The sequence below is a fragment of the Dactylosporangium sp. NPDC006015 genome, from assembly GCF_040614215.1.
GTDB classification, from domain to species: domain Bacteria; phylum Actinomycetota; class Actinomycetes; order Mycobacteriales; family Micromonosporaceae; genus Dactylosporangium; species Dactylosporangium maewongense.
The window spans coordinates 169,933-226,170 of sequence record NZ_JBEXUD010000006.1 but is presented as its reverse complement, the minus strand read 5'-3'; the positions used below and the strand labels follow the sequence as shown (position 1 = coordinate 226,170).

At 73.2% G+C, this 56,238-nt stretch carries 50 protein-coding genes and 1 pseudogene (2 of these 51 cut by a window edge); 23 read left to right on the top strand and 28 right to left on the bottom strand.

All coding sequences use genetic code 11. The features are described from left to right. Positions 1-390 carry the 3' portion of a glycosyl hydrolase family 18 protein gene (locus ABZ321_RS13440; RefSeq protein ID WP_354891072.1) on the top strand. Its footprint begins 2,211 nt before the window's first position, so only the last 390 of its 2,601 coding nucleotides appear in the window; its start codon lies off the left edge, out of view; it ends in the stop codon at positions 388-390. Positions 391-435: 45 nt separating this feature from the next. Here ABZ321_RS13440 and ABZ321_RS13435 read toward each other — a convergent pair whose 3' ends face one another. The 3 genes from ABZ321_RS13435 to ABZ321_RS13425 all read right to left on the bottom strand — a co-directional run bounded on the left by ABZ321_RS13435 (position 436) and on the right by ABZ321_RS13425 (position 3,243). Then, positions 436-1,287, bottom strand: coding sequence for an alpha/beta hydrolase (locus ABZ321_RS13435; RefSeq protein WP_344501965.1), 852 nt, complete (start codon positions 1,285-1,287; stop codon positions 436-438). A 27-nt stretch (positions 1,288-1,314) separates the two neighbouring features. Next, positions 1,315-2,634: a condensation domain-containing protein gene (locus ABZ321_RS13430; RefSeq protein WP_354891071.1), complete on the bottom strand. Its 1,320-nt coding sequence runs from the start codon at positions 2,632-2,634 to the stop codon at positions 1,315-1,317. Positions 2,635-2,703: 69 nt separating this feature from the next. Further along, complete coding sequence (locus ABZ321_RS13425; protein ID WP_354891070.1) at positions 2,704-3,243, bottom strand: hypothetical protein; 540 nt, start codon at positions 3,241-3,243, stop codon at positions 2,704-2,706. A gap of 111 nt (positions 3,244-3,354) precedes the next feature. Here ABZ321_RS13425 and ABZ321_RS13420 point away from each other — a divergent pair, with 111 nt between their 5' ends. Beyond that, a complete protein-coding gene (locus ABZ321_RS13420; protein ID WP_344501962.1) occupies positions 3,355-4,620 on the top strand; it encodes an MFS transporter in 1,266 nt (421 codons plus the stop codon). 31 nt (positions 4,621-4,651) lie between these two features. On the opposite strand, the gene ABZ321_RS13415 is transcribed toward ABZ321_RS13420, so the two are convergent. Both ABZ321_RS13415 and ABZ321_RS13410 read right to left on the bottom strand, forming a co-directional pair. Beyond that, complete coding sequence (locus ABZ321_RS13415; RefSeq protein WP_354891069.1) at positions 4,652-5,764, bottom strand: hypothetical protein; 1,113 nt, start codon at positions 5,762-5,764, stop codon at positions 4,652-4,654. Positions 5,765-5,832: 68 nt separating this feature from the next. Next, a complete protein-coding gene (locus ABZ321_RS13410) occupies positions 5,833-7,413 on the bottom strand; it encodes a DUF4139 domain-containing protein (protein ID WP_354891068.1) in 1,581 nt (526 codons plus the stop codon). Positions 7,414-7,602: 189 nt separating this feature from the next. Between ABZ321_RS13410 and ABZ321_RS13405 the strand changes: the two genes are divergently transcribed. Further along, on the top strand, positions 7,603-9,372 hold the full coding sequence (locus ABZ321_RS13405) for a TerD family protein (protein WP_354891161.1): 1,770 nt from the start codon (positions 7,603-7,605) through the stop codon (positions 9,370-9,372). 89 nt (positions 9,373-9,461) lie between these two features. On the opposite strand, the gene ABZ321_RS13400 is transcribed toward ABZ321_RS13405, so the two are convergent. From ABZ321_RS13400 to ABZ321_RS13385, 4 genes are all read right to left on the bottom strand, one after another. Next, positions 9,462-11,618: an MMPL family transporter gene (locus tag ABZ321_RS13400; protein WP_354891067.1), complete on the bottom strand. Its 2,157-nt coding sequence runs from the start codon at positions 11,616-11,618 to the stop codon at positions 9,462-9,464. A 25-nt stretch (positions 11,619-11,643) separates the two neighbouring features. Further along, complete coding sequence (locus tag ABZ321_RS13395; RefSeq protein ID WP_354891066.1) at positions 11,644-12,489, bottom strand: DUF4097 family beta strand repeat-containing protein; 846 nt, start codon at positions 12,487-12,489, stop codon at positions 11,644-11,646. 82 nt (positions 12,490-12,571) lie between these two features. Further along, a complete protein-coding gene (locus ABZ321_RS13390; RefSeq protein ID WP_354891065.1) occupies positions 12,572-13,099 on the bottom strand; it encodes a toxin-antitoxin system HicB family antitoxin in 528 nt (175 codons plus the stop codon). Positions 13,100-13,159: 60 nt separating this feature from the next. Further along, complete coding sequence (locus ABZ321_RS13385) at positions 13,160-13,753, bottom strand: TetR family transcriptional regulator (protein WP_344501956.1); 594 nt, start codon at positions 13,751-13,753, stop codon at positions 13,160-13,162. A 110-nt stretch (positions 13,754-13,863) separates the two neighbouring features. Here ABZ321_RS13385 and ABZ321_RS13380 point away from each other — a divergent pair, with 110 nt between their 5' ends. From ABZ321_RS13380 to ABZ321_RS13360, 5 genes and pseudogenes are all read left to right on the top strand, one after another. Beyond that, complete coding sequence (locus tag ABZ321_RS13380; protein ID WP_344501955.1) at positions 13,864-15,348, top strand: MFS transporter; 1,485 nt, start codon at positions 13,864-13,866, stop codon at positions 15,346-15,348. A 98-nt stretch (positions 15,349-15,446) separates the two neighbouring features. Further along, positions 15,447-15,863, top strand: a complete 417-nt coding sequence (gene yidD / locus ABZ321_RS13375; protein WP_344501954.1) for a membrane protein insertion efficiency factor YidD — start codon at positions 15,447-15,449, stop codon at positions 15,861-15,863. A 122-nt stretch (positions 15,864-15,985) separates the two neighbouring features. Beyond that, positions 15,986-17,455 (top strand): family 43 glycosylhydrolase, encoded by a 1,470-nt coding sequence (locus tag ABZ321_RS13370; RefSeq protein WP_354891064.1) that lies wholly within the window; start codon positions 15,986-15,988, stop codon positions 17,453-17,455. 170 nt (positions 17,456-17,625) lie between these two features. Then, a complete protein-coding gene (locus ABZ321_RS13365) occupies positions 17,626-18,729 on the top strand; it encodes an RNA ligase RtcB family protein (RefSeq protein WP_354891063.1) in 1,104 nt (367 codons plus the stop codon). A 6-nt stretch (positions 18,730-18,735) separates the two neighbouring features. Next, positions 18,736-18,864: pseudogene (locus ABZ321_RS13360) on the top strand (transposase); the annotation flags it as partial. A gap of 54 nt (positions 18,865-18,918) precedes the next feature. Here the strand turns inward: ABZ321_RS13360 and ABZ321_RS13355 are convergent. Further along, positions 18,919-20,571 carry a methyl-accepting chemotaxis protein gene (locus ABZ321_RS13355; RefSeq protein WP_344501951.1) on the bottom strand — a complete coding sequence of 551 codons (1,653 nt, stop codon included), beginning with the start codon at positions 20,569-20,571 and terminating at the stop codon, positions 18,919-18,921. Between the two features lie 73 nt (positions 20,572-20,644). Next, entirely contained in the window at positions 20,645-22,003 is a 1,359-nt protein-coding gene (locus tag ABZ321_RS13350; protein WP_354891062.1) for a condensation domain-containing protein, read from the bottom strand. 349 nt (positions 22,004-22,352) lie between these two features. On the opposite strand from ABZ321_RS13350, the gene ABZ321_RS13345 reads away from it, so the two are divergent. Further along, entirely contained in the window at positions 22,353-23,375 is a 1,023-nt protein-coding gene (locus ABZ321_RS13345) for a LacI family DNA-binding transcriptional regulator (protein WP_344501949.1), read from the top strand. 164 nt (positions 23,376-23,539) lie between these two features. Here ABZ321_RS13345 and yicI read toward each other — a convergent pair whose 3' ends face one another. Further along, positions 23,540-25,906 (bottom strand): alpha-xylosidase, encoded by a 2,367-nt coding sequence (gene yicI / locus ABZ321_RS13340; RefSeq protein WP_354891061.1) that lies wholly within the window; start codon positions 25,904-25,906, stop codon positions 23,540-23,542. Between the two features lie 119 nt (positions 25,907-26,025). On the opposite strand from yicI, the gene ABZ321_RS13335 reads away from it, so the two are divergent. The 3 genes from ABZ321_RS13335 to ABZ321_RS13325 all read left to right on the top strand — a co-directional run bounded on the left by ABZ321_RS13335 (position 26,026) and on the right by ABZ321_RS13325 (position 29,049). Beyond that, entirely contained in the window at positions 26,026-26,370 is a 345-nt protein-coding gene (locus ABZ321_RS13335) for an MmcQ/YjbR family DNA-binding protein (protein WP_344501947.1), read from the top strand. A gap of 10 nt (positions 26,371-26,380) precedes the next feature. After that, positions 26,381-26,635 (top strand): acyl-CoA-binding protein, encoded by a 255-nt coding sequence (locus tag ABZ321_RS13330; protein ID WP_354891060.1) that lies wholly within the window; start codon positions 26,381-26,383, stop codon positions 26,633-26,635. A 1,196-nt stretch (positions 26,636-27,831) separates the two neighbouring features. After that, on the top strand, positions 27,832-29,049 hold the full coding sequence (locus ABZ321_RS13325; protein WP_344502335.1) for a family 16 glycosylhydrolase: 1,218 nt from the start codon (positions 27,832-27,834) through the stop codon (positions 29,047-29,049). Positions 29,050-29,058: 9 nt separating this feature from the next. Here the strand turns inward: ABZ321_RS13325 and ABZ321_RS13320 are convergent, their stop codons facing one another. Next, positions 29,059-30,270: a PucR family transcriptional regulator gene (locus ABZ321_RS13320; protein ID WP_354891059.1), complete on the bottom strand. Its 1,212-nt coding sequence runs from the start codon at positions 30,268-30,270 to the stop codon at positions 29,059-29,061. Between the two features lie 59 nt (positions 30,271-30,329). Between ABZ321_RS13320 and ABZ321_RS13315 the strand changes: the two genes are divergently transcribed. Genes ABZ321_RS13315 through ABZ321_RS13295 form a run of 5 tightly spaced genes read left to right on the top strand, consistent with a single transcriptional unit; the run spans position 30,330 to position 34,801 of the window. Further along, positions 30,330-31,808, top strand: coding sequence for an NAD(P)/FAD-dependent oxidoreductase (locus tag ABZ321_RS13315; protein ID WP_354891058.1), 1,479 nt, complete (start codon positions 30,330-30,332; stop codon positions 31,806-31,808). After that, complete coding sequence (locus ABZ321_RS13310; protein WP_344501943.1) at positions 31,805-32,710, top strand: alpha/beta hydrolase; 906 nt, start codon at positions 31,805-31,807, stop codon at positions 32,708-32,710. Before ABZ321_RS13315 ends, ABZ321_RS13310 begins: the two co-directional genes overlap by 4 nt. Continuing rightward, positions 32,707-33,558, top strand: coding sequence for an SDR family NAD(P)-dependent oxidoreductase (locus tag ABZ321_RS13305; protein ID WP_354891057.1), 852 nt, complete (start codon positions 32,707-32,709; stop codon positions 33,556-33,558). Before ABZ321_RS13310 ends, ABZ321_RS13305 begins: the two co-directional genes overlap by 4 nt. A 32-nt stretch (positions 33,559-33,590) precedes the next feature. Further along, positions 33,591-34,394 (top strand): sterol desaturase family protein, encoded by an 804-nt coding sequence (locus ABZ321_RS13300; protein WP_354891056.1) that lies wholly within the window; start codon positions 33,591-33,593, stop codon positions 34,392-34,394. A 47-nt stretch (positions 34,395-34,441) separates the two neighbouring features. Then, positions 34,442-34,801 (top strand): hypothetical protein, encoded by a 360-nt coding sequence (locus ABZ321_RS13295; RefSeq protein ID WP_344501940.1) that lies wholly within the window; start codon positions 34,442-34,444, stop codon positions 34,799-34,801. A 101-nt stretch (positions 34,802-34,902) separates the two neighbouring features. On the opposite strand, the gene ABZ321_RS13290 is transcribed toward ABZ321_RS13295, so the two are convergent. Both ABZ321_RS13290 and ABZ321_RS13285 read right to left on the bottom strand, forming a co-directional pair. Next, entirely contained in the window at positions 34,903-35,115 is a 213-nt protein-coding gene (locus ABZ321_RS13290) for a hypothetical protein (RefSeq protein WP_344501939.1), read from the bottom strand. Between the two features lie 134 nt (positions 35,116-35,249). Then, the gene (locus ABZ321_RS13285; protein ID WP_354891055.1) at positions 35,250-35,960 is read right to left on the bottom strand and encodes a serine hydrolase; all 711 of its coding nucleotides are present in this window, start codon (positions 35,958-35,960) and stop codon (positions 35,250-35,252) included. 77 nt (positions 35,961-36,037) lie between these two features. Between ABZ321_RS13285 and ABZ321_RS13280 the strand changes: the two genes are divergently transcribed. Both ABZ321_RS13280 and ABZ321_RS13275 read left to right on the top strand, forming a co-directional pair. Next, positions 36,038-36,433 carry a hypothetical protein gene (locus ABZ321_RS13280; RefSeq protein WP_354891054.1) on the top strand — a complete coding sequence of 132 codons (396 nt, stop codon included), beginning with the start codon at positions 36,038-36,040 and terminating at the stop codon, positions 36,431-36,433. Between the two features lie 148 nt (positions 36,434-36,581). Then, the gene (locus tag ABZ321_RS13275; protein WP_354891053.1) at positions 36,582-37,364 is read left to right on the top strand and encodes an LPXTG cell wall anchor domain-containing protein; all 783 of its coding nucleotides are present in this window, start codon (positions 36,582-36,584) and stop codon (positions 37,362-37,364) included. A 6-nt stretch (positions 37,365-37,370) separates the two neighbouring features. Here ABZ321_RS13275 and ABZ321_RS13270 read toward each other — a convergent pair whose 3' ends face one another. Beyond that, positions 37,371-38,543, bottom strand: a complete 1,173-nt coding sequence (locus tag ABZ321_RS13270) for a hypothetical protein (protein WP_354891052.1) — start codon at positions 38,541-38,543, stop codon at positions 37,371-37,373. A 127-nt stretch (positions 38,544-38,670) separates the two neighbouring features. On the opposite strand from ABZ321_RS13270, the gene ABZ321_RS13265 reads away from it, so the two are divergent. Next, positions 38,671-39,510, top strand: coding sequence for an alpha/beta hydrolase (locus ABZ321_RS13265; RefSeq protein ID WP_344501933.1), 840 nt, complete (start codon positions 38,671-38,673; stop codon positions 39,508-39,510). A 76-nt stretch (positions 39,511-39,586) separates the two neighbouring features. Here the strand turns inward: ABZ321_RS13265 and ABZ321_RS13260 are convergent, their stop codons facing one another. The 7 genes from ABZ321_RS13260 to ABZ321_RS13230 all read right to left on the bottom strand — a co-directional run bounded on the left by ABZ321_RS13260 (position 39,587) and on the right by ABZ321_RS13230 (position 48,588). Continuing rightward, entirely contained in the window at positions 39,587-39,883 is a 297-nt protein-coding gene (locus tag ABZ321_RS13260; protein WP_354891051.1) for a MoaD/ThiS family protein, read from the bottom strand. Further along, on the bottom strand, positions 39,880-40,995 hold the full coding sequence (locus ABZ321_RS13255; protein WP_344501931.1) for an exo-alpha-sialidase: 1,116 nt from the start codon (positions 40,993-40,995) through the stop codon (positions 39,880-39,882). The genes ABZ321_RS13260 and ABZ321_RS13255 overlap by 4 nt, the downstream gene beginning before the upstream one ends. 73 nt (positions 40,996-41,068) lie before the next feature. Next, positions 41,069-41,905, bottom strand: coding sequence for a hypothetical protein (locus ABZ321_RS13250; RefSeq protein WP_354891050.1), 837 nt, complete (start codon positions 41,903-41,905; stop codon positions 41,069-41,071). Then, the gene (locus ABZ321_RS13245; RefSeq protein ID WP_354891049.1) at positions 41,898-42,398 is read right to left on the bottom strand and encodes a SigE family RNA polymerase sigma factor; all 501 of its coding nucleotides are present in this window, start codon (positions 42,396-42,398) and stop codon (positions 41,898-41,900) included. The genes ABZ321_RS13250 and ABZ321_RS13245 overlap by 8 nt, the downstream gene beginning before the upstream one ends. A gap of 181 nt (positions 42,399-42,579) precedes the next feature. Beyond that, the gene (locus ABZ321_RS13240; protein WP_354891048.1) at positions 42,580-45,831 is read right to left on the bottom strand and encodes a LuxR C-terminal-related transcriptional regulator; all 3,252 of its coding nucleotides are present in this window, start codon (positions 45,829-45,831) and stop codon (positions 42,580-42,582) included. A gap of 11 nt (positions 45,832-45,842) precedes the next feature. Then, positions 45,843-47,342: a long-chain fatty acid--CoA ligase gene (locus ABZ321_RS13235; protein WP_354891047.1), complete on the bottom strand. Its 1,500-nt coding sequence runs from the start codon at positions 47,340-47,342 to the stop codon at positions 45,843-45,845. 73 nt (positions 47,343-47,415) lie between these two features. Then, complete coding sequence (locus tag ABZ321_RS13230) at positions 47,416-48,588, bottom strand: acyl-CoA dehydrogenase family protein (RefSeq protein ID WP_354891046.1); 1,173 nt, start codon at positions 48,586-48,588, stop codon at positions 47,416-47,418. A 47-nt stretch (positions 48,589-48,635) separates the two neighbouring features. On the opposite strand from ABZ321_RS13230, the gene ABZ321_RS13225 reads away from it, so the two are divergent. Beyond that, complete coding sequence (locus tag ABZ321_RS13225) at positions 48,636-49,403, top strand: alpha/beta fold hydrolase (RefSeq protein ID WP_344501925.1); 768 nt, start codon at positions 48,636-48,638, stop codon at positions 49,401-49,403. Here the strand turns inward: ABZ321_RS13225 and ABZ321_RS13220 are convergent. From ABZ321_RS13220 to ABZ321_RS13210, 3 genes are read right to left on the bottom strand one after another with little or no spacing between them, the layout of a single operon-like run. Further along, complete coding sequence (locus tag ABZ321_RS13220; protein ID WP_354891045.1) at positions 49,393-50,571, bottom strand: acyl-CoA dehydrogenase family protein; 1,179 nt, start codon at positions 50,569-50,571, stop codon at positions 49,393-49,395. The two genes, ABZ321_RS13225 and ABZ321_RS13220, sit on opposite strands and share 11 nt — an antisense overlap. Next, entirely contained in the window at positions 50,571-51,356 is a 786-nt protein-coding gene (locus ABZ321_RS13215; protein ID WP_354891044.1) for an SDR family oxidoreductase, read from the bottom strand. The genes ABZ321_RS13220 and ABZ321_RS13215 overlap by 1 nt, the downstream gene beginning before the upstream one ends. Next, positions 51,353-52,117 (bottom strand): SDR family oxidoreductase, encoded by a 765-nt coding sequence (locus tag ABZ321_RS13210; protein WP_354891043.1) that lies wholly within the window; start codon positions 52,115-52,117, stop codon positions 51,353-51,355. The genes ABZ321_RS13215 and ABZ321_RS13210 overlap by 4 nt, the downstream gene beginning before the upstream one ends. A gap of 234 nt (positions 52,118-52,351) precedes the next feature. On the opposite strand from ABZ321_RS13210, the gene ABZ321_RS13205 reads away from it, so the two are divergent. Together ABZ321_RS13205 and ABZ321_RS13200 are read left to right on the top strand one after the other, a co-directional pair. Then, positions 52,352-53,293, top strand: a complete 942-nt coding sequence (locus ABZ321_RS13205; RefSeq protein WP_354891042.1) for a S41 family peptidase — start codon at positions 52,352-52,354, stop codon at positions 53,291-53,293. 80 nt (positions 53,294-53,373) lie between these two features. Then, on the top strand, positions 53,374-54,009 hold the full coding sequence (locus ABZ321_RS13200) for a hypothetical protein (RefSeq protein ID WP_354891041.1): 636 nt from the start codon (positions 53,374-53,376) through the stop codon (positions 54,007-54,009). 118 nt (positions 54,010-54,127) lie between these two features. On the opposite strand, the gene ABZ321_RS13195 is transcribed toward ABZ321_RS13200, so the two are convergent. Together ABZ321_RS13195 and ABZ321_RS13190 are read right to left on the bottom strand one after the other, a co-directional pair. Then, the gene (locus ABZ321_RS13195; RefSeq protein WP_354891040.1) at positions 54,128-55,537 is read right to left on the bottom strand and encodes a S28 family serine protease; all 1,410 of its coding nucleotides are present in this window, start codon (positions 55,535-55,537) and stop codon (positions 54,128-54,130) included. Between the two features lie 102 nt (positions 55,538-55,639). After that, on the bottom strand, positions 55,640-56,238 hold the 3' portion of the coding sequence (locus ABZ321_RS13190) for a hypothetical protein (RefSeq protein ID WP_354891039.1). Its footprint extends 556 nt past the window's final position; 599 of the gene's 1,155 nt are visible here — the last part of the coding sequence; the start codon falls outside the window, past its right edge; it ends in the stop codon at positions 55,640-55,642.

Below are 56,238 nucleotides of genomic sequence, written 5' to 3'. Positions count from 1 at the left end.
AACCTGGTGTCGCACAACGGCCACACGTGGAAGGCGCAGTGGTGGACGCAGGGTGACACCCCGGGCACCAACGCGGTCTGGGTCGACCAGGGCGTCTGCTCCGGCACGTCCCCGACCGCCTCGCCGAGCGCGAGCAAGAGCCCGAGCACGTCCCCGAGCACCTCGCCCAGCGCGAGCACGTCGCCGAGCAGGAGCCCGAGCACGTCGCCGAGCACGTCCACGGGCGCCGGGTGCGCGGGCCTGCCGGTGTGGAACGCGGGCACGGCGTACAGCGGCAACACCGTCGTGCAGTACAGCGGCCGCAAGTACCGCGCGAAGTGGTGGACGCAGGGCGAGAACCCGACGACCACCGGCCAGTGGGGCGTCTGGGAGGACCAGGGCGCCTGCTGATGACCGGGTCGTGCCGGGCCCTTCGGTAAGGCCCGGCACGACCCTTCAGGCGTGCGTCATGGCGGTGGCGCCGATGAACTCCATCGTCGCCGCCACCACCTCCTTCGGGTGGGTCCACGGAATGCCGTGCGGGGCACCCCGCAGCGTGATGAGGCGGGCGTCGGGCAGCATCGGCTGCAGGCGCCCGCCCGTCGCCGCGTAGGGCAGGACGCGGTCCTGGTCGCCCTGCACGATGAGCACCGGCACGTCGATGCGCGGCAGGTCGGGGCGGAAGTCGGTCAGCCAGGCGGCGACGCAGTCGTGGGTGCCCTTCGCGGAGCCCCGCGCGCCGATCTCCCAGTGCGCCCGGAACGCCTCCTCGCTCACCAGCGTGCCCCGGTTCTCGTCCCAGTTGAAGAACGCCTCGCAGAACTTCGTGAGGTACGCGAAGCGGTCCTCCAGGATCGCGGCCTGGATGCCGTCGAACACGCTGCGGTCCACACCCTCGGGGTTGTCGGCGGTCTTGAGCAGGAACGGCGCGAGCGGCGCGAGCAGCACCGCCCGCGCCACCCGCCGGGAGTCACGGGTGCCGAGGTAGCGGGTCACCTCCCCGGTGCCCATCGAGTGACCGATGAGCACGGCGTCGCGCAGGTCGAGCTTCGTCATCAGCGCGTCGAGGTCGGCGGCGAGCGTGTCGTAGTCGTAGCCGGTCGACGGCTGCGACGAGTTGCCGAAGCCGCGGCGGTCGTACGTGATCACCCGGTGCCCGCTCGCCAGCAGCGGGATCGACAGCTTCTCCCAGGTGGCGCCGTTGAACGGGAAGCCGTGGATCAGCACGACCGGGCGGCCGGCGCCGTGGTCCTCGTAGTACAGGTCGATGGGGCCGGCGTTCTCCGTCCCGACGGTGATGTAAGGCATGCGGGTCAGTGCCCGTTCCCGCGCGGATTACGCCACCGGCTGGCCGGCGGCGTCCACGACGAACGCCTCCATCTCGTGCAGCAGCGCCCGCAGGTCCGGCAGGGACAGGAACCGGGTCTTGACGTCGACGGTCAGCTGGACCACGTCCGGCACGTCCTCGACGACGATCATGAGCTTCGGCCCCAGGGACCGCAGCGGCTCCTCCGACAACACCCGCGTCTCGGCGGGCACCGGCGCCGCCGGGCCGGCCGGCCGGGGCGTGCGCCGGTCGTTGTAGATGCAGGTGAGGTCGAGCTCCTCGCCGCGCTCCCGGCTGACCCGCTCGGTGAGCGCCGCGCGGGCCGCCGGGTCGTAGTAGGCGTACTTCGACGCGCTCATCGACGCCGTCCGGGCCCGGGCGATCGCCTCGTCGGGGCTCACCCCGGCGACGTCGAGGACGCACAGCCCGTCCTGGGTGATCGGGCTGACCACGTCGCGCAGCGCCGGCCGGAAGCGGTTGCTGATGATGTTGATCGCGACGAACGGGCCGGTGCCGGGCCGCAGCCGTTCGAGGCCGGCGGCGAAGGCGGCGAGCAGCACCCACGCCGGGTCGGCGCCGAGCCGGGCCGACACCGCCTCGGCGGCCAGGTGCATGGCGCGGGACCGCCACCGCAGCCGGCAGAACACCGGCGCCCCGCGGTCGGCGGGGGCGTCGAACATCGACGCCGGGATGGCGCGCAGGTGCGACTCCCAGTAGCGCATCGCCGCGGCGGTCTGCCGGGTCATCGCCGGCTCCTGCTGGAGGCGGACCAGGTCGAGCGGCTGGGGCGCCTCGTAGGGGCCGGCCGGCTCGCCGGTGACCTGGTCCCGCCCGGCCAGCTCCCGCATCATCACGGCGACCCCGCCGAGGTCGGCGGCGATGTGGCACATCAGCGCCACCACGTGCGTGACGGCGCCGTGCTGCCGGACCACGCCCATGCGCAGCGGCCACTCGCGCTCGTAGTCGAACTTGCGCTCCCGCCACCGGGTGGCGAGGTCCTCGGCGACCGCCGCCGGGTCGTCGTCATCGGCCGCGTCGAGCACCACCAGGGCGGTCTCGCCGGAGCCGGACACCTCCTGCGTCACCGTCCCGTCGTCCGCGAAGCGCAGCAGCGTCCGCATCGCCGCGTAGCGGCACATGAAGAAGCGCAGCTCAGCCGCGTAGTCCTCGGCGGTCCGCCCGCCGGTGACGGGCATCGCACCGCCCATGCTCATCGACGAGTCGATCTCGACCATCGCCGCCCACACCTGCCGCTGCCCCCAGGCGAGGGGGCCGGCACCGGCGCCGGGCCCCTCGAACCGCACGACGATCCGCGTCTCAGCATCCACGGAAGTTGATGTTGGCACAGGCGGCCGGGATTGAGATCCGCCGTTCGGTGACTGATGGCCGACCGGCCGTTACAGCGTCTCCGCCTCGGCCTGCGCGATCAGCTCCAGGGAGTCCTCCCGGCCGAGGCGCTGCTCGCACAGGTACCCGAACACCGACCATGTGGTGTCGATCACCACCTGCTCCGGAAACGCGCGGATCTCGTCCTCGTGGCCGAGCTGGGCGCGGATGAGCGCCACCGCCGCGTCCTGGTCGACCTCGACGTCGCGGGCCATGACCGCGACGTAGTCGGCGATCGCGTCGGGCGGGGTGTCCTCGTCGAACAGGCTGCACACGGCGAGCCGGATCGCGGCGGCCAGGACCTCGGGGTCCTTGTCGGCGTGCCGGTCGTGCTCCTGCGACTCGTCGGCGACCTGCTCGGCCGCGTCGTGGTCCCCGTTGAGCAGCGCCGCCACCACGGCACCGACCCGCGACCGCGGCTGCCAGCCGTCGCCGTCCCCGGCGCCGTCACCGGCCCCGTCCGCCGCCGTGCTCTCCGCCGTGCCCTCGGCCGCGCCGACCGGGTCCACCGGCGTGCCCGCGGCCGTGTCACTCCCCCACTCACTCCCCATGACCATGACTGTAGCCAAGGGACGCTCGGGACCCGACCGCGCTCCGTGGCCGAGGCGCTCCCTCATCGACAAACCTCCACATAGACGGGTCTCAGGCCGTAAGCTGCCGCCATGGCCGTGACGAGCCGCCACGTGCGCCGCCTCTACCTCACACTGGTGCTGCTCAACACCCTCGCCGTCACGTTCATCTGGGGCATCAACTCGCTGCTGCTGTTCGAGGCGGGGCTGAGCAACACCGAGGCCCTCGCCGCCAACGCGTGCTTCACGCTCGGCTACGCCGTGTTCGAGATCCCCACCGGGTCGATCGCCGACACGTGGGGGCGTCGGGCGTCGTACCTGCTGGGCGGCGGCACCCTGGCGGTCACGACGCTGCTGTACTGGCTGGCCTGGCGCCTGCACGCCGGGGTGTGGGTATGGGCGGGGGTGTCGGTCGTCCTCGCGGTCGGCTTCACGTTCTTCTCCGGCGCCACCGAGGCGTGGCTGGTCGACGCGCTGCACCACCTGCGGTACGACGGCCGGCTGGAGCAGGTGTTCGCGCGGGGGCAGGTGGCGGCCGGGATCGGCACCCTCGCCGGTTCGCTCGGCGGCGCGTACGTGGCGCAGGCGACCGACGTCGGCGTCCCGTTCCTCGTCCGGGCCGCGCTGCTGCTGACGCTCACCGTGGTCGCGTGGCGGGTCATGCACGACATCGGGTTCACACCCCGGCGGGGCAGCGGGCCGGTGAAGGACGTCCGGCGGGTGCTGACGGAGTCGGTGCGGCACGGCTGGGGGCGGCCGGCGGTGCGCTGGGTCATGCTCGGCTCGATGGTCGCCGCCGGGGTCGGCTACTACGTCGCGTTCACCATGAAGCCCTACCTGCTGCAGCTCGCCGGTGACAGGCGCGCCTACGGCCTGCTCGGCATCGCGGCGGCCGCCAACGCCGCGGCGCAGACCGTCGGCGGCCTGCTCGCGATGGCGTTCCAGTCGCTGTTCCGGTGGCGGATGTCGGTGGTCATCGCCGGGGTGGCGCTCAACGGCGCGCTGCTCGCCGGGTTCGGGCTGGCGGGTGGTGTACCGCTCGCGATCGCCCTCCTCGCGCTGCACAGCATGGTGTCCGCGGCGATCCTGCCGTCGCGGCAGGCGTACCTCAACGGCCTGCTGCCGTCGGACCGGCGGGCCACTGTGCTGTCGTTCGACTCGCTCGTCGCCAGCAGCGGCGGCGTGGTGACCCAGCCGGGGCTGGGCCGGGCCGCCGACCTGTGGGGCTACCCGACCTCGTTCGTGCTGGGCGGCCTGCTGCAGGTGATGGCGCTGCCGATGCTGTTCCTGGCCCGCCGGCACGAGGTCACGGCGGCGACCCGGACCGAGCCGGCGGAGGCGGTGCCGCAGCGCTCGTGAATGGGCGCACGCTCGGCACCCTCCGCCGCCGTCAGGTCGTGGCCGACACGACGGAGCGGACGTAGTCCTCGAACTCCACGACCGAGTCGCCGGTCCACACCATGCCGTGCTCGCGGATGATGAACCAGTTCGTCGACTTCTGCCGCAGCTCCCGGAAGAACTGCCGGCCCGCGGCGAAGCGCCCGCCCTCGATCCGCGTGTCGGAGACGAGGTCGCGGTGGCGCCGCCCGCGGGTCAGCTCCCGGTGGTGGAAGTGCACGAGGAGCCGCGGCCGCCGGCCCTGCATGGCCATCAGGCCGCTCAGCATCAGGAACTCGGGCGCGTCGGAGCTCGGCAGGCGCTCCCCCGTGTAGGTGAGGCTCTGCGTCCCCTCGTCGAACGAGGTGATCAGGTCGTAGTCGGCGGCGGTCATCCGCGACTTGTCGGTGACCGTCTGGGACACCAGCCAGTGCCCGTCGTGCGTGAACATGATCGAGCCGTCGGTGTAGGGCTTGCGCTGCCACAGGTGGTGGTCGCGGTGGATGCGGGCCAGCTCCGCGACCTCCCCGGCGTGCCGCACACGCAGCCGGTCGAGCACCGCCCGGTCGCCCGGGTCGACGCTCTGCGTCGGGTGGTACTTGACCCGGACCGTCTCACCGATCGCGTTGGCGTGCACGTCCTGCCACGTGTTGGTGCGCAGCCCCCGGGCCAGGTCGAGGTGGTCGGGGTAGATCGCGTTGATGTCGAGCGCGTCGCACAGCTGCGGCACGACGGTGCGGGCCAGGGCGTAGTCGGGCCCGTCCTCGTTCGTCTCGGTCAGCGGGTACGCCGAGATGATGTTGGTCCTGGCGCCGGTCGCGGCGAGCGCCGCGAGGTAGTGCTGCTCCTCCGGCGACATCAGCAGCGGGTTCGTCGGCCCGTAGATGACATACGTGACGCCGCCCGGCCGCTCCTGCGGCAGCTTGCCGAAGGCGAGGGGCTCGGCGGTCACGCCGTACTCGCGGTGCAGCGCGCGGAACGCCGGCTGGATGATCTCCCGCAGCGCCCAGTCGCTGTGCGGTGAGGCCGGGTTCAGGACATAGCGATAGTGCAGCTCAGCGATATTGCGCTTGTACCGGAAGTCGTAAGCACGCAGCGGCGGGGCGGAAGTCATCGAAGTGACCACCCAGTGCACTGTACATCGACGGGCCCCTGCCGCGCTCTCCCCCGCTACTTGCGCCGCCCCGGCGGTCGCTACTCGCGCCAGCCCGACAGCTCGGCGCCCTTGGCGGTCTCGACGCGGTAGCCGAGCCGCACCGTCTGGCTCTGCCCCTCGGGCACGACCAGGCGCCAGGTGAGGACGCCGAGGTCGGTGCGCTCCGCCGGCGGCGGCTCCAGGACGGTCTCCCTGACGGTGATCGTGTCGTGGCGGGCGACCGGCACCTGGTCGAGCACGGTGATCCGCACCGGGCGGCCCGTGTAGTTGCCGACGGTGGTGCGGTATTCGACCTCGCGGCGCCGGCTGGAGCCCAGCGTCGCCTTGGTCGCGGTGCGGCGGGTCAGCTCCCGCTCGACCCGGACCCGGTCGTCGAGGCCGAGCGCCAGCTCCAGCTCCTCCCCGGGCGCCCACGTCGACAGGGCGGTCTTGCTGACGAAGTCGGCCTCGTGGAAGACGGCCGCCTGCCCGGGCGGCAGCGTGTGCTGCGACGTGTTGGTCACCTTCGCCCGCAGGTGCACGTCGATGGAGTGCGACGGCGCGACGACGTGGTCGAGCTGGCTGCCGAGGTCGAGCACCAGCACCGTCGCGCGGGACGTGGTGCCGTCGGCGGGCACCGGGACCGCGCGGGCCGGGCGGTAGGTGGCCGCGACCGGCCCCTCCTCGACCCTGGCCTGCGCGATCTCGACCTCCGCGAACCCGTCGAACTGCTCCTTCGCCATCGCGCGGGGCGCCGGGGCCATCGCGGGCGCGGGAGCGCCACCGGGCGCGGCGCCGTAGGCCGCGAACGACTGCATCGGCGGCCTCGGCGGTGGCGGCATCAGCAGGTCGAGGTACCAGGGCTGCAGCTCGGGGATCCCGACGACGCCGGACGGGCGGGCCGTCGACAGCGCCAGCTCGCACTCCGGCCAGTCCTCGCCGGTGTGCTGCTCGACCAGGCCGAACCAGGTCAGGCGCAGCGTCTCGCCGGTGAGCCGCACGTCGTAGGTGGAGCGCCAGCCGGCGTCGGGCACCTGGTACGACAGGTCCAGCTGGACCGGCCCGGCCGCCGACACGGCGAGCGCGACGACCGCGTAGTGCGCGTCCGGCTCCCGTTTGCCCGACAGGTCCAGCAGCTGCCGGTCTAGGGCGGCGATCCGGTCGGCGGCCCGGGTGCGCCGGCGCTGCAGGTCGCGGACGCCGGCCAGGACCGACGACAGCTCGCCGCCCATCGTGGCGGTGAACGCGGTGACCGTCTCCGCGGCGGCGTCGCCGGTGGCGAGGGCCCGCGCGTAGGCGCCGCTGGCCCGCTCGCCGAGGGTCGTCAGGAACGCCTGCCGCTGCCGCAGGACCGTCTCGGTGTCCGCGATCTCGGCCAGCTCGTCCTCGAGCGCGCGCCGCTCCTCCTGGACGGCCGTCACGGTGCCGTCGGACGGCTCGGCGTGGCGCTTGAGCACCACGTCGACGCCGAGGACGGTCGCCGGGCCGCGCCCGCTGACCCGGACCGAGTCGGTGTCCATGCCCATCGGCAGCGGGCCGATCTCGACGAGCTGCTCGCCGGCCTCGAGGGTGGCCTGGCCGCGCCGGGTGACGCGGGCCTGCCGGGGATAGACGGTGACCGCGACGATCTCGTTCTGCACCTCCCGCACGGTAACGCATGCCGTCACCACCGCCACCGCCGTTCGGGGCATGGCGGGTGACCGTTCCGCCCGCCGGCGCGCCACCGTTCGGCGCGGGTCGGCGACACGCCGCGCGGTGCGGCCGGGTTCCGCGGCGCGGTGGGTTCACAATCGCCTCCCGCCCACCGGAAGGACCCTGTTGTGACGGTCATGCTGACCCTGCCGGCCAGCGCGGCGACGCGGTACCCGCTGCGGTACGCCGTCGTCGACGTGGAGACGACCGGCCTGCACGCGCCCGGCGACCGGGTGCTGCAGATCGCCGTCACGCAGATGGAGTCCGACGGGACCCTCGGGCAGGTCTGGTCGACCCTGGTCGACCCCGGGCGCGACCCCGGCCCGGTGCACGTCCACGGGATCACGCGCGAGCGCCTCGCCGGCGCGCCCCGCTTCGACGCGGTCGTCGGGCACCTCGCGCGGCTGCTCGACGGGCGGGTGCTGGTCGCGCACAACGCCGCGTTCGACTGGAAGTTCCTGGCCGCGGAGGCGCACCGGGCCGTGCACCGCCTCCCGGTCAGCCAGCGGCTGTGCACGCTCGCGCTGAGCCGCCGCCTCGACCTGCCGACGGCGAGCCTGTCCCTGGCGGCGCTCGCCGCGCACTGGGGCGTGACGCAGGCCCGGCCGCACGACGCCGAGGACGACACCCGGGTCCTCACCGAGATCCTCCGGCACAGCCTCGCCGCCGCCGACACCCTCGCGGTCGAGCTGCCGCTGAGCGCCTGCGACCCGGCCGCCGCCGACCCGGTCTACCCGGCCCGGCTGCCGCGACCCGTCTGCCCGTGGGCGTGGCCGGGCCGCTGGACGCAGGGCCGCCGCCTGATCCAGGGCGCGAAGGTCGCCATCACCGGGAGCACCGCGACGGCCCGGGACGCCCTCGCGGCCCGCGCGACCGAGGCGGGGCTCGACGTGATGAACACCGTCAGCGGCAGGACCGGCCTGCTCGTCACCAACGACGCGACCGCCGCCACCTCGAAGCTGCGCGCCGCCGCCATGTACGCCGTGCCGGTCGTCTCCGAGGCCACGTTCGCGTCGCTGCTGGCGGACGTGGAGCCCGGGACGCCGAAGCCGGCGGACCGCCCCCGGGCCGGCGTGCCGTCGCAGCGGGCCGCCGCACCGGCGGGGCCGCTCGCCGGGCGGTGCCTGCTCGTGCTCGGCGGCACCCACGCCGAGGCGGCGGAGGTCCGCAACCGGATCGCCGACCTGGGCGGGATCGCCGCGGTCAACCTGACGGCCCGGGTCAACGGCGTCGTGGCCCTCCCCGGCGCGGACAACGACCGCCGCTGGGCCACCGTCACCGCCCTCGCCCTGCCCGTCCGCACCCCGGACGCCCTCGAACCGCCGGCCGCCGCAACAGACGCCGCACCCGACGCCGCGGTGGTCGAGCCGCCGCCGGCCGCGGCAGTGGTCCTGTCCCGGGGCGCCGTCATCGACCTGCCCGACGACGTCGAGGACTGGACGGTCGCCGTCAGCTGGCCGGCGGGCGCGGGCGCCGAGGTGGACGTGGTCGCGTTCCTCACCGACCAGGACGAGCAGGTCCGCGCCGACGCCGACTTCGTCTTCTACAACCAGCCCGCCGCGGCGGACGGGTCGGTGGAGCTGACCCTCGACGTGCCGCACGAGGCGCTCGTCGACGTCCGGCTCGGCCGGATCCCCGAGGACGTCACCCGGATCGTGCTCGCCGCCGCCATCACCGGCACGCACACGTTCGGGGACCTCGGACCCGTCGAGTTCGTCGCGCGGGCCGGTGACGGCGCCACCCACGCCCGCGCCACCCTCGACGCGGCCACCACCGAACGCAGCCTGCTGCTCGCCACCGTCTACCGGCGCGACGGCCGGTGGCGGCTGCGGGCCATCGGGCAGGGGTACGACCACGGCCTCGCCGGGCTCGCCACCCTGCACGGCGTCGCCGTCGACGACGACTGACCCCCGCGTCGACGACGGCAACAGGGCGGCACCACCCCGGACGGTCGGGTCCGGGGCGGTGCCGCCGCTGCCGTTCGCGGCCTTCCTGGTCAGTGCGACCCGGCCGGTGCCTCCTGGCGCTTGCCGAGGTCGACGGCGGCGGTCCGGGCGGCGTCGCCGTGCCCCGGCCACCAGGCGGCGTGCCCGAGCAGCGCGGTCAGCGCCGGCACCAGGAACATCGACATCACGAACGCCGACAGCAGGATGCCGGCCGCCACCGAGAACCCGATCTGCCGCAGGAACGACACCGGGGCGAGGGCGAGGACCGCGAACGTGCCGGCGAGGATCAGGCCGGCCGCGGCGACGGACGGGCCGGCGTGCCGGACGGCGAGCGCCGCGGCGGCCCGGGGCTCGTTGCCGGCCCGCGCCTCCTCCCGCAGGCGGGCGATCATCAGGATGTTGTAGTCGGTGCCGATCGCCAGGACGAACAGGTAGAGCACGATCGGCAGCTGGAACGTCACCCCCGGCCGCCCGGCGAGGCTCTGGAACAGGTAGATCGCGGCGCCGAGGGTGGCGGCGAAGTTGAGCAGCACCGCGACCACCAGGTAGAGCGGCGCGACGACGCTGCGCAGCAGCAGGCCGAGGATGACCGCGATGAGCAGGGCCGCGACGGGCAGGATCACCGACAGGTCGCGATTGTTGGCCGCGTTGATGTCCGCGTAGATCGCCGTGGTGCCGCCGACGAGGACCTTCGTGCCGGGCGGCGCGACGGCGTGCAGGTCGGCGCGGAGGTGGTCGTGGACCAGGTCGATCGCCTCGTTGGAGGCCGGGTTGACCGACAGCAGCAGGGCGAAGCGGGCCACGGTCCCGCCGGCCGCGGTGACCGGTGGCTGGACGCCGCCGACCCCGGCCACCTTGGCGGCGGCGGCGCCGAACTGGTCGAGCTGCGCGGGGGTGAGCCGGCTGCCGTCGCCGGTGGTGAGGTACGCCTCGGTCGGGTCCAGCGCGCCCTGCGGGAAGCCGCGCTCCAGGTCGGCGGCGGCCTTCGCCGACTCGGTCGTGCTCGGGAAGCCCGCCGCGAAGTCGTAGTCCGCCTTGTACAGCAGGACCCCGCCGGCGAGCGCGACCAGCACGGCGCCGGAGGCGATCGCCGCGACCGCGGGCCGGCGGCCGAGCGCCGCGCCGATGCGCAGGAACGCGGTGCCCTTCGGCTCGCGCCGCCACGCCTTCGACGGCCAGAACGTCGCCGGGCCGATCAGGCTCACCAGGGCCGGGATCAGGGTCAGGCCGGTGACCAGCATGACGAAGACGGCGATGGCGAGCGCCGGGCCGAGCGAGCCGAACCCGCCGAAGCTCGCCAGCAGCAGCACCAGGAAGGCGACGATGACGGCGGCCGCGGCCGAGGTGATGACCTCACCGACCCGGGCGACGGCGTGCACCATCGCGGTCTTGCGGTCCTCGCCGGCGCGCAGCCGTTCGCGGTACCGGAAGAGCAGGAACAGCAGGTAGTCGGTGCCGATGCCGTACAGGACGATCAGCAGCAGCGTCTGCAGGCTCTGGTCGACGTTGAAGCCGAACGCCTTGCCGGCGGCCGCGATCAGGTTCGACGACACCTGCAGCACCACGCTGATGACGACGATCGGCAGCAGCGCGGCGATCGGGCTGCGGAAGATGATGAGGATCAGCACGATGATCAGCGCGAACGTGGCGGCGCCGACGACCGCGAACGCGGTGTTGAACGTGTCGTTGTTGTCGACGACCTGGGCCACCTGCCCGGCGACGCCGGCGCTGAGCCCGGTGCCGGCGAGGTCGGCCTTGATGACGTCGCGGGTCCCGGTCACCGCGTCCAGCTGCCCCTGCGCGTCGGTCAGGGCGGCGGTGATGGGCACGGTGACGAGCTGCACCAGGCCGTTGGGCGCGACGGCCTGCGGGCCGGTCTGCGCCTTGCCGATCCCGGCGACGCGCGCGCCGTCGATCGCGGTGGCGAGGGCGCCGACCCGGGTCTGGTCGGCGGCGGTCAGCGGCCCGCCGTCGGCGCGCTTCACCACGACGATCGCGGTGGACGTGGCCTGCTCCGGGAACGCGGCCTTGGCCAGGTTGATCGCCTGCACGGACTCGTAGCTGTCGGGCAGGAAGCCGCCCTGGTCGCCGCTGGTGATGTCGGAGAGGCCGGGCAGCAGGCCGATGATCAGCGCCGCGCCCACGAGCCAGCCGGCGATGACCCACCAGGCGCGCCGGACGACGAACTTGCCCCATCTGTCGAACATGGCGGTTCCTCCATTGCGAAAGAGGTCAGGAGCGGCGGACGGTGATGTCGCCGTACGTGGTGCGGCCGCGGACCTCGACCGTCTCGTCGGTGGGCTCGGGCTTGGTGGCGCTGTCGAGCAGGTTGTGCACGCGGCCGAAGCCGGTGGTGACGTCGAGCCACGCGGCCGTGCCCTCGGCGATCCCGATCTCCAGGTCGCCCATCGCGGTGCCGAGGACGACCGAGCCGCGGGCGATCTCGCCGAGGCGGATGGCGCCGTTGGAGGTCTTCGCGTCGACGCCCGCGCCGGCCCGCTCGACGGCGATGTCGCCGTTGGCGTTGCGCACCCGTACGTCACCCGCGGCGGACGCGATGGTGGTGTCGCCGTTGGAGTTCTTGACCACGGCGCTGCCCCGCACGTCGCCGACGCGGACCTTGCCGGTGCCGGTGTGGATCTCGGCGTTGCCGGCGACCCCGCCGACGGTGACGTGCCCGGCCGCCGTGTCCAGGCGCAGCGGGCCGGTGTCCGCGAGCGAGACGTTGCCGGCGCCGGTCCGCACGCGGCACTCGCCGAGCCGGCCGTCGCCGCGGACGCCGCCGACCTGGAGCTCGGTGGACACCTGCGAGCCGCTGGGCAGCTCGATCGACACGTCGACCGACCTGGTCCTGCGGGAGAAGTCGAACAGCCGCGACCTCGGGCCGGTCACCCGCAGCACGCCGTCGGCGTAGTCGACCCGGACCTGCTTCGAGGCCTGCACGTCGGACTCGTCGGCGTCGTTGCTCGGGCGGACCTCGACGACGGTGTCGGTGCGGTCGCTGGCGACGATGCGCACGTCGCCGACGCCCAGCTCGACAGTGACAGAGATCGATTCGGGGGTACTGAATTCAGGCATGGTGGTCCCCACATCATGGGTAGGTGAGCCGTTTACGCAGCTCAGTGGTGGTGGAGCGCGGGTGATGACGAAACGGTGCGGGCTAGCGCACCCAGCCGGTGAGCGCCTGCCTGGCCTGCGGCGCGGCCGCGGCGGGCTCGGCGCGCGGGTCGGACCGCTGGAGCGCGGCGGCGGCGGCCCGACTCAGCCAGGCGTTGACCGAGCGGCCCTCCTTCGCGGCGGCCTCCTCGATCGCGGCCTTGAGCTGCTCGGGCAGCCGGACGTTGATCCGTGCGGCCGGGCCGTCCTCGGCGAGGAGCGGCTCGGCCGCCGCCAGGTCCGCCGCCGCCGTCGTGGTCTTGGCGTCCACCGGGGCCGGGGCCGGGGCGGGCGGCAGGGTCACGACGAAGTTCGGGTCGCGGCCCCGCAGCCGCAGCTCCACCGAGCCCGGCGCGAGGTCGAGGGTGATCTCGTCGGCGGCCGCGGACAGCGCCTCGAGCAGCGTCATGCGGATCGCCGACTCGAGCGGCCCGGTCAGCCGCTCGACCACCGCACGCGCCTCCTCCCCGCCGGCTTCGGCGAGGGTGGCGAACTCACGCCCGAGGTTGGCCACATACGAGTTCAGGTCCATGGCACCACTATGGCACGCACGTGGCACACGAGCAATCCATCGTGTGCCAAAGTGGCACACTCAGGCGTCGCGCGGTGCCATGAGGGCCGTGAACATGTCGGTGAGGGGGCCGACGAGGTCGTCCTGGCCGGCGGAGGCGAGCGGCTCGAGAGCGGTCGAGGCGCGCAGCAGCGCGATGCCGATGGACGCGGCCAGGGCCAGCTGGGCCCGCAGGATCCCGGCGTCGTCGGGTCGCAGGCCGGCGGCCGCCGTCATCTTCTCGGCGAAGCGGCGCAGGATGTCGACCCGGATCGCCTCGGCCTTCTCGTCGCCGGAGGAGCGCAGCAGCAGGAGCAGCTGCGCGCGGTGCTGGGCGGCGTGCGGGCCGGCGAGGCGGGCCGCGATGTCGTGCGGGATCCGGTCCAGCGTCACGTCGCGGACGGTGCGGCCGAGCTCGTCGCCGACCCCCGTCAGGCACGCCTCGAACAGGCCTTCCTTCGACGTGAAGTACCGGTTGATGAGCGCGACGTTGACGCCCGCGTCGGTGGCGATGTCCCGCACGGTGGCGGCCGTGTACCCGTCCGCGGCGAACCGGCGGCGGGCCGCCTCCAGCAGCAGCCGGCGGGTCGCCGCGGCGTCCCGGCGGCGCACCCCGGTCGCGTCCTCACTCGTCACGCCACCAGGGTAGACGCCGTCCGGTGTGACGTAAACGATTGTTGACTTAGCTCGCGCGCCGCCCATACTTGGCAAGTCAGCAATCGTTTACATAGCTCCGCGAGGACCTCATGACGCGAACCCTGGAACCGCCGGCCACCGCCCGGCACGCCAACAGCACGCTGCTGGTGGTCTACCTGTCGCTGGGCGGCCTGGCCTTCGCGGTGCTCCAGTCGCTGGTGGCGCCCGCGATGTCGACCATCGCCCGGGACCTGAACGCCTCGACCGCGGACATCAGCTGGATCCTGACCGCATACCTGCTGTCGGCGTCCGTGCTGACCCCGATCCTCGGCCGCCTCGGCGACATGGCCGGCAAGCGCCGCGTCCTCATCGGCGTCCTGGCCGTGCTCGCCGCCGGCACCCTGCTCGCGGCGCTCGCCCCGAACCTCGCGGTGCTCATCGTCGCCCGCGCCATGCAGGGCGCCGCCGGCGCGATCCTGCCGCTGTCCATCGGCATCGTCCGCGACGAGCTCCCCCGCGAGAAGGTCGCCGTCACCGTCGGCCTGCTGTCGGCGATCTTCGGCGTCGGCGCCGGTGTCGGCATCGTCGGCGCCGGGCCGATCGTCGAGCACCTGTCGTGGCACTGGCTGTTCTGGCTGCCCCTGGTGCTGGTCGCGGTGGCGCTGCTCGGCGCGATCTTCGGGATGCCGGAGTCGCCGGTGCGCACCCCGGGCCGCCTCGACGTGCTCGGCGCCGGGATCCTGTCCGTGTCGCTGGTGTCGCTGCTGCTCGCGATCAGCAAGGGCCAGTCGTGGGGCTGGACCGACGGCAAGACCACCGGCCTGCTCGCGCTCGGCGTCGCCACCCTCGTCGGCTTCGTGCTGGTCGAGCTGCGGGTGAAGGAGCCGCTCGTCGACATGCGCCTGATGTCGATCCGCGGCGTCTGGGCCACCGACCTCGTCGCCCTGATCCTCGGCTTCGCGATGTTCGGCACGTTCCTGCTCGTGCCGACCCTGCTGCAGCTGCCCGCCGCCACCGGCTACGGCTTCGGCAAGTCGGTGTCGGAGTCCGGCCTCTTCCTGCTGCCGACGGTCCTCATGATGGTCGTCTTCGGCCCCATCGCCGGCCTGCTCAACCGCCGCTTCGGCCCGAAGGTCCCGATGTTCCTCGGCGCCGCCGCGGTCGTCGCCGCCTTCGCCCTCCCGGCCGTCGCCCACGGCGCCGTCTGGCAGGTGCTCGCCTCGGGCGTGCTCACCGGCGCCGGCATCGGCCTGTCCTTCGCCGCCATGTCCAACGCCATCATCGAGAGCGTCCCGGCCGCCCAGACCGGCGAGGCCAGCAGCGTCAACACCATCGCCCGCACCATCGGCAGCAGCATCGGCACCGCCGTCGTGGCCGCCGTCATCACGTCCAAGAGCACCCCGCGCGGGCTGCCGACCGACGCCGCCTTCACCACCGGCTTCTGGGTCTGCGCCGGCGTCGCGGTCCTCGCGGTCGTCGCCTCGCTCGCCCTGCCGTCCGCCCACCGCCGCCACGAGGAGGCCGTGGCCGCCGGCGTCAAGGACCTGCCCCCGGAGCCGGCCGAGCTGCACCTGCCCCACCTGCACAGCCGCTGATCCTCAGGCGGGACGCCGGGCTTGTCCGCTGTCCGGAACGGACGGACAGCGGACAGCAGGCTTGATCAACGTTGCGGGGGCACGACACAATGCCGCGCGTGGAGACGGAGAACGAGGGTCAGCGCAGGCAGCGGTGGTGGGACGGGTGTGAATCCCTCGGCGGCTGCGACGTGCCGGGCTGCGACGGGTGTGACGGCTGTGACGTGCCGGGCTGTGACTGCAACTTCATGCTGGGCACGATGCTGCTCGGCACGATGGCGGTCAGCGCGCCGACGCGCAAGCCGCTGCGGCGGGCCAGCGGGCCGGGGCGGGCCGGCATGGTGGCCATCCGCGGGTACCAGCGCTGGCTCTCGCCGCACCTGCCGACGCGGTGCCGGCAGATCCCGACGTGCAGCAACTATGGCATGGAGGCGGTGCGCCGCTACGGGCTCGTCGTCGGGTCGCGGCTGACCGCGGCCAGGATCCGCCGGTGCAACGCGTCGACCCCCCGAGGCACGGTCGACCAGGTGCCGTAGGCACCAGTCATGTTCGCGTTCACACGAGGAGCGCGCAAGAACACGACGACAGCGCCGGACCGTTGACAAGAGCCGATGTGAGCGCAAACATGACGTACCCCCCGCCGCCACGAGGAGTCTTCATGCGCCGCCGTCTGCTCGCGGTCCTTGCCGCCCTGATCGCCACGTCCGCCGCGCTGGTGGCCACGCTCGTGGTCACGCTCGTGGTCACCCCGGGGCCCGCCGCCGCGTCGCCCGCCGTGCAGTTCACCAACCCGCTGGTCAACCAGCGCGCCGACAGCCAGATCGTCAAGCACACCGACGGGTACTACTACTTCACCGCGACCGTCCCCGAGTACGACCGGATCGTCCTGCGCCGGGCGACGACCCTGCAGGGGCTGTCGACCGCGGCCGAGACCGTCATCTGGCGCAAGCACTCCAGCGGCGTCATGGGCGCGCACATCTGGGCACCGGAGATCCACTTCATCGACGGCAAGTGGTACGTGTACTTCGCCGCCGGCGCGACCGACAACGTCTGGGCGATCCGCATGTACGTGCTGGAGGGCACCGGCGCGAACCCGCTCACCGCGACCTGGACCGAGAAGGGCCGCATCACCACCGCCTGGGACACGTTCGCCCTGGACGCCTCGACGTTCGTCGCGGGTGGCGTCCGGTACCTGATCTGGGCGCAGTCCGAGCCCGGCATCGCGACCAACTCCAACGTGTACATCGCGCGCATGAGCAACCCGTGGACCATCACCGGCACGCCGGTCCGGATCGCGACGCCCACCCTCGACTGGGAGAAGCGCGGGTACGCGGTCAACGAGGGCCCGACCGTCATCCAGCGCAACGGGAGGATCTTCCTCACGTACTCCGCCAGCGCCACCGACGCGAACTACTGCCTCGGCCTGCTGACGGCGTCCGCGTCGGCGAACCTGCTCAGCGCGTCGTCGTGGGTGAAGAGCCCGCAGCCGGTCTTCACCAGCAACGCGTCGACCGGCCAGTACGGCCCCGGGCACAACTCGTTCACGACGTCGGAGGACGGCCAGAGCGACATCCTCGTCTACCACGACCGCAGCTACCGCGACATCAGCGGCGACCCCCTCAACGACCCGAACCGCCGCACCCGCGTGCAGAAGCTGTACTGGAACGCCGACGGCACCCCGAACTTCGGCATCCCGGTGCCCGACGGCGTCACGCCGGTGCGGCTGCAGTCGTACAACTCCGCGGGCAGCTTCGTGCGGCACTACAACTTCCGGGCCCGCATCGAGGCGAACGTCACGCCGCTCGCCGACGCGCAGTTCCGCATCGTGACCGGCCTCAACGGCGGCGGCACCGTGTCGCTGGAGTCGACGAACTTCCCCGGCTACTTCCTGCGGCACCGGAACTTCGAGGTGTGGGTCGAGCGCAACGACGGCTCGGCCACGTTCAAGGCCGACGCCAGCTTCTTCCGCCGGGCCGGGCTCTCGACTGGCACTGGCAGCGACGCGGCGGTGTCGTTCGAGTCGCAGAACTTCCCCGGCCGGTACGTGCGGCACAGCGGCGCCGACCTGTTCGTGCAGACCGCCACCGACGCGACGAGCCGCGCCGACGCCACCTTCACCCTCGACTGAGCGCGACGCACGCCCCGGCGCTCCGGAGATCCCGGGGCGCCCGGGCGCGGGGGCACCGGGGCGCCGAAAACCGGTTGCCGCGGCCGGCGGGTTCCAACGATCATGGACGGCATGACGCGCTGACGGACATCCCGTGTTGCCATGCCCCTCCTCCCGCTGAAGCGAGGACCATGTCCGCCACCGTCTCCGTGTTCGCCGGCCCCGGCAGCTGGATCGAGTCCGACGCCGTCGCGCAGTGCCACCAGGTCGCCGCGCTCGACGGCATGCTGCACGTCGCCGGCATGCCCGACCTGCACCCCGGCAAGGGTGCGCCGATCGGCGCCGCGATGGCGTCGACGGTGCTGTACCCGCTGCTCGTCGGCTCCGACATCGGCTGCGGCATCGCCGTGTTCCCGATCGGCCTGAAGCGGGCCGTGCCGGAGAAGCTCGCCGCGAAGTTCCCCGACCTGGACGTCCCCCTGGACCCCGGCCTCGTCGACGGGGAGATCCCCGGCGGTCACGTCGAGGGGCTCGGCACCGTCGGCCGCGGCAACCACTTCGTGGAGCTGGCGAAGGTCGGCACCGTCCTCGACGAGGGGCACGCCGCCCGGCTCGGGCTCACCGCCGGCGACCTGGTGCTCGTCGTGCACAGCGGGTCCCGCGGCTTCGGCGAGCGGATCCTGCGCGCGCACACCGAGGTCCACGGCGCCGGACCGGCCGCCGACCCGGCCGCGTACCTGGCGGCGCACGACGACGCGGTGCGCTGGGGCTCGCTCAACCGGCGGCTGCTCGCGGCCCGGGTCGCCGACGCCCTCGGCGCGCAGCTGTCCGAACCCGTCGTCGACCAGTGCCACAACCTCGCCGAAGTCCGCGCCGGCGAGGACGGCGACCGCGTCTACCTGCACCGCAAGGGCGCCGCGCCCGGCGACGGGCAGGACGTGCTGGTCGCCGGCACCCGCGGCACCCCGTCGTACCTCGTCGCCGCGCACGCCGGCGCGGAGGCGAACCACTCGGTGGCGCACGGCGCCGGCCGCAAGATGTCCCGGGCCGACGCCCTGCGCCGCGGCAAGGCCAAGCACACGGTCGAGGAGCTGCGCCGCACGCCGGTCGGCTCGCTGGTCGTGTGCGGCGACCGGCAGCTGCTCTTCGAGGAGGCGCCGACCGCGTACAAGCGCATCGAGCAGGTGATCGGCGACCTGGAGGCGCACGGCCTGGCCACCCCGGTGGCGACCACGGTCCCGCTGGTCACGTACAAGACGGCCGAGGCGGGACCCCGCGAGCGCCGCCGGCGCTGAGCCGGGCGGCAGCTGAGCGACGGCATCCGGCGGCGGATCCGGGTAGGCTCCCCGTGGCGTGACGTGCCCGCCGATGAGGGGCCGTGGCAGACGGTGTACCGGTTGTCCCGCCGGTGGCAGCGCGACGGCACCTGGCACCTCATCTGTTCAGGAACCTCGTACTGTTACCAACGTCCGTGGGCAGAACACCTAGATCCGGAAGCGGCCGACGGCGAGCTGGAGGTCGGCGGCGAGGCTGTTGAGCTCGGCGACGGTCGCGTCGACCTCGGTGAGGGTCGAGGTGGTGGTGTCGGCGGCGTCGGCGACACCGGCGATGTTGCCGGCGATGTTGGCCGCGCCGTGGGCGGCGTCGCCGACGCTGCGGCTCATCTCGCTGGTCGTGGCGGTCTGCTCCTCGACGGCGGAGGCGATGGTGAGCTGGTAGTCGTTGATGCGGGCGATGATCCGGCTGATCTCGCCGATGGCGTCGACGGCGTTGGCGGTGTCGGACTGGATCGCCTCGACGCGGCGGGAGATGTCCTCGGTCGCCCGGGCGGTCTCCTGCGCGAGGTCCTTCACCTCGCTGGCGACGACCGCGAACCCCTTGCCCGCCGCGCCCGCGCGGGCGGCCTCGATGGTGGCGTTGAGGGCGAGGAGGTTCGTCTGCTCGGCGATCGAGGTGATCACCTTGACCACGTTGCCGATCTCGGCCGAGGAGTCGCCGAGCTTGGACACCGTGCGGTTCGTCGACTCGGCCACGCCGACCGCCTCCGAGGCGACCCGGGCGGCGTCGTTGGCGTTCTGCGCGATCTCGCGGATCGAGGCGCCCATCTCCTCGGAGCCGGCGGCGACCGTCTGGACGTTGTGCGACACGGTCCCGGCGTCGCCCGCGACCACGTTCGCGCGGGCCGCCGCGGCCTTGGCGCTGTCGGCGATGCGGGTCGTGACGCTGGTCAGCCGGCCGGTGCTGCCGCCGAGGGTGCCGGCCGCGGCGGCGAGCGTGTGCACGGTGCGCCCGACGCTCTCGTTGGCGCGGTTCATCGCGGCCGCCATCGCGCCGAGCTCGTCGCGGGCGTACACGTCGGCGCGCAGGGTCAGGTCGCCGTCGGCGACGCCGCGCAGGGTGTCGGAGACCGACCGCAGCTGCAGGTTCATGCGGCGCGCGATGCCCAGCGCCAGCAGCAGCGCGAGCCCGAGCCCGACGATGAGCGAGCCGACCGTCCAGTTGCGCGCGCTGGTGTAGTCGTTTCGCGCCGCGGCCGCCATCGCGTCGGACTCGGTGGTCTCCTGCTGCTGGAGCTTCGCCAGCGACGCGTTCATCTGCGCCTCGAGGCTCTGCCAGAGGGTGTTCGTGGCGGCCATGTCCGACGGCACGGTCAGGCCGGGCGCCGGCTGCTTGCGGAAGACGACCACGTCGCGCAGGTTGCTGTAGTCGGTGAACGCCTTGGCGAAGTTGTTGAGGGCGGCCTCGCGGGCGGCGGAGCCGGCGAGCCGGGTGCGGTACTTCGCGATCGCCCCCTCGATCATCGCGTCGCCGCCCTCGACCGCCTGCGTCCCTCGCGGGCCGAGCGTCGGGTCGTAGGCGGACCAGGCGAACAGCGACTGGCCCCGGTAGTTCTCGCTGACGCCCTGCCGGATGACGACGAGCTGCTCGACGCTCTCGAGGTGCCGCGTCTTCAGCTGGCCGAAGCGGTCGTTGAGCCGGGCCATGCTCGTGATCGACAGGATGCCGACGCCGATCGCGACCAGCGCCACGAGCGCGATGCCGATCAGGTTCTTCGTCCCGACGGACCGGTCGGCGACCCAGCCGGCCAGCTGGCCACGCCGGACCGTCACCTGGATGGGGGTGCTGTCAGTGGTCATGCGGGGTCCTTGCCGACGACGGGAACAACCGGGCCGTCCGGTGTATCGGCGTTGCGATCGCGGTATTGAGGGTTTAGACCGCGACAGTCTCGGAAAGAGCGGCGGCCACGACCAGCGACTCGATGCCGCGCAGGCACACCTCCAGCATCGCGGGCGAGACGGCCGCGGTGTCGACCCGCCAGGTGAGGTCCACGGCGTCGGTGGCCGCGCCGGCAGCGGCGTCGATGTGCAGGAAGCAGGTCGCGTCCCACTCGTTGGAGCTCGGCCCCCACTGCAGCACGCTGCCCTCCAGCGCGGCGGTGACCTCGGCGGGCGAGGGGATCCCGCTCGGCGGCGGAGCGGAGCGGCGGCGGTCGTTGAAGTAGCAGCCGGTGTCGAGCTCCACGCCGCGTTCGGCGCCGACCCGGTCGACGAGCGCCCACAGGTCGCGCGGGTGGTAGTAGGCGTACATCCCGGCGGTCAGCTGGCTCTTGAACGTCCGCGCGATCACCTCGGCGAACGGGGCGGCACCCGTGTCGATGACGGCGAGCCCGGCCTGGGCGAGGTTGCTGACCGACTCGGCGAAGCCCGGGCGGAAGCGGTTGCTGACCACGATCCGGAACGCGCCGACCGGCTGGCCCGACAGGCGGCCGAGCATCATGGCGTACGCGGCGAGCAGGATCGTGCCGCTGTGCACCTTCGTCCGCTCGGCCACGGCGGCGAGGGCGAGGTGCGTCGCGGGTGACGTGAGCGTCGCCTCGCACCAGCGCTCGGGCCGCGGCTCGAGCGGCACCGGGAACCGGCGGGGCTCGATCGTGCGCAGGTGCTTCTCCCAGTAGCGCAGCGACGCCTGGTGCTGCCGCCGCGCGCCGGCGCCCTGCTGGGCCGCGGCGAGCTCCAGAGGCTGGATGCCGGCGACGGGCGCGAGGTGGCGGCCGGTGGCGGGGTCGAGGTTGGCGAGGTCGGCGATGAGCGCCTCGAAGCCGTAGCCGTCGATGACCATGTGGCAGTACAGCGCGACGAACCACAGCGCGTCGCCGGTGCCGGGGCGCGCGACGACCGCCATCCGCACCGGCCAGTCGGTGTACGGGTCCCACGGCGCCGTCTCGTACCGGGCGCGGATCGTCGCGGCGAGGCGCTCCGGGTCGCCGTCGTCGTCGTACACCTCCAGGACGACGGAGCCGGAGGACGACAGCACCTGCTTCGGCGGCGCGTCGGTCCCGGGGCCGTCGGGGACGAGGCGGGTGCGCAGCGACTGGTGGCGGCTCATGATGAACCCGAGCGTGGTCGCGACGTCGCCGACGGTCGTGCCGGGGGCGAGGGCCATGGTGCCGCCGGTCCACTCGGTCGCCTCGACGACCTGCATGGACCGCCAGGCGGCGAACTGTCCCCAGGTAAGTTCCCCGATGCCGCTGCCATCCCCTTGAAAGGGCACGGTGATCCGATGTGTCACGACAGTCCCCAAAAGATGGCCGGCGGCATCGAGGTCAGAGCAATACTCAGAGAGAGCGGACGGCCTTCATGGCGGTCTCCTTTCTGATAATCGCCCGTCGATCGATAATTGCCCGCGGGCAGTGCCGGGAGCGTATCGGCAGGGCCGCTCGAAGCGGAAGGGCCGGCGGTGCCGATTGCGGCGGTTGTCCGCATTCAGCGCACCCGTTAGGGGTATTGAAAGGGTCTCTTGGGCGGGAGAGATGAATTGATTTCAGTAACCGATACGCGGTTATCGTCGTCAATTCGTACTGGTCCGGAAATTTCCTGCCGACTACGACAAAGGCGCCGCGTCGCTTACTGTCGTGACCATGAAGGCGGGCATGGCGACGATCGGTGACGTGGCACGGCAGGCGGGCGTGTCCCCGAGCACCGTCTCGTACGTCCTGAGCGGCAAGCGGACGATCTCCGAGGAGACCCGCCGCAGGGTGCTCGCCGCGATCGACGTGCTCGGCTACCACCCGCACGCCGGCGCCCGGGCGCTGGCCAGCAACCGCTCCAACGTGATCGCGCTGATCATGCCGCTCTACACGGGGCTGTACGTGCCGGTGCTGATGCAGTTCGTGATCTCGGTCGTGACGGCGGCCCGCCGCCACGACCACGACGTGCTGCTGCTCACCCAGGACGAGGGCGTGCAGGGCCTGGAGCGGGTCGCCGCCAGCTCGCTCGCCGACGCGCTCATCGTGATGGACGTCGAGCTGCACGACCGGCGGCTGCCCCGGCTCCGGACGCTCGGCCGGCCGTCGGTGCTCATCGGGTTCCCCGCCGACGCCGACGGGCTCACCTGCATCGACCTGGACTTCGCGGCGGCCGGCGCGGCATGCGTCGAGCACCTCGCCGACCTCGGTCATGCCTGTGTGGCTCTCGTCGGGTCGCCGCCGGAGGTGTACGAGCGGGAGCTCGGCTTCGCCAGCCGCACCGCCGCCGGGTTCGACGAGGCGCTGCGGCGGCGTGGCCTGCGCGGCACGACCGTCCCGTGCGAGCCGACCCCGGACGCGGTCCTGTCGACGGTGCGCGGCCTGCTGGACCGCCACCCGGACCTGACCGGGGTGGTGGTGCACAACGAGCCGACCGTGCCGCCGCTGCTGGACGCGTTCGCGGCGCTCGGCCGGCGGGTGCCGCGGGACGTGTCGGTGGTGGCGATCTGCCCCGACGAGGTCGCCGAGCGGGGCAAGCCGCGCCTCACGTCGGTGAGCATCCCGGCGGAGGAGGTGGGCCGGCGGGCGGTCGACCTGCTCATGGCGAAGCTCGACGGCCGCCAGGTCCCCGAGGCGACACTGCTCCCGCCGGCCCTGACGGTCCGCGACAGTGCCGCCCCGGCCCGCCGGCCCTGAACCACGGCCCGGCGCTGCCCGCGCGGCCCGTCCGGCCGGCGTCTCCCGCGGCCCGGCGCTGCCCTCTCGGCTCGTCCGGCCGGGGGGACCGCGCAACGGTGCCGCCGCGGCCGGAACACCCGATCCGGACCGCGGCGGCGCCGCTCCACACCCCTGGGAAGTCGCTAGGCGAGCCTGACGGTCAGCCGGTCCACCTCGGCGTCCACGGCGATCAGCACGCCGGAGGGGTCGCGAGTGAGCCGACCGGCATCGACGGCCGCCACCGTGTCGATGCCGGCCAGCTGCACCCGCCAGGGCGCCGGGCTCCCGTTGTCCCGGCGCACCTCGACGGTCGTCCCGGCCCTGCGCACCGTGAAGCTCGCTCCGGCGGTGCCGCTGAGCCGGCCCTGCGGCGAGGGGATGTCCACGGTCGTGCCCGCGCCGTCGGGCAGCTCGTGGACCCGCAGGGTGACGCCGTCGGCGTATGGGTAGTCGGGGCGGTCGTCGCACGCGCCGAGCGGCACGACCGAGCCGGGACGGGCGAGCACCGGCAGGTCGCCCATGCCGTACCGGCGCCGGATCCAGCCGGGCCCGCTCAGCACCTCGCCGCTGCGCAGGTCGGTCCACCGCCCCGCCGGCAGGTAGAAGCTGACGTCGCCGTCGGCGCTGAACACCGGCGCGACGAGGATCGAGCCGCCCAGCATGTACTGCCGGTCCAGGTGCGCGCAGGCGGGATCGTCGGGGAACTCCAGCGCGAGCGGCCGCAGCACCGGCAGGCCCTCGCGGTGCGCGGTGACGGCCGCGCCGTACAGGTAGGGCATGAGCCGCGCCTTGAGCCGCGTGTAGTCGCGCAGGACGGCGACCGCCTCGTCGCCGAAGTGCCACGGCACCCGGTAGGACTCGTTGCCGTGCAGCCGGCTGTGCGAGGACAGCAGCCCGAACGGGATCCAGCGCATGAAGACGGCCGGATCCGGCGTACCTTCGAAGCCGCCGATGTCGTGGCTCCAGAACCCGAACCCCGACATGGCCAGCGACAGCCCGCCGCGGAGGCTCTCGGCCATCGACTCGAAGGTGGCGCTGCAGTCACCGCCCCAGTGGACCGGGAACTGCTGCCCGCCGGCGGTCGCGGACCTGGCGAAGAGCACCGCCTCGCCGTCGCCGCGGCGCTCCCGCAGCAGCTCGAAGACGGCCTCGTTGTACAGGTGCGTGTAGTAGTTGTGCATCCGCAGCGGGTCGGCGCCGTCGGACCAGACGACGTCGGTGGGGATGCGCTCGCCGAAGTCGGACTTGAAACAGTCGACGCCCAGGTCGAGCACGTGCTTCAGCTTGTCCTGAAACCAGGCCCGCGCGGCCGGGTTCGTGAAGTCGACGAGGCCCATCCCGGCCTGCCACTGGTCCCACTGCCACACGTCGCCGTCGCTCTTCCTCACCAGGTACCCGGCGGCCGTCGCCTCCTCGAACAGCGCGGAGCGTTGCGCGATGTACGGGTTGATCCACACGCAGATCCGCAGCCCCTTCGCCTTGAGCCGGGCCAGCATGCCGGCCGGGTCGGGGAAGGTCACCGGGTCCCACTCGAAGTCGCACCAGTGGAACTCGCGCATCCAGAACGTGTCGAAGTGGAAGACCGACAGCGGCAGCCCGCGCTCGGCCATCCCGTCCACGATGGACGTCACGGTCGCCTCGTCGTAGGACGTGGTGAACGACGTGGACAGCCACAGGCCGAACGACCACGCCGGCGGCAGCGCGGGCCGGCCGGTGAGCGCGGTGTACTTGCGCAGCACGTCGCGCGGCGTCGGCCCGTAGATGACGAGGTACGACAGGACCTGCCCGGGGACGCTGAACTGCACCCGCGACACGGCCTCCGAGGCGACCTCGAACGACACCGGGCCCGGGTCGTCGACGAACACCCCGTAGCCGGCGCTGGTCAGGTAGAACGGGACGTTCTTGTACGCCTGCTCGCTGCTGGTGCCGCCGTCGGCGTTCCAGACGTCGACGGTCTGGCCGTTCTTGACCAGCGGACCGAAGCGCTCGCCCAGCCCGTACACCACCTCGCCGACGCCAAGGTTGAGCTGCTCGCGCAGGAAGTGGCCGTCCGCGGTGCGCAGGGCGGCGAGCGCCTTCGGGGCGCTGCTGGTGAGGACCCGCCCCTCGGCGATGAAGTCGAGCCGCCACTGCCCGCTTTGGCTGTTGCCCTGGTTGTGGGGTCCGTCCAGTGCGAAGCGGGCGCTGAGCGCGCCGGCGGTGAACGTGACGGCGTCGTCGTCGCGGGTCACCTTCGCATCGGCGGCCGGGTCGGCGTCGATCCGGAACCGCGGCCCCCGCGGCGCGCCGCCGGTGTGCCGGCTGACCCGCACCGCGATCACGTCGGGCGCCGGCGTGGTGCACTCGATGGTGAACAGCGGCGTGTTGAGCGTGTCGCCACGGCCGGTGACCCGGCGGGTCGGCGCGTACACCGACAGGCTGTTCGCGCCGACGGCCACATCCCGGACGTGCACCGGGTACAGGGGGTGCACCCCTTCACGCAGCTGCCAGTACCCGTCGCTGAACTTCATGCACGACCCAATCCCTGTCGAAGCGCTTCGACAGGTGACGGTACGAACCCCTCACCGGCGTGTCAATCGGCCCGGCCCCCGCCGTGGACGCCGCCGGGCGGGGCTGTGAAACTTCCATCGTGGCTGTACCGGATGCGCAGTTCCTCGCGATGGTGGACCGGCTCGCCGAGGTCGAGCGGGCACACGCCGCGGACTACACGTCGTTCAGCGTGCGCGGCAAGCGGTTCGGCTATTACTGGCCCCGCACGCACACGACCGGCCTGAAGCAGACGCTGTCGGAGCAGATCGCCCTTGTCGCGGAGCGCCCCGACGTGTTCGAGGTGCAGTTCACCTCCGGCGGTTTCGGCTGGGTCGTCGTGTACCTGGAGCGGATCGACGCCGACGAGCTGACCGAGCTGCTCTACGAGGCGTGGCAGCTTTCCGCCCCCGAGTCGCTCGTCCAGGATCACCCGCTGCGCTTGTAGGCTTCGGGGCATGTCCCTCACCGCGGAGTTCGAGCAGGCCCAGATCGACGTCAAGCAGCTCGACCAGCGCCCCGGCAACGACGTCCTGCTGCGGCTCTACGCCCTCTACAAGCAGGGCACCCACGGCGACGCCACCGGCAAGCGCCCCGGCGTCTTCGACATGGTCGGCCGTGCCAAGTACGACGCATGGCACGCCTTGACCGGCACGGCCCAGGAGGACGCCCAGCGCCAGTACGTCGCCCTGGTCGCCGACCTACGCTCCTAGGGCTCCGGTACCGCCGGCGTCAACGCCCTCTTCTTCGGTTACCGCCACCAGCGCATCACGTTCACGCCCTGACAGCGTCCGCCCCACCCATACGTTGATCGATGCCCCAAAATGTCCCCAATCCGGCATCGACGCTGCGCAGTCGACCCCGGATTCAAAGATCGTTTTTGTAGGTGGCCCACGCAACGCCTATTCCACAAATGCCGCATTCCAGGGCATTGACCAACGTCTGCGTGCAAGCCCGAGTCCATGTAGCGCCAGGAGGGCCACGCGCCGTCGGCAGTGCGAACGCCCCACATCGGTCCGTGCCGTGCGTCGGTTCGTGCCGCGCGTCAGTCCGTGCCGCGCGTCAGTCCGTGCCGCGCGTCAGTCCGTGCCGCGCGTCAGTCCGTGCCGTGCCGCGGGCACGGCCCCCGAGTGTGAGTCGTCTGTGCCGCACGTGCGTTCCGGTCGCGCGTCGGACCGCGCCGTGGTCCGGCCGTGCCCCGTGACCGTCCCGCCGCATGTCCGTGCCGTGCCGCGGCCCGGCGCGCCGCGTGCTCGCCCTCACTTCGCGTCTTCCTGCTCCGCGGGCTCGCACTCGGGGTGGGCCGGCAGTGCATCACGTTCACAGCCTGCCGGTGAGCGCCTCACGCAGACGTTGGTCAATGCCCCGAAATGTTCATAATTTGGCATCGACGTTGCGCGATCTACCCCCAATTTGGAGATCGTTTTGTGGGTGGATCGCGCAACGTCGATTGCGCAAAAGCCGCATTTGCTGGCATTGACCAACGTCTGTGGCGCGAGGCGGGGGTCATGTAGTGCCGGAGCGGGGTGTGCTGCGGGCCAGCCCCGGTGCTTGCGGGCTTCGCCGCCGCCCCGGGTCGGGCGCCGGCGTCCAGGCAAGGGTCGGCGGGGCGGCCGGGGTAGTCCATGTCGGCCTGGCGCACGGATTGCCGGCCCGTGCTGTGCCCGCCTGGAATCCAGGGGTGGTCTGGGCTCGCCGCGCCGGTGGTCGGCGGGGTGGTCAAGGGGGCGCGGTGCTGGTTGTGGTCCGGGCGCGTCCGTGGGGGCGTCTACTGAGAGCGCTCTCTTGACCGCGGTCGCCTGGGTGTATAGGTTCGACCGGGGTCGATCTGTTAAGTAACCGTACGGACTCCGCCAGGTCCTCGGGAGGCCACATGCACGTGAAGCTCATCAAGGCTCGCACCCTGGTCATGCTGGGTGCGACCGTCCTGTCGTTCCTCACCGCGGTCGCGGTGCGGGACGCCGCCAGCAACCCGGCCGCCGCCGCCATCGGAGGACTCACCTGGTCCGACGAGTTCGACGGCGCGGCCGGCAGCGCACCCAACGGCAGCAAGTGGAAGTACGACGTCGGCGGGGGCGGCTGGGGCAACAACGAGCAGCAGTACTACACCACCAGCACGAGCAACGCGGCGCTCAACGGTGCCGGGCAGCTCGTGATCACCGCCCGCAAGGAGAACCCGGCCAACTACCAGTGTCACTACGGCCGGTGTGTCTACACCTCGGCCCGGCTGCTGACCGCGGACCGGTTCACCCAGGCGTACGGCCGCTTCGAGGCAAGGATGAAGCTGCCGCGCGGCCAGGGCATCTGGCCCGCGTTCTGGATGCTGGGCGCCGACATCGGCAGCAACCCGTGGCCGAACAGCGGCGAGATCGACATCATGGAGAACATCGGCAAGGAGCCGAACACGGTGCACGGCACGATCCACGGGCCGGGGTACTCCGGTGCGGAGGGCATCGGTGCCGGGTACACGATCGGGGCGCCGTTCGCGGACGCGTTCCACACGTTCTCGGTCGAGTGGGAGCCGAACGTGCTGCGCTGGTACGTCGACGGCAACCTGTACCAGACCCGGACCCCCGCGGACCTGGGTGGGGACCGGTGGGTGTTCGACCACCCGTTCTTCATGCTGCTGAACCTCGCGGTCGGCGGCTACTGGCCCGGCTACCCGGACGGCACCACCCAGTTCCCGCAGACGCTCACGGTCGACTACGTGCGGGTCTACGGGTACAGCGGCGGCGGTGGCGGCGGGAGCGCCGGACCGATCATCGGCAACGGCAGCAACCGGTGCATCGACGTGCCCAGCTCCAACGCGGCCGACGGCAACCGGCTGCAGATCTGGGACTGCAACGGCACCGGCGCGCAGCAGTGGACGATCAACGCCGACGGCTCGATCCGCGCGCTCGGCAAGTGCATGGACGTCTCCGGCGGCTCCACCGCCGACGGCGCGGCCGTGCAGCTGTGGACCTGCAACGGCAGCGGCGCGCAGAAGTTCACGCTCAACGCCGCGGGCGACCTGGTGAACATCCAGGCCAACAAGTGCGTCGACGTGCAGAACGCGGCCACCGCCAACGGCTCCAAGCTGCAGCTGTGGACCTGCGGCGGCGGCAGCAACCAGAAGTGGCACCGCTGATCAGGTAGGTCAGGTCCGGCGCCACCGGAGCACCTCGAGGGCTGCTCCCACGCTCACCACGTTTTCGGACAGGGGGCGGGGGAGCAGCTCGTCGGCGCGGGCCAGGCGGCGCAGCACGGTGTTGCGGTGGGTGTACAGCCGGTCCGCGGCCCGGGTGGTGCTGCACTGCTCCCGCACGTAGGTGAGGACCGTCTCGTGGGTGGCCGCGTCGGCGTGCAGGAGGTCGCCGAGCGTGTCGGCGAGGAACTCGTCGGCCTGCGTCGGCTCGGCGGTGAGCAGCGCGACGAGCTGCACGTCCTCGTAGCGGGCGACCTGCTGCGGCGAGGTGAGCCGGGTCAGCATCCGCTGCACCGCCGCCGCGTCCAGGTGGCTGCGGCGGAAACCGGCGACGTCCGTGCCCGGCCGGCCCAGGGCGACCCGCACGTCGGGATGGCCCGGCAACGACGGCAGCGGCGCGGTCCGGGACGGGAACCAGACCCACAGCGCGGCCGTCCCGGCCACCACGGTCAGGCGGTGCGTGGCGCCGGCCGCCCGCATCACCGTCTCCGCGGCGCCCTCCAGGTGCTCGGTCGCGCCCCACACGATCGCGGCGGTGTGCGGACCGGCCAGCCCGTACCCGAGCTGCGCCTCGGCCCGCGACCGGCTGATCGGCGCGCCCTCCAGGAGCAGCGTCACCGCCGCCCGGCGCTCCGCCGACGCGCCCCGGGTGAGCTCGGCCCGCTCCGCCTCCATCCGCCGCGACACGGCGGCGACGGTGTCGTCGATGAACGTGGAGATCGACAGCGCCGACGCGTCCAGCAGCTCCCGCAGCCGCACCGGGTCGGAGGTCAGCTCGAAGCAGATCTCCATCCACCGCCGCCACGCGACGCTCTGCGCCGTGCGGTACGCGTCCAGCCCGCGCTCGTCGAGCCCGCGGCGCACCAAGTCCCGGGCCGCGTCGAGGGCCTCGGCGCCGGTGTTCGCCGGCACCCGCCGCCCCGGATGCCGCACGTTCTGCTCCGCCCAGTGCAGCAGGTTGGCGAGGTTGGCCCGCTTCGTCGCCTCCGCCAGGACCGGGTCCGCGGCGACGGGCCGCATCCGGTCCCCGCCGAGCGCCGCCGCGTGCAGCTCCTCGATCCACTCCGCCCGCGGGTCGAGGGCGATCTCCGCGCCCCGGCGGAAGAGCTCCGCGACCTCCGGTGACAGCGGCGGCCACGGTACCGACGCAGCATTCTGCACCATGCGGCGAGTATTTCGGTGCACGTTGGACTGGCGCAAGGCCATGGTCGAGGCGCATCGTCGTGGTCATGGGCGAGGATCTCGATGTTGTGATCGTCGGGGCGGGCATCTCCGGCATCGGGGCGGGGCGCTACCTGACCACGCAACTGCCGGGCAAGACGTTCGCGATCCTGGAGGCCCGGGCCGCGTCCGGCGGCACGTGGGACCTGTTCCGCTACCCAGGCATCCGGTCCGACTCCGACCTGCACACGTTCGGCTACGAGTTCAAGCCGTGGCGGGACGAGGAGTCCATCGCCTCCGCGCCCAGGATCCTGCGGTACGTGCGGGAGACCGCCACCGAGAACGGCCTCGACGCCCACATCCGCTACCACCACAAGGTGCTCGGCGCGGCGTGGTCGAGCGACGAGGCCCGGTGGATCCTCGACGTCGAGCGCACCGACACCGGGACGCGGACGCGGATGACCGCCGGCTGGCTGTTCTGCGCCGGCGGCTACTACCGGTACGACGCCGGCCACACCCCGCACTTCGAGGGCCGCGAGCGGTTCGCGGGCCCGATCGTGCACCCGCAACAGTGGCCCGAGGACCTCGACTACGCCGGCAAGCGCGTCGTCGTCATCGGCAGCGGCGCCACCGCCGTCACGCTGGTGCCCGCCATGGCCGCCGGCGCCGCCCACGTGACGATGCTGCAGCGCACGCCGACGTACGTGATGCCGGTGCCGAAGAAGGACCCGATCGCCAACGCGCTGCGCCGGTGGCTCGGCGACGAGCGCGGCTACCGGGCGGCGCGCCGCAAGAACATCGCCCAGCAGCGCGCGGTCTGGCGCTTCTGCCAGAAGCACCCCCGCCTCGCCCGGCGGATCATCCGGCGGATCAACGTCAAGCAGCTGCCGCCCGGGTTCCCCGTCGACGAGCACTTCAACCCGCCCTACGGCCCCTGGGACCAGCGGCTGTGCGCGGTGCCCGACGGCGACCTGTTCCGGGCGATCCGTCGCGGCACGGCGAGCGTCGTCACCGACCGGATCGCCACCTTCACCGAGCGCGGCGTGCTGCTCGAGTCCGGGCGGGAGCTGGCGGCGGACATCATCGTCACCGCGACCGGCCTGCAGGTGCAGGCGCTCGGCGGGCTGCGGCTGACCGTCGACGGCGCGCCGGTGCACCTGCCGGACACGGTCGCGTACAAAGGCATGATGCTGTCCGGCGTGCCCAACCTCGCCTTCGCGATCGGCTACACCAACTCGTCGTGGACGCTGAAGGTCGGGCTGCTGTGCGAGCACTTCTGCCGGCTCCTCGCGTACATGGACGCCCACGGCCACGACGTCTGCCGCCCATCGCTGGGCGACACGCCGATGCCGACCCGGCCGTTCCTCGACTTCGCCGCCGGCTACATCCAGCGCGCCGTGGACCAGCTGCCCCGGCAGGGAGACCGCATGCCCTGGCTCACCTCCATGGACTACCACTCCGACGTGAAGCTGCTGCGCGACGGCCGCGTCGACGACCCCGCCCTGCACTTCTCCGAGGCTCCCGTGAAGGTGACCGCATGACCGAGGACCTGTTCGCCGAGCTGCCCGGCGGCACGACCATCTGCCACCGCGTCGAAGGCCCGGCCGACGGGCCGGCGCTGCTGCTGGTCGCCGGGCTCGGGCTGGACCTCACCTCGTGGCCGCGGCGGATGGTCGACGGGTTCACCGGCCGCGGGCTGCGGGTGATCACGCTCGACAACCGCGACACCGGCCGCTCCACGCGCGTCCGGGCCCGCCCGCCGGGCATGCTGCGGCAGCTGCTCGCCCGGCCCGTGCCCGGCGCGTACGACCTCGGCGACATGGCCGCCGACGTGGACGGGCTCCTCGGGCACCTCGGCGCCGGCCCGGTGCACGTGCTCGGCATGTCGATGGGCGGGATGATCGCGCAGACCCTCGCCGCCCGCCACCCCGCCCGCGTCGCCACGCTCACCTCGGTGTTCTCCACCACCGGCGACCGGCGGGTCGGGCAGCCGGCCCGCTCGACGCTGCTGCGGATGGCGAAGCGGCCGGCCCGCACCGCCGAGGAGGCCGTCGAACGGCACCTGTCGCTGCTGCGGCACATCGGCTCCACCACCGACTTCCCGCCCGACGTGGCGCTCGAACGCGCGTGGGTCACCGGCGTCTGGGACCGCGCCGAGGGGCGGCCCAACCCGGCCGGCGTCGCCCGGCAGATCGGCGCCATCCAGGCCTCCGGCGACCGCACCGCGGAGCTGCGCTCGATCACCGCCCCGACGCTCGTCATCCACGGCGACACCGACCGCATGGTGCACCCCAGCGGCGGCCGGGCGACCGCCGCCGCGATCCCCGGCGCCCGGCACGTCGAGATCGCCGGCATGCGCCACCACTTCGCCCCCGGCGTCATCGACCGCGTCGTCGACCTGACCGCCGACCACATCACCGCCACGGCAGGGGTCCGCGAATGAGCAAGGTCTCCGGCAAGGTCGCCGTCGTCACCGGCGCTGGCTCCGGCATCGGGCGGCAGCTCGCCGCCGAGCTCGCCCGGCGCGGCGCGCGGCTCGCCGTCAGCGACGTCGACGAGGCCGGGCTCGCCGCCACCGTCGAGGAGGTCAAGGCTCTCGGCGCGGAGGTGCACGCGGCGCCGCTCGACGTCGCCGACCGCGCCGCGGTGCTCGCCCACGCCGCCGCCGTCGCCGCGCACTTCGGCGTGGTGCACCAGGTGTACAACAACGCCGGCGTCGCGGGCGGCGGGCGCAGCGTCCTGGACAGCGACTGGGCCGCGTACGAGCGGACCATCACCGTCGACCTGTTCGGCGTCATCCACGGCACCAAGGCGTTCCTGCCGCACCTGATCGCCTCCGGCGACGGCCATGTCGTCAACGTCTCCAGCCTCAACGGGATCATGGCGCAGCCGGCGCTCAGCGACTACTGCGCCGCCAAGTTCGGCGTGCGCGGCTTCACCGAGGCGCTGCGCGGCGAGCTGCTCGCCGCCGGGCACCCGGTCCGCGTCAGCGTCGTGCACCCCGGCGGCGTCCGGACCAACATCGCCACCGCCGCCCTGGCGCACGCCCGCGGCCAGGGCGCCGACGTCACCGCCCGCGACGAGGCCCGCACCCGCCTCTACAACGAGAAGCTGCTGACGATGCCCGCGGACCGCGCCGCCCGCATCATCGTCGCCGGCGTCGAGGCGAACCGGCCGCGGATCCTCGTCGGCAACGACGCCAGGTCCGCCGACCTCCTCGTGCGGTGGTTGCCGCGCTGGTACCCGAGGCTGACCGCCCGCCTGGAGCGTCGCCTTTCCGCCGCCACCTGACCGCGGTTGCGCCGGGGTGGCAGAGTGCGAGCGTGCACGAGATCGTCACCTGGCTGCGGGACCTGCCCACCGGCTGGTTCGCGCTCCTGGCCCTGGCCGAGAACGCGGCGCTGGTCGGGGTCACCGCCCTGCTCGGGCACTGGGCGCTGAAGCTGCCCGGCGCGCACCGGGTCACCCCGCCGCCCGGCCCCGTCAGCCGCCTCGAGCTGGTGCTGGTCGCCGTCGCGACGGTCCTCAACGCGGCGGTCACCGTCGCCGGCTGGTGGCTGTGGCGCGCCGGGATCATCACGTTCACGCTGCCGCTCACCTGGCGGGCGCTGCCGGACCTCGTGCTGCTGCTGGTGGTCATGGACGTGTTCCTGTACGTCAGCCACGCGACCGCGCACGTGCGGTGGCTGTTTCCGCTCGCCCACCGGCTGCACCACGTCTTCGCCGACCCGCGGCCGATCACCCTGTTCGCGCTGCACCCGGTGGAGGTCGCCGGGTTCGGCGGGGCGTGGCTGGCGATCCTCGCCGTGCACCCGTTCTCGGCGTGGGCGGTCGCCGCGTACACCCTGCTCAACCTGCTCTTCGGGATCCTCGGGCACCTCGGGGTGGAGCCGCTGCCGCCGCGGGTGCGGGCCTCCGCGGTCTTCAAGTGGGTGGCCACGCCGGCCATGCACGCGGGGCACCACGCGACGCCGCGGTACAACCTCGGCTTCTACACGACGGTGTGGGACCGGCTCTTCGGCACGCTCGAACCCGGCTACGACGCCCGCCGCACGGGCGCTCCGGCCAGAACGCCTGTAGGCGACACAACGGGCATCGGCATCCCGACAGCGCCGTCCGCCGGATGATCCAGAATAGGTGCTCCACCCCCCTGAGACGGAAGAAGCGAACAGCCATGCGAGCCACCCGATCGATCGTCGCCGCCACGACCATGCTGCTCCTCGGCGTGGGGCTCGCCGCCTGCTCGTCGCAGTCCGACGACCTGGAGAAGCAGCTGACCAAGGCCGGCTACACGAACGTGTCGGCCGAGGCCGACTACGACACCGTGTACGACAAGAAAAAGAAGAAGAACGTCAAGAAGCTCGACGACTACGAGGCCGACGCGAAGGCCGGCAGCTGCAGCGTCGAGATCGAGCAGGACTCCGGCGACCACGACTACGTCATCGAGACAGTGAACGGCAAGGACGTCAACTTCAGCAACCTCACCGCCAGCGCCCTCATCGCCGAGCTCGCCAAGCAGAACGTCCGGTGCTGACCCGGGCGTTCCGCCCACCGGCGTATGGTCCGCCGCCGCCACACCGTGAGCGGCCGCGGCGGCTCGTCACGTGAGCCGCCGCGGCCGTTGCGCCGGTTCGGTTACTTGCTGCAGTACAGGGAGACCCCTGCGTACTGGGTGCCGCTGGAGTTCCAATTGGTGAACGTGGTCCAGATGCGGCGCGTCTCGGGTCCGTAGGACAGCACTGTCACGCCGGCGTCGCTGTTGTTGGAGGCGCCGCGCTGGAACGGGTAGGCGTCGGGGCGCACCCGCAGCGAGGAGGCCACGTTGTCGCCCGGGGGCGTCGTGCGCATGTCGGCGAGGTGTTCGTGCCGGCCAAGGCGCCTGTCGTGGTCAGCGTCGCTGCCACGTGCACGTCCTTGTGGGTGTCCACGCCGAGGATCACCTCCGCAGCGCGGGGATCGTGACTGAGGGCGATGTCCTCGGGCTACTGGTCCGGGCGCTGGGAGCGCTCGCCGAGGACATCCTTGTAGAGGGCCTCGCGGAGGGCGAGCTCACGCGGGTCGTCCCAGAGGTGGAAGCCGGCGCGGTTCATGGCGTACGCGAAGCCCACGCCCGTCTCCGGGTCGGCGAAGCCGAACGACCCGCCGGCGCCCGGGGTGCCGAACGCCCGGTCGCCGGCGGCGCCGAACCGCAGGCGCGGGAACGGTTTCAGGTAGCCGAGCGAGAACGCGGTGTCCACGCGCAGCACCACGTCGCGCACGCCACCGGCCGGCGGCGCGGCCGGGCGGGTCAGGGCGTCCAATGTCGACGGCGTCAACCCGAGGGTGGTGCCGCCGGTGGCCGCGTCGCCGTAGGCGCGGGCGACCGCGCGGACCTCGCCGGTGCCGTTGGCCGCGGGCAGCTCGAGGCGGCGCACCTCGGGCAGGTTGTAGTTGCCGATCTCCGACAGGACCTTCGGGTTGGCGAACGACCGGGCGGTCACGCTGCGCGGGTTGAGGAACCCGAACACGAACCCGCGCGGCATCGTGCCCAGGTGCAGCAGGAGTTCGGCCGGGCGGTACCCGTGCAGGAACGCGATCCGGTCCGGGTCGACGGAGTCCGGCACGCCGACGTGGAATTCGACGCCGAGCGGCGCGGCGATCTCCTCGGCGAAGAACCGGCCGAGCTCGGCCGGAACGTCCACCGTGAACACCATCGCGGGCCTCCTGTGGGCTGACAGTACACCTGTTTCAGCACAATGGGTGCAGGAAGTTTGCGCCTAGGCTGACGGGGGTGGAGCACTTCCCGGGGCTGACGCCGTTCGACACGCTGCGCACCCACGCCGCGGCGGGCGGGCACATCACCACGACCTGGTTCGCGACGGCATCCCCTCCGGCCGAGGTGTCGCTCTGGTACGAACAGCGCCTCCTCGACCACACGGTCCAGGCCCCCGGCGACTGGACCCGGGTCGAGGTCCGTGACGGGCTGCGCCGGCTCCACGGGGTCACCGTGCACCCTCCGGAGGCGCTCCCGGCCGGCCCGCGCCCGACCGCCCCGGTCCCACCGGCCACGCGGACGGTGGTGCGGGTCGACGAGGGCGCGCTCCCCACGATGACGGCACCGGTCCAGCCGGTCGCGCGCCTCTCGCTGCTGCAACGGATCAAGGTCAGGCTCACCACGCTGCGTTGACCGGCCGCTCGTACTTTCGGTCAGACCTGCCAAGTGGCCGATCCACCCTGCGGGTGTATGCCGCTTGCGTCCGAATGGTGCGTGTTGCCGCACTGGGAGTTTGCTGGGAGATTCCCCAGGTCCGTCGTCGATCACAGAAGAGGACCGCATGAAGCTCCGGGGAATCGCCAGGCTCGCCGCCACGGCTGCCGCCGCCACCGCACTGCTCGTCGGCGGGCTCGCCGCCCCCTCGTCCGCCGCGGCCGGCGACGACCTCGGCGACATCGACTTCCCCGGCGCGGCGCTCGTGTTCGAGGAGCCCGTCTACGCCGCCACCGCGCCGACCAAGGGCTGCGCCGGCATCGACACCGGCAAGGCCGTCGCCGACAAGGACGGCTGGCTGTTCGACAAGCCCGAGGGCCGGTGGACGGACCTGCAGTACATCTTCCTGTTCATCAAGAACGGCGGCCAGACCTTCGACGACATCGTCCCGATCGTGCTCGACGCCGACGGCGTCTACACGTTCGTCGAGAGCGACCCGACCGCGCTGGCCAAGAAGCTGACGACCAAGGCCCTCAACGGCAAGACCGCGAAGGTCGACCTGCCGACCGCACCGGCCCCGGCCGGCGTCTCCGGCTCGCTGGTCGACGGCGGCGGCTGGCTGAAGACCCCCGCCGGCTGGGCCCTCGCCGTCGGCATCGCGCTCACCGACCCGCTGCAGCAGGGCACGTTCAACCTGGTCCGGGCCTGCGCCGCCGCCGCGGAGCCCACCAGCCCGGCCTCCCCGAGCCCGGTCGTCCCGAGCTCCCCCGCCCCCGGCGCCGGCCCGCAGCTGCCGGTCACCGGCACGAACGTCTGGGTCCTCACCGGCGCGGGTGCCGCGCTCGTCGCCGCCGGCGCGTTCCTCTTCGTCGCGTACCGCCGCCGCCAGCGGGTCAAGTTCGTCGCGTAACGCCAGTCAGTCCAGGGCCGTCGTGCGGGGTCGACCCCGCGCGGCGGCCCTGTCCGTCGCGGCGCACACGGCGGTCAGCGCGGTGAGGAACAGCGCCGCGGCGAGCAGGATGCGCACCTCGGGGTAGGTCGGCGGGGGCAGCAGCGCGGCGCTCGCCGCGACGAGGCCGGCCAGGACCGCCACCGACATCCGCGCCAGCCACCGCCCGGCGCCGGCCCGGTCCACCACGTCGCGCACCGTCACCACGAGGGCCGCGCCGGCGACGGCGGACGCGCCGGCGATGGTGAGCCACGGGGTGCCGAGGTCCATGGCGTACCGGATGGGCAGCGCCGGCACGAAGAACAGCGCCGCGAACCAGGCCAGCCCCGCCGAGACGGTCCGGATCCCGGGGCCCGGCTCGCGGGGCGTCCCGGCCCGGCGGGTCAGCCCGCGGGCGAGCGCGAGGACGCCACCCGCCGCGGCCGCGACCGGCAGCAGGCGCGGCAGGTGGCCGAGGTTGTAGAGCAGCGCGGTGTCGTACACCACCAGCACCAGCACACCGAGCGCGGCGGCGGACCCGACCGCGAGGAGCACCTCCACCCCCGACGCCGGCGCCCTGCCGGTGAGCCGCGGCGGCCGGCGGGTGAGCAGCGCCGCCGTCACGACGCAGGAGGCGGCCCGCAGCACGAGGTCGTCCGTCGTGTACGGGTTGCGCAGCCCCCACTCGACGAGCCCGAACACCACGGAGTACGCGACGCAGGCGGCCCACAGCACCGCGGGCGCGGTCAACGCCCTGGCCCGGACGGGGTCCAGCCACCGGCACACGCACAGGTAGGCGAGGATCACGAACGGCAGCTCGAGGAACGCCTGCACGCGCAGCACGCTGAACTCGAGGACCTCCGGCGCGGGGAACGCGTCCGCGACGGCCCGCACCGCCGCACCGCCGGCGAGGTCGAACCAGCCGGGCGGCAGGTGGCGGGCGATGAAGGCCGGGTCGCCGCGGTGGACGCGCAGCACGTACACCGTGAACAGCGCCTGGTTGAGATAGATGGCCGCCACCGTAAGCGCCAGCCAGAAGCCCGGGCCGCGGCCGCCGCCGCGGCGGGGCCCCGGCTTCCGACCGGCGCGCAGGACCAGGGGCACGCCGGCGAGGACGGACGCGGCGACGAGCAGGTCGACCCCGGCGCCGACGCTGATCATGTCCGTACGGTAGCCGAACGGAGGTTCACCGGCGAACACCGGTGATTTCGCCGATACGGACGGGGCCGGGAGCTGCACACACTGACACCCATCGAAGTTACGAAGGTGTTTCGAGAGGAGTGCAGCGTTGCGAACCATCCTGCTCAGGCTGGCCGTCGTCCTCACGCTCATGGGTGGTGGGGTCGCGGCGGTCGCCAGTCCGGCGGTCGCTGACGAGATCGGCCAGGCACCCACCGCCGCCAACATCACCGGCAACGGCAGCTTCGCGACCACGTCCGAGAGCATCTCCAGCCTGGTCTCCGGGTTCGGCGGCGGCCGGGTGTACTACCCGACGGCCTCCGGCAAGTACCCGGTGATCGCCGTGTCGCCCGGGTTCACCGCCACCTGGTCGAGCCTCGCGTGGATCGGCCCGCGGCTGTCGTCGTGGGGCTTCGTGGTCGTCGGCATCGAGACGAACAGCATCTACGACCAGCCCGGCAGCCGCGGCAACCAGCTCCTCGCCGCGCTGAACTGGGCCGTCAACTCCTCGTCCTCCGCCGTGCGGGCCCGCGCCGACGGCAGCCGTCGTGGCGTCGCCGGCCACTCGATGGGTGGCGGCGGCACGCTGGAGGCGCTCGCCGCCGACACCAGCGGGCTGGTCAAGGCCGGGGTGCCGCTCGCGCCCTGGAACAGCGACAAGACGTGGAACAACGTCAGCGAGCCGGTCCTGATCGTGGGCGGCCAGTCCGACACCATCGCGCCGGTCTCCAGCCACTCGCTGCCGTTCTACTCGACCCTGGCCGGGCCGAAGACGTACGTCGAGCTGACGGGGGCGAGCCACTTCTTCCCGCAGTCGACGAACGCGACGACGTCCCGCGCGCTGGTCTCCTGGTTCAAGCGCTGGCTCAACCAGGACTCCCGGTTCACGCCGTACACCTGCGGCTTCTCCGGGCTGGCGGTGTCGGACTTCCGCAGCAACGCCTGCTGACCCACCCGTCACGACGTCCCCGGTGTCCGTTCGGGCACCGGGGACACCCGTGTCAGCCCCCGGCCATCGCGCCGACTCAGCCGCCGGCCATCGCGCCGATGATGAGCAGCGGTTCGCTGCCGCTGGCGACCCGCTCCGGCAGCGGCGCGTCCGGGGACTCGTTGGAGAGGTCCTCCTCGCAGCCGTACAGGCGGACGAACGCGCGACGCCGGCCGCTGGCCCGGTCCCGGATGGTGCCGCGCAGCACCGGGAAACGCTCCTCCAGGGCGTCCAGGACGAGGCGCTGGGTGACCGGCCCGTCGAGGTCGAAGCGCACCTCGCCGTCGACCTTCGCCAGCTGCCGCAGGTGCGCGGGGAGCACGACGCGGATCATGGCAGCGTCTGCACCTCCACCGACAGCACCGCCGGAAGGTCCCGCACGATCGCCGACCAGCTGTCACCGCCGTCCGGCGACACGTACACCTGCCCGCCGGTCGTGCCGAAGTAGATGCCGCCGTCGTCGAGGGTGTCCACGGCCATCGCGTCGCGGAGCACGTTGACGTAGCAGTGCTCCTGCGGCAGGCCCTTACCGAGCGGCTGCCACTCGTCGCCGCCGGTGCGGCTGCGGTACACCCGGAGCCTGCCGTCGGGCACGTAGTGCTCCGAGTCGCTGGTGATCGGCACGACGTAGACCGTCTCGGGCTCGTGCGCGTGCACCGCGATCGGGAAGCCGAAGTCCGTCGGCAGGTCGCCGCTGATCTCGCGCCACTGCCCGCCGGCGTCGTCGGTGCGCAGCACGTCCCAGTGCTTCTGCATGAACAGCACGTCGGGGCGGGACGGGTGCATCGCCAGCCGGTGGACGCAGTGCCCCACCTCGGCGTCCGGGTCGGGGATCTGCCCCGACACGAGACCGCGGTTGATCGGCTGCCACGTCGCGCCGGCGTCGTCGGAGCGGAACGCCCCGGCCGCCGAGATCGCCACGAAGATGCGGTCCCGGTTGACCGGGTCGAGGATGATCGTGTGCAGGCACATGCCGCCGGCGCCGGGCTGCCAGCGCGGGCCGGACTCGTGCGTGCGCAGGCCCGTCAGCTCCTGCCACTGGTGCCCGCCGTCGGTCGAGCGGAAGAGGGCGGCGTCCTCGGCGCCGGCGTAGACCGTGTCGGGGTCGTCCCGGGACGGCTCCAGGTGCCAGATCCGCTTGAACTCCCACGGGCGCGGGGTGCCGTCGTACCAGAGGTGGTCGCCGACCTTGCCCTCGTAGGTGAAGTCGTTGCCGACCGGCTCCCAGGTGGCGCCGCCGTCGTCGGAGCGCTGGATCAGCTGGCCGAACCAGCCGCCTGACTGCGACGCCCACAGCCGGTCGGGGTCCGCGGGTGAACCGTTGACGTGGTAGACCTCCCAGCCGCCGAAGTGCGGCCCGTCGATCCTCCAGTCGCGTCGCGCGCCGTCCGCGGTCAGGACGAACGCACCTTTGCGTGTTCCCACCAGCACTCTGACACCGGTCATGGTTCGCATCCTGCCACCAACGACGGCTCCCGCAAGCGGGGTTCACCCACTTGCGGGAGCCGTATCGCGAGGGTCAGCAGACCGGGGTGCCGTTGCACATCCGGCTGGCCGCCTTCCGGGCCAGCGCCGTGCCCTGGTCGGCGAGGGACGGGCCGCCGAAGGTGAACTGGGTGACCAGGTCGCCCTGCCGGACGACGATGAGATCGCCGACCCAGCCGTCGCCGAAGTTGTACTCGATCCGCAGCGAGTCCTGCCCGGCGAAGCGTTGCGCCTTGATCCTGATCCCCTTGCCGTTGCCGGGCTGGCACGCCGCGATCTTCGCCCGCAGGTCGTCGAAGTACTGGGCGGCGGTGCCGGGCTTGTGCCGGGCCACGTACTGGCCGACGCTCTCCGCGCTCTGCCCGGTGCCCTTGTGCACACTGCGGTCGCGCCGTTCGATCTGCCCCGGCACCCGGCTGCCGCTGCAGCCGATCGCCGAGAACACGAACTCGGTCGTCCAGTCGCCGGAGCCCAGGTCGGTCTCGGGCGCCACCTTGAAACCGGTGCCGAGGTCGGACGGCTGCAGGAACAGGCTGTCGATCAGCGCCGTCGGCTCGACGGCAGGCTGCGACGACGCGCTCGTCGAGGAGGCGCCGGTGGTAGGGGCGGCCGGGGTTGTCGGCGCCGGCTGCGACGGCGTCGCCGACGGTGCGGCGGTGGGCGAGATGCCGGGCTGGACGTGCTTCTCCGGGCCCCGGCCGGCGAGCGCCACGCCGCCGACGACCATCACCACCGCGACCGTCGCGGCCGCGAGGGCCGCGGCCCGGGTCCGGCGGGTCCGGGTGCGGGCCCGGTCCCGCACGGTGCCGGTCGGCGCCCACGGGACGGCTTCGGTGTCGTCGAACAGTGTCTGGAACAGCGGGTCAGGCATTGGTGTAGTCCCCCGTCAGATCCGTGCCGAGCAGCCCGGCGAGCGTTTTCCGACCGCGGACGAGCCGCGTCTTGATCGTGTTGGCGGGCACGCCCGTGTGGGCGGCCACGTCCGCGACCGTCAGGTCCAGCAGGTGGTGCATGACGATCGCCTCGCGGTCCGACGTCGGCAGCTGCCGCAGCGCGCGGACGAGCGCGACGGTGTTCTCGCTCGGCGGCTCCGCCTCCGATCCGGCGCCGTGGCGGCGGTGGGCCGTCAGCGCGTTGCGGGCCTTGCGCCAGCGGCTGACGCACAGCCGGTACCCGACGGTGCGGACCCACGCCTCAGGATCGTCGTAGCCGCGGATCGTCGACCAGCGTTGCCACGCCCGGACGTACGCCTCCTGGGCGGCGTCCTGGGCCTCGTTCCGGTCGCCGGACATGGCGTACAGAAATGTCATGACCCGTTGCCGGGTCCCCCGATAGAACTCTTCGAAGCCGTCTTCCTCGGCCAACCCCGTGCTCCCCTCCGGCATCCACTTGAAGGCAACACCCGCCGGAGGCCGGCGCGGTTGACCCCCGTGCCGTCAATTCTTGGACAAACGCAAGCCCGGGCACGCACGTCGATGTGCGTACCCGGGCTGTCAGCCCATCCTGGCGCCCGCGGCACGGCCGGACATCGGCGAAATCACCGGCCTACGAGACGACCTTGGCGAGCTCGGTGCGGGAGCGGACGCCGAGCCGGGTGAAGATGTTGCGCAGGTGGTGGTCGACGGTGCGCGGGCTCAGGAACAGCACCTCGGCGACCTCGCGGTTGGTGGCGCCGCCCGCGACCAGCTCCGCGATGCGGGCCTGCTGCGCGGTGAGCGCCGCCCTGGTGTCCTCCGGCGCCGCCGCGGCCACGTGGTCGCCGGCGGCCCGCAGCTCGGCGGCGGTGCGCTGGGCCCACGGCACCGCGCCGAACTGCTCGAACGTCGCCAGGGCGCGGCGCAGGTGCTCGCGGGCCGCGGCCGGGTGGCGGCGCCGGCGCAGCTCCTCGCCGTAGAGCAGCTCGGTGCGGGCCCGGGCGAACGGCGAGTCCCCCGCCAGGTGCAGCCGGATCGCCTCGCGGAAGCGGTCGTCGGCCTCGTCGTCGGTGTCGGCGAGCAGGGCGTGGCAGCGGGCCGAGAGGGCGAGCCAGGTGGGGTTCGCGGTGCTGGAGGCCCAGACGTCGTACGCGCGCAGGATCTCCCGCGCGGGGGCCCGGTCGCCGCAGCGGGCGACCGCCTCGATCAGTGTCGGCGTCGCGGGGATCTGCACGCCGAGGTGCCCGCGGCCGCCCGCGGTGCGCATGACGCCCCAGAGCCGGCCGGCGGCGTCGGCGTACCGGCCCTCCGCGACGTCGAGCAGCGCCGCGGCCCACACGCACATCGCCCGGGCCTGGCTGTCGACGTCGACGCCCGCCCTGGCCCGGCACCTGCGCGCCCACGCCTGGCTGGCCGGCCCGTCGCCGAGCATGCCGAGCACGACGGCGAGCATGCCGCGGCAGTTGTCGGCGACCGTGTCCTGCCCGGTGGCGGCGGCGAGCCGCTGCCCCTCGGTCGCGGTCGCCACGGCGAGGTCCAGGTCGCCGAGCGCGAACGCGGCCGTCGCGGCGAGGTCGAGCGCGTGCGGCACGGTGACCCGGTCGCCGGCCCCGCCTGCGAGCCGGGCGGCGCGGACCGCGAGCCGGTACGCCTGCTGGTCCTCGCCGATCAGGATCCCGGCGCCGGCCGCGCGGACCAGCGTCGGCGGGTCGTCGACCGCGGCGGCCAGGTGCAGGACCCGCCGCATCGGCTCACCGGCCCGCGCCGGCTCACCGGCGAAGATCGCGGCGAGCCCGGCGAGATGTTCGAAGAGCAGCACGGCGCCGGCCGGGTCGCCGGGCCTCCTCAGCCGCAGCGCCCGCTCGGCGAGCGCGCCGAACTGGTCGTGCCGCCCGGTGGCGAGCAGCGCCTCCCCGGCCAGCATGAGCGCCCCGAGGCTGCGCTGCCGGTCGCGCGCGATGAGCCGCCCCGCCGCGGCGATGAGGGTGTGCTGCTCCCCGCCGCTCGCCCCGGTGCGCAGGTCGATCTCGCCGAGCAGCAGCTCCCGCTCCGCGTGCAGGTGCTCTGGCACCCCCGGCCCGAACACCGACCGCAGCAGCATCCTCGCCTGGTGCGGCTCCCCGCCCCGCCACGCGAGCCTGGCCGCCGCCAGGGTCCGCTCGGCCGCCAGCACCGCCCCGCTGGTGAGCACCGCCGCATGCCGCAGCGCCGTGGCCGCGAGCGCCGGCGGGACTCCTTCAGCGGCGGCGGCGAGTGTACCGGCCAGCCCATCGTCAAACCCGTCGGCGACAGCGGCCCGGTGCAACGCGGCAGTCAGAACGCCGAGCGCCGCAGCGGCCGTGGAATCGGCCGGCGCCGCAACAGACGCGGAAGCGGACGGCATCACGGCGGATGGCGGCGGGGCCGAACCAGCGGCCGTTGGCGGCGCAGCTGACGTGGAAGCGAGTGGCGGCGCGGTGGATGTGCGGACCGGCGTCACGGCAGCCGCGGTGGCGGGCGGGGCCGCTTCGGACGTGGAAGCGGTGGGCGTGGCGACGGGTGGCGGCGCTGGCGGAGTGGCGACCGGTGACGGCGCGGTGAGTGTTGGAGCGGGTGGCGGCCCGCTGAAGGTCAGGGCGGGTGGCGGCCCGCTGCAGGTTGGGGCGGGTGGCGGCCCGCTGGAGATCGGGGCGGGTGGCGGCCCGCTGCAGGTTGGGGCGGGTGGCGGGGCGAGGGTCAGGGCGGCGAGGCGGTGGTGGGCGGTGTGGCGGTCGGTGAGGGTGGCCTCGGCGTAGAGGACTTGGGCGAACAGCGGCGGCGCGAAGCGGATGAGGTCGGCGTCGATGTGGATGAGCTCGGCGTCTTCGGCGGGGGTGAGGTCGGCGGGGTGGTGGCCGGCGGCGAGCAGCGGGGCGACGGGGCAGGTGGGTGCGCCGGCGGTGGGGTCCTGGGGGCCGGTGAGGGCTGCGGTGGCGGCCAGCAGCAGGGCCCGGCGGGTCGGCGCGGGCAGGGTGCGGAGCACGGCGCGGTACTCGCGGCGCAGCGGGCTGTCCCGGGGCAGCGTGGCGGGCGGGGCGGCCTGCCCGCGGCGCTGCTCGGCGGTGAGGGCGGCGGCCAGCTCGGCGAGGGCGCGGGGGTTGCCGGACGCCATCCCGGCCAGGACGCCCGCCACGTCGCCGGCGAGGTCGGGCAGGGCGGCGGTGAGCAGGTCGCGGCTGTCGCGCAGGTCCAGGGGCGCCGGCCGCCGGACCGGCAGGCCGGCGAGGGACGCCTCGGCGCCCGGGCACGCGGGGGTGTCGCGCAGCGCGAACAGGAACGCGATCCGGTCCCCGCCCGCCCGCCGGGCCGTCACCGCCAGGGCGTCCAGCGACGGCTTGTCCAGCCACTGAGCGTCGTCGATCCGGCACAGCACGGGTCCGCGCGCCTTCGCCGCCAGGGCCCGCAGCGCGGCCAGGGTCGCCATCCCCGCGGCAAGCTGGTCCGGCACCGCGCCGCCCTGCCGGCCCGCATCCCCGCGCCCCGAACCCGGCGCCGAGCCCAGCCTCGAAGCCGAAGCCAGCGCCAAACCCGAAGCGGAAGCCGGTCGGCAGCCATCGCGCGACGCCGGATGCGGCGGGCGCCCGTCGAGCGGTGGGCGGTGGGACGGCGGGCAGCCGGCGAGCAGGCGGTGCAGGCCGGCGTACGGCAGCGCCGCCTCCGCCGGGCAGCCGGTCACCGCCAGCGCGACGGCGGCATCGTCAGGGGCGTCCGCGAGCAGGGCGGTCCTGCCGATGCCGGCCGGGCCGGCGACGACGAGGGCGCCGCCGTGCCCAGCGGCCGCGGCGGTCAGCAGGGCGGCGACGGCGGCACGGTCGGCGTCCCGGCCTCGCAACGAAACTTTCTGCACGGTCGATGCACTAACCATGTCAGCCAGTGTTACGCCTCGGTAACACCAATGGAAGAGGCAACGACGGCCTTGCGCAGTTCCCGTTTCAGGACCTTGTGGCTCGGGCCGAGCGGCAGCGACTCCACGAACCTGACCTGGCGCGGGTACTTGTGCCGGCCGAGACGCTCCTTCGACCAGGCGATGAGCTCGTCCCCCGACGGCACGGGAGACCCCGGCACGACCACCGCGCAGATCTCCTCACCGTGCACCGGGTCGGGCACGCCGATCACCGCCACCTGCGCGACCCCGGGATGGCGGGCCAGGACCTCCTCGACCTCCCGCGGGTACACGTTGAACCCGCCCCGGATCACGAGGTCCTTCTTCCGGTCGACGATCGTGACGAACCCGTCCTCGTCGACCGTGCCCAGGTCGCCGGTGCGGAACCAGCCGTCCACGACCGCCAGGGCGGTGTCCCCGGGCCGGTCGAGGTAGCCGGAGAAGACGTTGTGCCCGCGCACGACGAGCTCGCCGAGCGCGCCGGGCGGCAGCAGCTCGATCCGCTCGTCGACGGCGGCGTCGGCGACCTGGACCTCCACGCCCCAGACCGCGTGGCCGACGGTGCCGGCCCGCGTGCCGAAGTGCGGCTGGTTGGTGGTGGCGGTCGGTGAGGTCTCCGACAGCCCGTACCCCTCGAAGATCGACGTCGCGAAGGCCTCGTTGAACCGCTCCAGCACCGCGACCGGCAGCGACGCACCGCCGGAGACGCACAGCCGCAGCCGTGGCAGGTCGGTGCGTCCCGCGGCGGCGTCGAGCAGCGCCAGGTACATGGTCGGCACGCCGTGGAACACGTCCACACCCTCGGCCACCATGAGGTCGAGGGCCGCCGGGCCCGTGAAGCGGGCCAGCATGACGAGGGTGGCGCCGAGGCGGAAGGTGCCGTTCATGCCGACGGTCTGCCCGAACGTGTGGAACAGCGGCAGGCACCCGAGCACCACGTCGGAGGGGCGGGCGTCGTTGGCGTCGAAGACGTTGACGGTCGCGTTCATGACGAGGTTCAGGTGGGACAGCACGGCGCCCTTCGGCTGTCCCGTGGTGCCGCTGGTGTACAGCACGACCGCCGGGTCCGACGGGTCCCGCGACGCGTAGGAGCGCAGCGGCTCGGCGTCCAGGAGCGACGAGGGCGCCACGACCGGGATGTCGAAGTCGCCGGCGGCGACGGCCGGGTGCGCGACGAGCAGCCGCGCGCCGCTGTCCCGCAGCGTGTACGCCACCTCCGCCGGCGTCAGCAGCAGGTGCACCGGCACGACGACGGCACCGAGGGCGAGGATGCCGTAGTACGCCCGCGGGAAGTCCACCGTGTTCGGGCACTGCAGCGCGACCCGGTCGCCGGGCCGCACCCCGAGGTCACGCAGGGCACCCGCGACGGTCAGCGCCTCGCGCCACAGGTCGGCGTACGTGACCCGGAGGTCCCCGTCCACGACGGCCGTGCGCCGCGGGTACCGGCGAGACGACTCGGCAAGGATCGCCGCGACCGACAGCGTCGCGGTCATTCCGCCGCCTCCGGCGTCGGCCTGACCCAACACTGCATCCATGATGAGCGGCCCGAGCCGCTTCGCTGGCCGCTCATGCGAGATGCCCGCCGATCTGGGTGTAGCCGCGCAGCAGGTCCCGCGCGATGATCATGCGCTGCATCTCGTCGGTGCCCTCGAAGATGCGCAGGAGCCGCACGGAGCGGTACCAGCGCTCGATCGGCAGCTCGCGGGTGTACCCCATGCCGCCGTGGATCTGCATGACCCGGTCGACGACGTTGTTGACCATGTTCGCGCCGTACAGCTTGGCCATCGACGACGTGTGGCGCGGGTCGATCCCCTGGTCGACGGTCCACGCGGCGCGGAGCACGAGCCAGCGGGCCGCCTCCAGCTCGACCTCCGAGTCCGCGATCATCCACTGGATCGCCTGGTTCTGCCCGATCGGCCGGCCGAAGGTGTGGCGGGTGTTGGCGTGCTCGATCGCCATGCGCAGCGCGCGTTCGGCGATGCCGAGGGCGTGCGAGGGGATGATGTAGCGGCCCTTGCCGATCCAGCGCATCGCGAGGTCGAAGCCCTGCCCGATCTCGCCGAGCACGTTGCGGCCGGGCACGCGGACGTCGTCGAAGACCAGCGACGCCGGCCCGCCCTCGCCCATCGTCTGGATGAACCCGGAGCGCCAGCCCATCGCCCGGTCGACGAGGAACGCGGTCGCGCCGCCCTTGCGGACGTCCTTGTCGCGATCGGTGACGGCGATGACGATCGTGAAGTCGGCGTCGTTGCCGTTGGTGATGAACGTCTTCTCGCCGTTGAGCACCCAGTCGTCGCCGTCGCGGCGGGCGGTGAACCTGATGTTCGCCGCGTCGGAGCCCGCGCCGGGCTCGGTGATCGCGAAGCAGGAGATCCGCTCGCCCTCGATGGTCGGCACGAGGTACTCGCGGCGCTGCTCGTCGTTGGCGAAGTACAGGATGTTGTCGGCCTCGCCGCCGAAGCGGAACGGCACGAACGACCGGCCGACCTCGGTCCAGACGAGCGACTGCAGCACCGCCGGCAGGTCCATCCCGCCGTACTCCTGCGGCGTCGACAGCCCCCAGAACCCGAACTGCTTCGCCTTGAGCTGCAGCTCGCGCAGCTCGCTGCGGTCCAGGCCGGTCCGGTGCTCGCGCTCGCGGCGCAGCACCTCCTGCTCGAGGGGCTCGACCTCCTTGTGGATGAAGGTCCGGGCGGTGTCCCGGACCGCCTTCTCCTCGTCGCTGAGCGAGAAATCCATCGCTTTCCTCTCCTATTTGCACTTCGAGTGCACTAATCTTCGCCGACATGGAGCGGTTCACTTCGTTTGACGGCACCGGCATCGCCTACCAGGTGTGGGGCGAGCCTTCCGAGGCGCCACCCGTGGTGCTGCACCACGGTTTCGTGGTCGACGCCACCACCAATTTCGCCGTCCCCGGCGTCGTCGGCGCGCTGGTCGCGGCCGGCCGGCGGGTCGTCGCACCCGACGCACGCGGGCACGGCGCCTCCGACAAGCCGCACGACCCGGCCCGGTACGGCGAGCCCGCCATGGCCCGCGACCTCGGCTGCCTGCTCGACACCCTCGGCCTCGGCACGGTGGACCTGGTCGGGTACTCGATGGGCGCGGTCGTGTCGGCCATCTTCGCCGCCGGGAACGGCCCGCGGGTGCGGCGGCTGGTGCTGTCCGGGGTCGGCGCGGGGGTCGTCGAGCTCGGTGGCCTCGACACCCGGGTCATGCCGCCGGCCGAGGTCGCCGCGGTGCTGCTCACGTCGTCGCCGGCGGCGGTCGAGGCGTCCCCGGCCGCCGCGTTCCGCATGCTCGCCGACGCGGTCGGCGCGGACCGGGCCGCCCTCGCCGCGCAGGTCCACGCCGCGCACCGCACGCCGATCGCGCTCGACCGGATCACCGCGCCGACGCTCGTCCTGGTCGGGCAGGACGACGTCCTCGCCGCCCGCCCCGAGGTGCTCGCCGCCGCGATCCCGGACGCGCGCTGGAAGGCGGTGAGCGGCGACCACATGACCGCGCTGCGGTCCCCCGCGTACGCGCCGGCCCTCGTCGACTTCCTCAAGAGCTGACCCACCGGCGCAGCTCGCGGCGGGCGAGCGAGCGCCGGTGCACCTCGTCGGGCCCGTCGGCGATGCGGATCGTGCGGGCCTTCGCCCACAGCCCGGCCAGCGGCGTGTCCTGGCTGACGCCGGCCGCGCCGTGCGCCTGGACCGCCTTGTCCACGATCCATTCCACAGTGGACGGCACCGCGATCTTGATGGCCTGGATCTCGGTGTGGGCGCCCTGGTTGCCGACGCGGTCCATCAGCCACGCGGTCTTGAGCACCAGCAGCCGGGCCTGCTCGATGCGGACCCGCGACTCCGCGATCCAGTCCCGCACGACGCCCTGCTCCGCGAGGGGCCGGCCGAACGCGACCCGGGCCGTGACCCGCCGGCACATGAGCTCCAGGGCGCGTTCGGCCATGCCGATGAGCCGCATGCAGTGGTGGATGCGGCCCGGGCCGAGGCGCGCCTGGGCGATCGCGAAGCCGTCGCCCTCGCCGCCGATCAGATGGCCGGCCGGGACCCGTACACCGGCGAAATCGATCTCGGCGTGACCGCCGTGGTCGCCGTCGTCGTAGCCGAAGGTGCGCAGGCCGCGGCGGATGACGACGCCGGGGGTGTCGCGCGGCACCAGGATCATGCTCTGCTGCCGGTGCCGGTCGGCCGCCGGATCCGACTTGCCCATCACGATCAGCAGCTCGCAGTGCGGGCTCATCGCGCCGGTGGCGAACCACTTCCGGCCGTTGATGACGTACGAGTCGCCGTCGCGCTCGATGCGGGTGGCGATGTTCGTGGCGTCCGAGGAGGCGACGTCGGGCTCCGTCATGCAGAACGCGGACCGGATCCGGGCGTCCAGCAACGGTTTCAGCCACCGGTCGCGCTGCTCCCCGGTGCCGAACCCGGCGAGGAGCTCCATGTTGCCCGTGTCGGGGGCGGCGCAGTTGAGGGCGGCGGGGGCCAGCGACGGGCTGCGACCCATGATCTCGGCGAGGGGCGCGTACTGCAGGTTCGTCAGCCCGGGGCCGTGCTCGCCGGTCAGGAACAGGTTCCACAGCCCGCGCCGGCGGGCCTCCAGCCGCAGCTCGTCGAGGGCCTCCGCGTGCGGGCGCGCCTCCGCCGGGTACACGTGCTCGTCCATGAACGCCAGGAGCCGCTCGCGGTAGCCCTGCGTCACGGCGTCGAATTCGAAGTCCATCACAGCCTGCCCTGGTCGATCTTCTGCTGGAGCCGGTTCATGCCGTTGAGCCACCGGTCGGGGTCCTCGGCGCGGCGGGCGTAGTACGTGGCCACCTCGGGGTGCGGCAGGATCAGGAACTCCTCGCCCGCGAGCCCCTCGACGACCCGGTCCGCGACCTGCTCCGGGGTGAGCGCCGACCGGTCCAGCAGGCCGCGGCTGGGGCCCTCGCCGCGGGCCAGCATCGGCGTCTTCACCCCTTGCGGGCACAGTGCCTGCACGACGATGCCGCGGTGGGCGTACGTGACGCGCAGCCACTCCGCGTAGGCGAACGCGGCGTGCTTGGTGACCGCGTACGGCGCCTTGCCGAGCAGCGTCAGCATGCCCGCCGCGGACACGGTGGCGAGGAGCCGGCCGCGGCCCTTGGCGAGCCAGCGGGGCAGCAGCGCCCGGGAGGCGTACACGTGCGCCATCACGTTCACCTGCCAGGCCTGCTGCCAGGCGGCGTCGGGGGCGGTCGCGTCGCCGCCGGGCGCGACGCCGGCGTTGGCGCAGAACAGGTCGAGGGCGCCGAGCTTGTCCCAGGCGAAGTCGACGAGCCGGTCGACCTCGTCGGGGTCGGCGACGTCGCCGGAGAACGCGAGGCCGTCGATCTCGTACGCGACGCGGCGGGCGGCGCCGGCGTCGAGGTCGTTGACGACGATCTGCGCACCGAGGCCGGCGAGCCGGCGGGCGAGGGCGGCGCCGATCCCGGACCCTCCCCCGGTGATGACGACCGCGGCACCGTTGAGCTGCAGCCCGCTCATCCGGCCCGCCTCGCGCGGGTGACGCCGCCGTCGACGACGAGGGTCTGACCGGTGACCCAGCCCGCCTCGTCGGAGGCCAGGTACGCCACGGCACCCGCCACGTCGTCCGGCACGCCGAGCCTGCGCATCGGGTACAGCGCGGCGACGTCCTCCTCGCGCCCCTCGTACAGCGCGGCGGCGAAGCGCGTCTTCACCACCGCCGGCGCGACCGCGTTGACCCGCACCGCCGGCGCCAGCTCGGCGGCCAGGCACGATGTCAGGTGGTTGAGCGCCGCCTTGGTGACGCCGTAGAACGCGATCCCGGCCGGCGGGTGGATCGCCGACACCGACGACACGTTCACGACCGCCCCGCCCCGCGGCGGCGGCTTGCGGAACACCTCCTGCACCCAGCCGAGCGCGCTGACCACGTTGACCTCGAAGATCTTGCGGGCGGCGTCCAGGTCGAGCTCCAGCAGCGACCCGTAGACGGGGTTGATCCCGGTGTTGTTGACGAGGATGTCCGGCGGCCCGAACAGGTCCGCGGCGCGCCGGACCGTCTCGGCGCGGTGCTCCGGGTCGTCGGCGCGGCCCGCCACGGCGACCGCGTTGACCGGCCCGCCGAGCGCGCCGACCGCCTCCTCCAGGGCGTCCGGCTTGCGGGCGGTGATGCAGACCTTGGCGCCTTCCTCCACGAACCGCCGGGCGATGCCGAAGCCGATGCCCCGGCTCGCACCGGTGACGACGGCGACCCGTCCCGCCAGCCGCCCCACATGTTCGCTCATGCCCCTCCTTCGATCCCAGCGGAGTATATGCACTTGGAGTGTATGTTTTTCGGGACGGCCGTCAACCGTCGAGCGGCTATGCTGCTGCTCTCCGATGCACGACGAAGGGGGTGACGCCATGGAGCACGCCTGCCACCGCCCGGGCGTCACCGTCCGCCGCTGAGCCCTGCTCGCGGCACCACGCACGCCCGGGTCTGCGACCACCTGTGACCTGAAGTGCGAAGGGATCCACCCATGCAACTGCTCACCGACGTGCTCGACCTCGTCCGGCAGCACTACATCTTCCCGTCCGTCGCCGCGGAGGTCGTCACCGCGATCGAGGCCCGCGCCGCGGCCGGCGAGTTCGACGACCTCGGCGACGACGACCTCGCCGCCCGGGTGACCGAGTGCTTCCACGCGGTCAGCGGCGACAAGCACCTGCGGCTGCTCGTCCGCTCACCCGACCACCGCGCCGCCGTCACGCCGGAGGAGGCCGAGGCCGCCTGGCTGGAGGCGCAGCGGCTCGCCGGCCACCACATCGCCGCCGTGCAGCGGCTCGACGGCAACGTCGGCTACATCGACCTGCGCGGCGTCGCCGCACCGGGCACCGCCGGCGCCGCGATCACCGCCGCGATGGAGCTCGTCGCCCACACCGGCGCCCTCGTCTTCGACCTGCGCCGCAACAAGGGCGGCGACCCCGAAGGCGTCCAGCTGTGGCTCAGCTACCTGTTCCCCGACTCCGACACGCACCTCAACGACATCTACGACGGCGGCACGGCCCGCACCCGCCAGTTCTGGACCCTCGCGTACGTGCCGGGCAGCCGCTACCTCGACCGCCCCGTCTACGTGCTGACCAGCGCCTTCACCTTCTCCGGCGGGGAGGAGTTCGCCTACAACCTGAAGGCCCTGGGCCGGGCCACGCTCATCGGCGAGGTGACCCGGGGCGGCGCGCACCCGACCGACCGCTTCCCGGTCTCGCCGACGCTGGAGGTCGCGGTGCCCAACGCCCGCTCGGTCAACCCGGTCACCGGCACCAACTGGGAAGGCACCGGCGTCGTCCCCGACATCGCCGTCGCGGCCGGCGACGCGCTCACCGTCGCGCACCGCAAGGCCCTCGAGCACATCCTGACCACGTCGACATCGCACGCCGTGCTCGCCGAGGCACGGGAAGCGCTCGTTTTCTCATCCAACTCTTAAGGTCGCGGACCGGCGCTCTTAGGTGCGGGGCCGATGCTGGCAACGTCGGCCCCACACCGCCCCGCACCGGAGGACCACTGATGAGCGACACGAAACCACTCCCGGACGACCCGGACCGGCCCGCCGCCGACCCGACCCGGGACGCCCCGACGGTGAGCACCCCCGCCCACAGCGACCCGGCCGCCGCGCCCCTGGCCGCTCCTGCCGCCGCCGCGCCCGCTGCCACCCCGGCCGCTGCTGCCCCGGCCGCCGCCGGCGCTGCCCCGGCCGCCGCCGCCACGCCCGACCCCGCGCCGGGCGAGCCGGTCTGGGCGGCGGAGCCGCCGCCCGCGGGCCACGCGGCACCCGCGGCCCCGCTCCGGACCCACCCGGCGGGCAGCCGTTGGCGGAGGTCCCGCGTCCCTGTGCTGGTCGGCGCCGCCGGCCTGGTGCTCGGCTGCTGCCTGGGCGGGGGCATCGTCGCCGCCGGCGTGGCGGTCTTCGGCGACGGCCACCGCGGCGACGACCGGATCAAGATCGACCGCAACGACCGCGGCGACAACGGATTCCGCCCCGGCGGCCGCGAAGGCAACGGCCGCGGGGTCCGGCCCGGCCAGAACCCCGGCCAGAACCCGGGACAGGGCCCCGGCCAGGGCGGCAACCGCCGACCCGGCCCACCGGCCGCGTCCACCGCCCCGGCCCCCACGACCGCCGTTCCAGCCCCGTCCGCTTCCTGACCCGGACCGGACAGCCGCCGCGGCGACCCCCAGCCGGCTTCCAGACGTGGAGAAGCCCGGCGCACGCCGCCGCCGCTCGGATGAGCCCGCCCCGGTAACGGGGCGGGCTCACGGTCTCCTAGCGGAGGTTGAACCGCCGGTCCAGGGCCGGGTCGCGGTCGTCGAGGGAGGAGATGTACGACGGGGCCGCCAGGGCGAGCGCCGCCGGGGCGGACACCCCCGCCCAGCGCTGCACGGCCGCCGTCGCGGTCGCGGACTCCGCCGGGGTGAGGCGGCTGATGTTCGAGCCGTGGTTGTAGCCGGCCGCCGTGTAGGACAGCGAATCCCTCGTGCCCGGCCCGAGGCGGAAGGGCTCCGCGCCCCAGGGGTCGTTCTGGCCGTACACGAACAGCAGCCGCCGACCGAAGAGCTTCACCCACACGTCGATGTCGTCCATCGCGAAGGGCTGGAAGCGCGGCACGATGTCGCGCGGGATGTAGGACTGCGCCCGGTCCTGGCCCCGATAGTGCTGGAGGCCGGCGAGGTGCGGCAGCGACACGTCCGGGTAGCCCAGCTGGTAGGCCGCCTGGAAGTAGTACGGGACGTAGGGGTTCACGCCCTGGTCCGTGTTGGAGTCGATGCCGTAGATGGCGTCCAGCCACGCCCAGATGTCGTCGCTGGACGCGGTCGGCGCCGGCACGTCGACGCAGTCGCTCTCCAGGCTGTACTGCCAGAACGCCCAGGTGGTGCCGTTCACCATGAACTCGAACGCCCTGTCGGCGCTGCCGACGACCGTGAACGTGCGGGCGTTGGCCGCGGCCCACGCCTCGTAGCGGGCGACGAGTTCCGCGCGGCGGCGCAGCGCCTCGACCTGCACGGCGTCGAGCGCGGCCCGGCACTGCGCGGTGCCCACCTTGGTGAAGAACCGGTCGTACGCCGAGTCCTCGGCGTTGTTGACGTCCTGCGGCGCGACGTAGGCGACGGTGCCGTCGACGTCACTGGGGTAGAAGCGACGGTGATAGATCGAGGTCATGCCGCCCTTGCTGGCGCCCGTCGAGATCCACTTCTGCGAGTAGATCGGCTTGAGCGCGGCGACGAGACGGTGGTGGTCGGTGGCGGCCTGCCAGATCGTGAGCTTCGACCAGTCCGCAGGGTCGGGCCGCGACGGGGTGAAGTACCGCTGCTCGACGGAGATCTGGTTGCCGTCGACGAGCCGGGTGGGCTCGGAGCGGAACGCGTACCCCGGGACGTTGTAGCCGGTCGTGTGCAGCACCGTCGGCCGGTCGGTGCCCCGGTGCAGGAGCGTGAACCGCTGCTGGAACGTGCCCGCCGACGGCCGCAGGTGGTCGACCGGCTGGGTGATGCTCAGGACGAAGAACCGGTACGGCGCGGCGACCGGCTGCTCCTCCAGCACGGTCACGCCCGGGGCCGCCTCGAGCTGGTCGCGGATGTCGGTCGCGGCCGCCGCGGGGCTCCCGGCCACCACCGCCCCGACCAGCCCGAGCAGCGGCACTGCCATCGACACCAGCACACGCCTGAAGCGTGTCATCGCGCCCTCCCATCGACGATTTCGAGTACGTCGATGCACGCTATCGAGGGTCCGCCGCCTTCCGGCCCTCGTCCTGGCCCTTGACCTGCCGGTCCGGTGGCGTCAGATGCCGGCCGAGAAGCGGTCGGGCAGGCCGTGACGGGCGGCGACCGGGTTCCACACCGCGAGGAACCGCGCCTTCGCGTCGCCGGCCAGCCGCGACTGGCGCTGCGCCTCCTGGTAGTCGGCCTGGTAGTCGGCCTGGTAGTCGGCCTGGTAGTCGGCCCCGCCGCCGCCGTCGCAGCCGCCGGACTGGACGGCCTGGCCCCACAGGACGAAGCCGCGGTCGGCGGCGAGGGAGTAGCGCAGCGCGTCGGTGAGCAGGCCCCGGAGCTGCTCGCCCTCGGGGAGAGCGGACAGGTCGGCCGCGGCCACGGCGTCCAGCTGGGCCTGCCGCTCGGTGCCGACGGCGCGCAGGTCGGCGACCGCCTGCTCGACGGCGGTGCAGTCGTCGACCCGGGCGATGGCGGCGTTGAGCTTGGTCCTGCTGGCGACGCTGGCGTCGAGCACCGCGTCGACGGCGGCGGCCTGGGCCCGCGGGTCGCCGGGCACCGCGCCCGGCGCCGCGACCTGCGTCGGCTGACCCTGGCTCGCCGGCTGCCCGGTTGACTGCCCGGTTGACTGGCTGGCTGACTGGCCGGTTGACTGCCCGGGGATCTTCG

What these genes read in the sequence shown, in the direction of transcription:
- ABZ321_RS13435 (WP_344501965.1), bottom strand. Translation starts at nt 1,287, where the DNA reads ATGCCTTACATCACCGTCGGGACGGAGAACGCCGGCCCCATCGACCTG.
- ABZ321_RS13425 (WP_354891070.1), bottom strand. Translation starts at nt 3,243, where the DNA reads ATGGGGAGTGAGTGGGGGAGTGACACGGCCGCGGGCACGCCGGTGGAC.
- ABZ321_RS13420 (WP_344501962.1), top strand. Translation starts at nt 3,355, where the DNA reads ATGGCCGTGACGAGCCGCCACGTGCGCCGCCTCTACCTCACACTGGTG.
- ABZ321_RS13405 (WP_354891161.1), top strand. Translation starts at nt 7,603, where the DNA reads ATGCTGACCCTGCCGGCCAGCGCGGCGACGCGGTACCCGCTGCGGTAC.
- ABZ321_RS13400 (WP_354891067.1), bottom strand. Translation starts at nt 11,618, where the DNA reads ATGTTCGACAGATGGGGCAAGTTCGTCGTCCGGCGCGCCTGGTGGGTC.
- ABZ321_RS13395 (WP_354891066.1), bottom strand. Translation starts at nt 12,489, where the DNA reads ATGCCTGAATTCAGTACCCCCGAATCGATCTCTGTCACTGTCGAGCTG.
- ABZ321_RS13390 (WP_354891065.1), bottom strand. Translation starts at nt 13,099, where the DNA reads ATGGACCTGAACTCGTATGTGGCCAACCTCGGGCGTGAGTTCGCCACC.
- ABZ321_RS13380 (WP_344501955.1), top strand. Translation starts at nt 13,864, where the DNA reads ATGACGCGAACCCTGGAACCGCCGGCCACCGCCCGGCACGCCAACAGC.
- ABZ321_RS13370 (WP_354891064.1), top strand. Translation starts at nt 15,986, where the DNA reads ATGCGCCGCCGTCTGCTCGCGGTCCTTGCCGCCCTGATCGCCACGTCC.
- ABZ321_RS13365 (WP_354891063.1), top strand. Translation starts at nt 17,626, where the DNA reads ATGTCCGCCACCGTCTCCGTGTTCGCCGGCCCCGGCAGCTGGATCGAG.
- ABZ321_RS13355 (WP_344501951.1), bottom strand. Translation starts at nt 20,571, where the DNA reads ATGACCACTGACAGCACCCCCATCCAGGTGACGGTCCGGCGTGGCCAG.
- ABZ321_RS13345 (WP_344501949.1), top strand. Translation starts at nt 22,353, where the DNA reads ATGAAGGCGGGCATGGCGACGATCGGTGACGTGGCACGGCAGGCGGGC.
- yicI (WP_354891061.1), bottom strand. Translation starts at nt 25,906, where the DNA reads ATGAAGTTCAGCGACGGGTACTGGCAGCTGCGTGAAGGGGTGCACCCC.
- ABZ321_RS13330 (WP_354891060.1), top strand. Translation starts at nt 26,381, where the DNA reads ATGTCCCTCACCGCGGAGTTCGAGCAGGCCCAGATCGACGTCAAGCAG.
- ABZ321_RS13325 (WP_344502335.1), top strand. Translation starts at nt 27,832, where the DNA reads ATGCTGGGTGCGACCGTCCTGTCGTTCCTCACCGCGGTCGCGGTGCGG.
- ABZ321_RS13320 (WP_354891059.1), bottom strand. Translation starts at nt 30,270, where the DNA reads ATGGTGCAGAATGCTGCGTCGGTACCGTGGCCGCCGCTGTCACCGGAG.
- ABZ321_RS13310 (WP_344501943.1), top strand. Translation starts at nt 31,805, where the DNA reads ATGACCGAGGACCTGTTCGCCGAGCTGCCCGGCGGCACGACCATCTGC.
- ABZ321_RS13305 (WP_354891057.1), top strand. Translation starts at nt 32,707, where the DNA reads ATGAGCAAGGTCTCCGGCAAGGTCGCCGTCGTCACCGGCGCTGGCTCC.
- ABZ321_RS13295 (WP_344501940.1), top strand. Translation starts at nt 34,442, where the DNA reads ATGCGAGCCACCCGATCGATCGTCGCCGCCACGACCATGCTGCTCCTC.
- ABZ321_RS13290 (WP_344501939.1), bottom strand. Translation starts at nt 35,115, where the DNA reads ATGCGCACGACGCCCCCGGGCGACAACGTGGCCTCCTCGCTGCGGGTG.
- ABZ321_RS13285 (WP_354891055.1), bottom strand. Translation starts at nt 35,960, where the DNA reads ATGGTGTTCACGGTGGACGTTCCGGCCGAGCTCGGCCGGTTCTTCGCC.
- ABZ321_RS13275 (WP_354891053.1), top strand. Translation starts at nt 36,582, where the DNA reads ATGAAGCTCCGGGGAATCGCCAGGCTCGCCGCCACGGCTGCCGCCGCC.
- ABZ321_RS13270 (WP_354891052.1), bottom strand. Translation starts at nt 38,543, where the DNA reads ATGATCAGCGTCGGCGCCGGGGTCGACCTGCTCGTCGCCGCGTCCGTC.
- ABZ321_RS13260 (WP_354891051.1), bottom strand. Translation starts at nt 39,883, where the DNA reads ATGATCCGCGTCGTGCTCCCCGCGCACCTGCGGCAGCTGGCGAAGGTC.
- ABZ321_RS13255 (WP_344501931.1), bottom strand. Translation starts at nt 40,995, where the DNA reads ATGACCGGTGTCAGAGTGCTGGTGGGAACACGCAAAGGTGCGTTCGTC.
- ABZ321_RS13250 (WP_354891050.1), bottom strand. Translation starts at nt 41,905, where the DNA reads ATGCCTGACCCGCTGTTCCAGACACTGTTCGACGACACCGAAGCCGTC.
- ABZ321_RS13240 (WP_354891048.1), bottom strand. Translation starts at nt 45,831, where the DNA reads ATGGTTAGTGCATCGACCGTGCAGAAAGTTTCGTTGCGAGGCCGGGAC.
- ABZ321_RS13235 (WP_354891047.1), bottom strand. Translation starts at nt 47,342, where the DNA reads ATGACCGCGACGCTGTCGGTCGCGGCGATCCTTGCCGAGTCGTCTCGC.
- ABZ321_RS13230 (WP_354891046.1), bottom strand. Translation starts at nt 48,588, where the DNA reads ATGGATTTCTCGCTCAGCGACGAGGAGAAGGCGGTCCGGGACACCGCC.
- ABZ321_RS13225 (WP_344501925.1), top strand. Translation starts at nt 48,636, where the DNA reads ATGGAGCGGTTCACTTCGTTTGACGGCACCGGCATCGCCTACCAGGTG.
- ABZ321_RS13220 (WP_354891045.1), bottom strand. Translation starts at nt 50,571, where the DNA reads ATGGACTTCGAATTCGACGCCGTGACGCAGGGCTACCGCGAGCGGCTC.
- ABZ321_RS13215 (WP_354891044.1), bottom strand. Translation starts at nt 51,356, where the DNA reads ATGAGCGGGCTGCAGCTCAACGGTGCCGCGGTCGTCATCACCGGGGGA.
- ABZ321_RS13210 (WP_354891043.1), bottom strand. Translation starts at nt 52,117, where the DNA reads ATGAGCGAACATGTGGGGCGGCTGGCGGGACGGGTCGCCGTCGTCACC.
- ABZ321_RS13205 (WP_354891042.1), top strand. Translation starts at nt 52,352, where the DNA reads ATGCAACTGCTCACCGACGTGCTCGACCTCGTCCGGCAGCACTACATC.
- ABZ321_RS13200 (WP_354891041.1), top strand. Translation starts at nt 53,374, where the DNA reads ATGAGCGACACGAAACCACTCCCGGACGACCCGGACCGGCCCGCCGCC.
- ABZ321_RS13195 (WP_354891040.1), bottom strand. Translation starts at nt 55,537, where the DNA reads ATGACACGCTTCAGGCGTGTGCTGGTGTCGATGGCAGTGCCGCTGCTC.